Genomic DNA, 55,685 nt, shown 5'->3' with positions numbered 1-55,685 from the left:
CGTCTTTGCCGGTGCGGATTTCGCGGATGCCGACTTCGTCGCCACGGCCTTCGCCGCAGTGGCCTTCGCCGCAGTGGCCTTGGTCGCGGTAGTTCTCGTCCCGACTGCTTTGGCCGTCTTCGTCGCAACCGTCTTTGCCGGTGCGGATTTCGCGGATGCCGACTTCGTCGCCACGGCCTTCGCCGCAGTGGCCTTTCCAGCGGAGGCCTTGCCTGCGGCAGCCTTGGTCGCGGCTCCCTTGGCTGGTGTGGTCTTTACCGCGGCGGCCTTCTTACCAGCGGTCTTGGTCGCTTTCGTCGCGCTTGCCTTGGTAGCCGCCGTGCTCCGGCCCGAGGAGGCTTTCACCGTTCCTGTGCCCGCCTTGGCTGCGGCCTTCCTGGCCGATGCAGCCCCGACCGCCTTGGCACCGGTGGCGCCGGCAGTGCCCGCTGCCTTCGAGCCGACGGCTTCGGCGGCTTTGACGGGTGCCGTCTTGGCAGCCGCGCTCTTCTTCGGTGCCGTCGTCGCCTTGGCCCCGGAAGCCGTGGCACCGACGCCTTTCGGGCCCCCAGCCTTCGCCGCGCCCGCCCTGGAACCGCCCGACGTGGCCGAGCCAGCCCTGGTCGCGGCTACCTTCGTGGTCTCCGCTTTGGTTGCCGACCTGGTTCGTGCGGCCCCGGTACCCGAGGTCCTGGGCGCGGTAGCGCTGGCTCGCGCGGCCTCGGATGCGGTCGACCTAGCTGCAGCCGACTTCCCGGTCGCGGCCTTCTCGGGGGTCGCCTTCCCCGGGGCCTTGCCGGCAGGCGCCTTGGCGACAGAGGCCTTGGCAGCCGGTGCCTTAGCAGCCGCAGCCTTGCCAGCGGTGCCCTTCACCGCGGTGGACTTGCCCGGCGCAGCCTTGCCAGCGGTGCCCCTCAACGCGGTGGACTTGCCCGCCGCAGCCTTGCCAGCGGTGCCCCTCAACGCGGTCGATTGGCCCGCAGCGGCTCCGTCGGGCACCGATTCGGCCGTGGTCGTCTTGGTGCCGGCCGGCGTCCTCGCCATCGTGGAACGAGACGTGGATCTCCTGGTAGCTGTCCGCCTGGAGGTCTCAGCGCCACCCGGGGCAGCCCCGAAACCGCCGTCGTCCACCTCGCTCTCCGCGGCGCCGACGGCCGTCACTTCGGTCTCGTCACTCCAGACGCCCGCGTCCGTGCCCTCGGTGGAGGCGGTGCCGGCCCATTCTCCGGCGGTTGCCGCGGCCCGCTCGCCCGCGGTCGGGACGGCGACTTCCGGCTCCGCGAACTCCGGGGTGCTCTCGATCGTCGGTGCGTCGAAGTCGCCGGTTGGGGCCGACGGCTCGATGGCCGGGCTGTCCGTCACATCATCGAGATCGGCTTCCTCAGCCCTCGATGTGGCGGCGGTGCTTCGGTCATCGAAGTCGTCGTCGTCCGGCCCGTCCCGGCCCGCGGGGCCGAGTTCGCGGGCATCCTCGATCGAGACTTTGGCGAGCTGAGAGACCCAGCCAGACTGAACCGGGTCGGCGGGGCCGGTGAAACCACTACTCGTGGCGTTCCCGTTGTCGTCATCGGAGTCGGTGGCGGTCTGCTCGGCACCCGGTGTGGCGGTGCTGAGCGCCTCCAGATCGGGGCGGTCGGCGCCCCATTGGCCGGAGTCCCGTTCCGGCTGGGCGGGGCCGTGCTCGGGCGTGAACCATCCACCGACGAACGGCGGCTCCTCCACCTGCTGGCCGGCCCGGTCCTCGTCGTTCCGGTCGTCCGCCCCGGTGGACACAGTCACCCGATTCTTCGGCACGTTGGCGGCTGCCGCCGCGACCCGTCGCGGCGTACCGGTGGCCCGCGCGCGCGCGGCCCGTCCCCCGGCGCCGACGGCGGCCTCGATCGGAACGGTCACCGCAGCCCCGCGCTGCGCCACCACCGTCGAGGATCCGGCCCGCCGCGTCTGCTTCGGGGTGGCCTTCGCCACCGGGCCACGCGCGGTTTTCGCCGAGGCCCGGTCGCCGGGCGAGGCAACGTTCTCGGCGGCGGTCCTCGCCGCGGTAGCGTTCTTCGGCGCGGGTGCCTTCCTCGCACCGGCATTCTTCGCGGCGGATGCGTTGGCCCCGCCGACGCTCTTCGCCGCGGGGGCCTTCACCGCGCCGGCGCTCTTCGCCCCAGAAGCCTTCACCGCGGGGGCCTTCACCACGCCGGCGCTCTTCGCCGCGGGCTTCTCCGCCGCAGGGGCCTTCACCGCGGACGCATTCATCACACCGAGGCTCTTCGCCGCGGGCTTCTTCGCCGCAGGGGCCTTCACCGCGGACGCCTTCATCACACCGAGGCTCTTCGCCGCGGGCCTCTCCGCCGCAGGGGCCTTCACCGTAGAGGCCTTCACCGAGGCAGTGCTCGCGCTCTTCGCGGGCGCTACCTTCACCCCGCTGGTGCGCTTGGCCGCAGTCTTCGGCACGTCGGCGTTCTTGGACGCGAGCGGATTCGCTCCGCCCGGTTTCTTCGTGACGATCGCCTTCACCGTGCCGGCGCCGGCCGACTTCCTCGTCCCGGCTGTCTTGCCCGCTGCGGCAGCCGGCTTGGAACCGATCGCCTTACCGACCGATGCGACTTTGGTAACGGCGCCCGCACGAGCCGACCCGCCCTTACCGACGGAACCCGCACGAGCCGACCCGGCTTCACCGGCGGAACCCACGGCGCCTGCACGAGCCGACCCCGTTTTGGTGGCCGCCCGTGCGGGAACCACCCGAGCCGGCACCGTCTTGGTGGCCGCCACCGCACGCCCGGTTCCCTTGCTCGCGGTGGCCACCTTGGGCGTGGCCCGCTGCTTGGCGATCTTGGCGCTGGCCGCGTTCTTCGCCGGGCCGGCCTTGCTGGTGGTTCCGGCGCCGACGGCCCGCCCCGCCGGCTTGCCGCCTACCGGTTCGGAGGCGGCCCGTGGTGCCACCGTCCTCTTTGCCGCCGCGTTTCGCGCGGTGGCGCCGGTCCCCGCGGTGGTGGTCTTTCCGGCCGGTACGGCAGGCTGCTTCGCCGCCTTGGCCGTGCGGCCTGTTCCCGCCCTGGAGGCCTGGGCTGCCACCGTCGACGCGCCTTTCGCGCCCCGCGCTTTCACGGCCGGCGCGCTTCGGCCGGTCCGGGCCGCGGTCGCCGCCGGTTTCGTCTCGGGGGCCGTTCCCGGGTTGTCTGTTCTCTTCGTGCCACGGCCGGAGCCGGCGGTGGGCTGGGCGGCGCCGGCCTTTCGGGGCTTGACGATGGCGTCGCCCGTGCGGGTGGCGGCGGCCGGGGCCTGGCGACGGGTGGCGGGTTCCGCAGTGGATCGGGTGGTGGCGCCGGTGGCTGTGCGGTTGCCCGTACCGGAAGGGGTGTTTCTGGGTTTGGGCCTGCTCGGGGCCTTTTTGGCAGCGGGCATCGAGGTGTTCCTCCTTGCGGAATGACTGCGGGCACGTCGCGCCGGAGACGCGCGGTTCCGGCGCTGTGCGGCCGGTACGGCGCTGTACGTCAGCTGGCTTCCCCTGTCCAGCGGGCGTCCTCGGCATCCCACTCGGCATTGCGCTTCTCGACCGTCTCGAGTGCCCGCGTCGCGTCGTCAGCCGTGGCGTAGGGACCGAGCCGGTATTGAGCGGGGCACACGTTGTCGCCACTCTCCACACGGTGGTCGCGGAGGCACCAGAAGTAGCCCAATCCGCCCAGCCCACTGTCGTTCATTCCATCACTGTGCCGCTAAAACCGGCCAAGCGCTACCGATTCGGGCAAAAAGTCCCAGATTTCCATTGTGGAACGCGTTCCGCCCGGCGGTCGCGGCACGGCCGGAACGCGGCGGAGAGCTCGCGGGTGCGCCACGGGACGGTCCGCGATGCGGTTGCCGGACGTTCCACCGCGTACCGCCGGAGAAAGAAGACCGCCCCGGTCACGAGGGTGACCGGGGCGGCGGGGGTGAGAGATCAGCGGAGCTCGGCGGCGACCAGCTCGGCGATCTGGACGGCGTTGAGCGCGGCGCCCTTGCGCAGGTTGTCGTTGGAGATGAAGAACGACAGACCGTTCTCCGCGGTGGGGTCGACCCGGAAACGGCCCACGTAGGAGGGGTCGCGGCCGGCGGCCTGCAGCGGGGTGGGCACGTCGGAGAGCTCGACGCCGGGCGCTCCCGCCAGGATCTCCCGGGCGCGGGCGACGCTGAGCGGGTTGGCGAACCGCGCGTTGACCTGGATGGAGTGGCCGGTGAAGACCGGTACGCGCACGCAGGTGCCGGAGACCAGCAACTCCGGCAGGCCGAGGATCTTGCGGCTCTCGTTGCGGAGCTTCTGCTCCTCGTCGGTCTCGAAGCTGCCGTCGTCGACGAACGAGCCGGCCTGCGGGATCACGTTGAACGCGATCGGCTTCGGGAAGACCTTGGACTCGGGGAACTCGACGGCGGAACCGTCGTGGGTGAGCTCGGTGGCCCGGTCGGCGACCTTCTTGATCTGCTCGTCGAGCTCGGCCACCCCGGCGAGGCCGGCGCCGCCGACCGCCTGGTACGTGGTGGCGATGAAGGACACCAGCCCGGCCTCGTCGTGCAGCGGCCGCAGCACCGGCATGGCCGCCATGGTGGTGCAGTTCGGGTTGGCGATGATGCCCTTGGGCCGGGTGCGCGCGGCGTCCGGGTTGACCTCGGCGACGACGAGCGGCACGTCCGGATCCATCCGGTACGCCGACGAGTTGTCGACGACGACCGCGCCTGCCTCGGCGAACCGGGGAGCGTACTCCTTCGAGCCGCCCTTGCCGGCGGAGAAGAGCACGATGTCGAGGCCGGAGTAGTCGGCCGTGGCGGTGTCCTCGACGGTCACCTCGCCGCCGCCCCATGCGATGGTGCGGCCCGCGCTGCGCGCGGAGGCGAAGAGCCGGAGCTGGGTTACAGGGAACTGGCGCTCGGCCAGGATGCGGCGCATGACGCCGCCCACCTGTCCCGTCGCACCGACGATACCGATCCTCATGGACACCAAAATACGGCCTGATCTGCGAGGTAAGAAATCGGCTTATCCAAATAGTGAGAAGCGTGTCCCACATTTCTAGATTGCGGGCCTAGCGTGAGGCTCATGGCGACCTACACCCATGGACATCACGAGTCGGTCTTGCGCTCGCACCGCTGGCGCACCGCAGAGAATTCGGCGGCGTACCTCCTGCCGCATCTTTCCTCCGGAATCTCCCTGCTGGACGTCGGATGCGGTCCGGGCACGATCACGGCCGAGCTGGCGGGGCTGGTGGCGCCGGGCCGGGTGACCGCGCTGGAGCAGACCGCGGAGGCACTCGACCTGGCCCGCGCCGAGGTCGGGCGGCGCGGCCTGGCGAACGTCGGCTTCGCGGTCGGTGACGTGCACGCGCTGGACTTCCCGGACGACAGCTTCGACGTGGTGCACGCCCACCAGGTGCTCCAGCACGTGACCGATCCGGTGCGGGCGCTGCGCGAGATGCGGCGGGTGACGAGGCCGGGCGGCGTGGTCGCGGCCCGGGACAGCGACTACGCGGCCTTCACCTGGTTCCCGCTGGTGCCCGCGCTGGACGAGTGGCTGGACCTCTATCAGCGGGTGGCGCGGGGCAACGGCGGCGAGCCGGACGCCGGCCGTCGTCTGCTGTCGTGGGCCCGCGCGGCCGGGTTCGCCGACGTCACGGCGACGGCGAGCGTGTGGTGCTTCGCCGACGACACCGACCGGCAGTGGTGGGGCGGCATGTGGGCGGAGCGGGTGCTGAACTCGGAGATGGCCGCGACGGCGCTGCGCACCGGCGCGGCCACTCAGGCCGACCTGGAGCGGATCTCCGCCGGCTGGCGGCGGTGGGCCGACGATCAGGACGGGTGGCTGATCATCCCGCACGGCGAGATCCTCTGCCGGGTCTAGGTCCTGGGGCGGTACGCCCAGTGCCACGACTCGCGGGGCACGTTCTCGACGAAGCCGTACCGGCCGGCGTTCCTCCGCATCCAGGAGAGTGCCTTGGCGTTGAGGTCCAGGTCGGTGGCCATGCCCCAGCCGTGTTCACTGGTGCCTGGCTTGGCCGCCAGACCGCCCTGTGAGTAGAGGCCCTTGCGCCGGGCCAGGTCGACCTGTTCGGCGTAGGGACGGTACGAGTCGGTGATGCCGATGGTGACACCGTCCCGCCGGGCGTCCTCGACCATCCGGTTCAGCGACTCGGCCGCCGGGGCCCACAGCCGGTGCCCGGTGTTGCCGACCCGGCCCAGGGCGGTCTCCGGGATCCTGCCGTTCCCGTACGCGGCGAGATCCTCGGGAACGCCCTTGCTGTTGAGTTTGTAGGTTCTGTCCGTCGGCGCGCTGGACGCGATCGCCCCCTGGAGGTGGCTGGCGAAGGTGCCCTGGGCGGGCGTGGCCACCCGGGACCTCGCCGACGTGGTCGCGGCCTGCTGCGTCTGCAACGCGATGATCCGGCTCTGGATCTCCGCGATGCGCGAGTTCACTCCCTCGATTCCCACCTTCTCCGGTTCGGCGGGTCTTCGGGAAACTGAGGGAAAACCTCAGGACGCCGGGGCCAGATCGATCGTGTGCTGGGTGTGCGTCACCTTCGCCTGCAGGTAGCGGACGTTCGCCGGGGAGGCGTGCACCCCGGTGGGCTGGACCACCCGCACCTCGACGCCGAGATCCCGCAGCTGGCGGGACTTGTCCGGGTTGTTGGTGAGCAGGTCGACGGCGGGCACGCCGAGCGCCTGGAGCATCTGGGCGGCGGGGGTGTAGTCCCGTTCGTCGTCGCCGTGGCCGAGAGCGCGGTTCGCCTCGTACGTGTCCATGCCGAGATCCTGGAGCGCGTACGCGTCGAGTTTCGCGTACAGCCCGATGCCGCGGCCCTCCTGGCGCAGGTAGAGCAGGTAGCCGCCGGTCTCGGCGATCCGCTCGACGGCCTCCCGCAACTGCGGCCCGCAGTCGCAGCGCTGTGAGCCGAACACGTCCCCGGTCATGCACTCGGAGTGCATGCGGACCAGCGGCACCTCGGCCCGCGTGACATCGCCGAGGGCGAGCGCGAGGTGCTCCTTGCCGTCGGCGAGACCGGTGAACGTGATCACCTCGGCGGAGGTGCGGTACCCATCGGGGAACTCGAGCGGAACGGTGACGCGAGTACGAACCGGCATGCCCTCTCCCAGCACTTGACACTTCAAGTACGGATCGACCGTACGCGCCGGTTCATGAGGTGGCCATGGTTGCCGATGGGTCGCCGATCACAGGCCCGGATCGACCGCCGATGTCCGATTATGACGGTTGGAGAGAATCCGGGCGATGAGCACGAGCCGTGGTCAGGTCGGCCGGGTCCGTGTTGGCCCCGCAGAGCAGCACCACCACGCGCTCCCCCGGTTCCGGCTGGTAAGTCTTCGAGAGCAGGGCGGCGTACGCGGCGGCGGTGCCGTGCTCGACCACGATCCGGTAGTCGTCCCACAGCCGCCGCCGGGCGTCGACGATGGCGTCGTCCTCGACGAGCACGGAGGGCACGTCGCGCGCCAACTCGAACGCGATGTCGCCGATCCGCCGCGCGCCGAGCGCGTCGGCCGCCACACCGGAGACCGGCACGTCGACCGGATGCCCGGCCCGCTGGGCGGCGTGAAAAGCGCTCGAGGTCACCGGCTCGACCGCGACGATCCGGGCGTCACCGCGCAGCGAAGCGACCATCCCGCCGAGCAGGCCGCCCCCGCCCACCGCCACCAGAACGGTGTCGAACCCGCCCGGCACCTGCGACAACAGCTCCAGACCGATGGTCCCGTTGCCCGCCACCATCGCGGAATCGTCATAGGCGTGACAGAACAGGGCGCCGGTCTGCGCCGCCCGGACGGTCGCCGCGGCGTACGCCTCCGCGTACTCCCCGCCCTCCAGGACCACCCGCGCGCCCAGCTCGCCGAGCTTCGCCACCTTGACCGCCGGGGCGGTGACCGGCAGGAACACCTCGGCGGCGGCACCGAGCTCGCGAGCCGCGTAGGCGGCGGCGAGCCCGGCGTTGCCACCGGAAGCGGCCACGATCCCGGCCGCCGGCGGATCGACGATCCGGTTCAACATGCCCCGGGTCTTGAACGACCCGGCGTGCTGCAGATGCTCCAGCTTGAACCACAGCCCCGGCCCGGCCGCCAGCACCGGGGTACGCCGGATCCGGCCGTCGATGCGCTCGTCGGCGGAACGCACGTCAGAAACGTCAATCATGACCTGAGCCTAGGGACTCCATCCCCCTCGGCGCGAACGAGCTAGGCGACGCTCCAGGTCACCCGGCTGGACGGAACCGGTAAACGCTCGCCCACCAGCCTCGCCAGGTCCAGCAACCGGCTGGAGAAGCCCCACTCGTTGTCGAACCAGCCGCGCACCGTCACCCCACCGTCGGCGGTCGTCTGCGTGCCGGAGGGGTCGAACAGGCAGGAGGCCGGATTGTTCTTCACGTCGATCGACACGGTCGGGTCCGGGTCGTACGCCAGGATGCCGCGCAGCGGCCCGGCGGCCGCCTCGGCCATCGCCCGGTTGACCTCGTCGGCGGTCACCGGCCGCCCGGTCTGCCCGGACAGTTCGGCCAGCGACCCGATCGGGGTGGGCACGCAGTAGTAGCTGTACCGCATCTCGCCGATCTCCGGCAGCGCCACCCGGACCAGGTCACCGACCACGTAGTTGTGCGGGATGATGCTCTCCCCGGTGGACCGGCCCAGACGCGGATCCTCCCGGGAGTTGCCGACCAGCGAGTCCTGCACCCGCTGCCAGCCCTGCGCGGCCAGCATCACCGACGTGTTCACCGACCGCAGCCCGAACCGGTCCAGCAGCACCTTCGCCATCACGGTCAGCGCGTTCACCCCGCACGAGGCCGGGGAGACGACGTCGTGCATCGCCGGGTTGTAGCTCTGGTCGTTGGCGCCGACGACCAGGAACGCGTCCGGGTCGTCGGCGGAGGCGCTGATCACCACCTTGCGGGCGCCACCGTGGGTGATGTGGGACCGGGCCGCCGCCCCGGCGCGGAACCGTCCGGTGGCCTCGATGACCACGTCGACGCCCTCGTCCGCCCAGGGGATCCGCTCCGGACGCTCGTGGTGGAATGTCCGGATGGTGTGGTCGTTCACCACGAGGTAGTCCCCACTGGCGGTCACCGTCCCCGGGAAGGCGCCGCGGACACTGTCCCGGCGCAGCCCGTAGGCCAGCTTGTCGGTCGACGCGATGTCGTTGACCGCGGCGATCTGCACGCCCGGATTCGAGGCGGATGCCACGATCCGGGTGACACTTCGGCCGATCCGCCCGAGCCCATTGATCCCGATCGCGACAGTCATCGAGCGCTCCTCGATTTCGGATGCTTTGACAGCATTTCCCCCGTGACCAGGCTCACCCGGTTAACACCAGGGTCCACCCGCAGTCACGACTTCGACACTATGAGTTGTGCAAGTTGCACGTCAACGGACGACATTCTCACACCACCTCAACGACGGACATCGAACCCCCGCAAGCACGATGGACCCCGATCCGGCATCCTTGAAGACGTGCCCGTGCTCGTTTCCCACGCCCCCGCCGACGAACCCTGGGCACAGTGGATCGCCCTCGAACTCCGCGCCGCCGGACACGACGCACACCTCGACCCGGCCGACAACGGCTTCACCCACCGGCTCGCCGCCGGCCTCGGCGGCACCGGCCCGGTGCTCCTGTTGATCTCCGCCGAACACCGGGCCACCGCCGGCGACTGGGCCACCCTGCTGGGCGCCCCGGCGACCGTCGGCCGACTGATCGTTCTGCGACTCGACGCCGTCGAGCTGCCCCGCGCACTACGCGCCCTCCCCTGCCGCAGCCTGCACGGCCTCGATGAGGAAGACGCCCTCGAAGTGCTCCTCACCCTGGTCGGTGGCGTCCGCCGTCATCAGTTCCCGCGCGCCTCCGGCTGGTGACTTTCGGTCACCGCCCATCGTCGGCCGCAAACCCCTATCCGGTACGGGCGAAGCGCTCCGACTCCGGTGACCGCGCCGCCGACATCGAATCCGGGGTGAAGCGCTCCGACTCCGGTGACCGCGCCGCCGGAGCGATGACCGACGGTCAGCCGGTGACCGCGCGATAGAGAAGAAAGAGGCCGACAGTCGTACCGAAAGTGACGATGACGTACTTCAGCACCCGCTGCGGCAGCCGCCGGGCGAGCCGCGCGCCCGCATAGCCGCCGACGATCGCGGCCGGCGCCAGAATCGCCACGGCACCCCAGTCCACGTCGGCGAACGCCGCGAACACCACCAGTGTCACGAACCCGACCGTCGCCGACAGCATGTTCTTCAGCGCGTTGATCCGCTTCAGCGACTCGTCGAGGATCAGCGCCAGCGCCGCCACATACATCACCCCGAGCGCGGCACCGAAATACCCACCGTAGACGGCCCCCACGAACACCACCGTCTGTAGCGTGACGCCGGCCCGCCGCGGTGACATCGCCCGCGGATGCCCCACCAGCCCGCGCAGTCGCTCCTGGAACGCCAGCGTCGCCGCCGCTCCCAGCACCAGGAACGGCACCACGATCTCGAACGCCCGCGCCGGGGTGAGCAGCAGCAGCGCACACCCGGCGGCCGATCCGAGCACGGCGGCCGGCACGGTGGCGCGGACCCGCCGCCCCTGCCCCGCCAGGTCGGCCCGGCTGCCCACCACGCTCGACACGTAACCCGGGAAGACGGACACCGAGTTGGTCACGTTCGCGTCCACCGACGGCAGCCCCGTGGCGATCAGCGTGGGAAAGGTGATCAGCGACCCACCGCCGGCGATCGCGTTGACCGCCCCGGCCGCGACGCCGGCCGCGGCCAGCAGCAGGATGTGCGTGAAGTCCATGGTGCGAGTGAATCTACGGCCTTCCGCCCGCCCCGGCCCGGTGATCCTGCTCCCGGCCGCGAGGCCCGTTGACCTTCCTGCCCGCCCGGCCCCAGCGCGAATCGTCTCGCCGACGCCCGTTCCGGTGTGGCACAGTGGCCGTCATGACCTACCCCCGAAAGGCCCATGGCGCGTAGATCGCCCGGCGCGCTCCGCGCCGCCCGCGCCACACAACCCGATCCGCACCACCGCCCGATCGACGGCGTGTCCCGCCGTACCGACGAGGCGATCGCCCGCCTTCCGCTCGCCGTCGCGGATGCTCTGAGCCGCTATCGTGCCGCGGTGCGGGCCCCCGGCCGCTGGCTGCGTCTCAGCCCGGACGACAGCACCTGCCCGCAGTGCAGCGTGATCGACCAGCGGGACACCATCGAAGAGGCGATGCGCATGCTGCCCCCACCGGCCCGCCGCGAGTTGAGCCGCGTCGTCGCCCCGCTGGACGCGGAGTTCCGCCGCCGGACCCTGCCCGACCCGGCCCGGGCCACCCTGACCGACTGGCATGCCGCCGCCTGGTGGCGCCGCCGCGTCCACGACTACTACTGACCCACCGCGGCGAGTCCGCCGCCACCCGGCACGTAGGATGACGGCGCGACGGACGAGTCGGCTGGGCGGCCGCGTCGGTGCCCGCAGGGGCGCCGCCGAGGAACGTCCGGACTCCGCAGAGCAGGGTGGTTGTTAACGGCAACCCGGGGTGACCCGCGGGAAAGTGCCACAGAAAACAGACCGCCTTCCCTTCGGGGAGGGTAAGGGTGAAACGGTGAGGTAAGAGCTCACCAGCACCCCGGGTGACCGGGGTGGCTCGGTAAACCCCACCCGGAGCAAGGCCAAGCAAGGCCCGAGCCGCAAGGCGACGGCCGGCGCAGGCGTTCGAGGGCTGCTCGCCCGAGCCTGCGGGTAGGCTGCTCGAGCCTGCCGGCGACGGCAGGCCTAGATGGATGGCCGCCACCGGCGACCACGGTCACCGGCCACAGAATCCGGCGTACAGGCCGACTCGTCCGCCGCCCTCAAGGTCAAGGCCGTGAGCAGGACGAAGCCCCGGCCCACCTCGTCACCGAGGCGGCCCGGGGCTTCTCTGTACGACCTCGCGGCCTACCACAGGTCGATGGAAGGGCCGGTGGGCTGGTCCGGGGCGAGCTGCCCGGATCCTCGGCTCATCGTGCGGGCGTCCGCGTGCAACGCGCTGATCGCCGTTTGGGCTTCCTTGGCGGACTCGGCCTGCATCTGCACGGCACTGATCACCGTGTCCTGGGCCTGGCTGGCTTGGACGAGCACGGCGTCGATCTGCCCCAGCGCCGTGGTGGCGTCGGTCGCGCCCGTGTCGATCTGCTCGACCACCAGCGCGATCCGCTGGGCGGACGCCGACACCTTCCCGGACAGTTGCTTGACCTCCTCGGCGACCACGCCGAAGCCGCGGCCGGCTTCCCCGGCGCGTTCGGCCTCGATGTTGGCGTTCAACGCCAGCAGCCGGGTCTGGCGGGCCACATCGTCGATCTCCCGGGCCAGTTCGGCGATGTCGGCCGAGGTGATCGTCAGCGAGCCGATGCTGTCGCTGGTCTGTGCGGCGTGCTGTTGCGCGGCGCTCCAGGTCCTGCGGGACTGTGCCACCGAGTATTCGATGGCGACGGTGGTCTGCATGAACTCGGTCATGACCTGCTGTGCCCGGCTGGTGTTGTTCACGACCGACCGGCTCGCCCGGTTCAACGCCTCGATCGTCGAGCTCAGCTGCTCGGACAGCCCGGCCAGTTCGGTGGCGTGCATCGCCGCCTCCTCGGCTGCGGCGTCGTTGGCCTCGGCCAGCTTGCCCTGGAGCCGCAGCTCGATGGCGACCAGCTCGTGGCGCTGCTCGGCGGCGGCCAGTTCCCGGCCGGCCGCAGCTTCCAGGATGGACCAGAAAGCCACCAGGACGGCTACCTCCGCACCGATGTAGGCGGCGTGCAGCAGCGCCCACGGCAGCGGGTTCGCCGCCGCGACCGGGTCGGAGAAGACACTGTTCGGATCCAGGACGCTCATCGTGAAATGGTGTAGGCCGACGAAACCGATCGCCAGCAGCAGCGGTGCCCACGCCTGATACAGCGAGATCACCACGACCACCACCAGGAAGTGCAGGTGCAGATCGGTGCGCCCACCGGACAGGTGCAGTGTCACCGCACACCCCAGCAGCAGGCCCGTGCTGATCAGCAGCGCACGAACCTTCGGCGCGCGGACCAGCCCCTCGGCCAGCAGGCAGAACCCGGACAGCGCGTAGGCCCCCCAGACCAGGCCGTCTTCGCTGTGCTGGTGCGACGGCGACGGCGACGGCGACGGCAGCCACCGCTGCCAGAGCAAGTACAACAGGATGAGAACCGTCTGGGCGGCCAGCACCAGCCGCAACACCCGGTGCCGCGAGGCGAAAACCGCCCGCGGCAGCACAGCGCTGCGCGGCAGTCTCGACAGCAGCGTCACGAAAGTCGCCCACCGGTCACGGCCCCGGACAACCGGCGCTCCAGCTCCGAACCGCCCGGCGAACGGGCCACAACGTTCTCGGCGCTACGCGCGCCCGGCAGCAAAGTGGTCACGGACCCTTCATCGGCCGAACCATTTCCCGGCTGACGCTTTCCCGCCGCCGGGTCCCGACCTGGCCTGCTCACCCGGATCCATCCGCGGCTGCGACCCGCTCGTCCCTCAGGGGGCGCGATGGGCGCCGATCTCCTTGGCGTAGGCGGCCCGGCCCTGGGTGAGCAACTGGTCGAGTTCAGCCTGTTCGAGGACCATCGTCTTCTCCTGCCGGGCCCGCGCCCGTTCGGCGGCGCGGGCCGCCCGGGCGCGGGCGGTCTCCTCGGCGGCGCGGGCCGCGGCGGCGGCGGCCTCCTGTTTGGCGCGGCGGGTGGCGGCGGCTTTCGCGGCGCGGGCCTTGGCCACCTCGGGGTCGAGTTTGCGGTTGGGGTGGACCTCGGTGATGACCGAGACCTCACAGGCCTCGATGGCGGCGAAGTCGGGGCGGATCTTGGCGGCGACCCATTCGACGCCGGCGACCAGGCCGACGACGAGGGCGAAGATGACGCGCAGTCCGAGCGGGCCGGGTGCGGCGAAGTTGACGGCCGCCGAGATGCTCACGACCACGACGAGGATCTTCATGGCGGCGCGTTTGGCGTCGGTGGCCATGCCGGTGGTCTGGGTGATCGTCAGCATGGAGAGCATGGCCAGGTCGAAGACGGCCGGCACGATCCAGGCGAACATGCCGGCGCCGAGGGTGGCCAGATAGTGGGCCTGGTGCAGGTAGCTGGCGGCGAGCGCTCCGGCGAGGATCAGGTTGTTGGCGCGTTTGATGGTCCGGATGGCCCTGAGCATGCCGGGCACCGCGCCCTTGGCGTACTCGGTGGCGAACTGCTGCGTCAGGGTCTCGCTGGGCAACGCTGAACTCCTCCGGGGGTCACGGCGGCTGCCGCGCCGCCGGCTTCGGCGCACGGCCGAGAGCAGGACCAGGACCAGGCCGGGGTACGACGTGAGCGCGCTCGAAGCCGCCAAGAACCGAGCAGGGGTACGGCATGGGAAGCGCCGCTGAATCCGACGCTACCGGAGAAGTCCCGCGACACGGCTCAATACGGAAATTCCTCTCGCGTCCGCGGCTCCGCGACGATGTGACCTTGATGCGCGAGAATGGCCGCCGTGCCGGCGGAACGGGGGTCCTGGTGAGCGCTCTGACGCGGACCGTGACCGCGCTCGCCCGGATCCGCTGGGCCTGGTCGGCGGACGAACTGGAGAAGCTGGTCACGGCAGTCGGCTGGGTCTGGCGTCCCCCGTCGGAGGGGACCGTGAGCTGCCGTTTCGACGCGGACCCGGGCAGCGCTGGAGCGTTCTTCCTCGGCTCGGAGGTGACCGCTCTGTTCCTGAGCCTGACGGTACGGGCGGAAGCGGCCGGGCCGGAGGCGGTGCTGGCCCGGCGCGACGGGTTCCGGGCGGCCGTCGATCAGGTGGCGGAGTCGCTCGGGCCGCCGTCGGTGTTGTCCCCCGGTCCGGATCCGAGCGCCGGCTGGCGGGTGTCCGCGGGAGTGCTGGAGATCGTGGACCGGCCGGGGGTACTGGATCTGTGGTTGCGGCCGGAGCCGCGCCGTGTGCCGCCTTCCCCGATCGTCCCGGCCACGGTGGGCGCGGCCCTGGCGCCGGGACTGGCCGCCGCGGCGGCGTCGCTGCCGGCCGGGACGGTGGTGTTCCTGGTGGACGCGGCCGGACGGGTGCGGACGGAGTTGCGGCAGGCGGAGGGCGGCCTCACCGTGGCGGTGGACGGCGACGAGGTGGTTCTGCCCTGGCCGGCCGCCGGTTCGGCGTACCGGGAACTGGCCTCCGGCCTCGCCGCCCGCTTGGGTGACGAGGCCGGTGAGCTCAGCTACCGATCGGACCGTGAGGTCCCGCACCTGCCGTTACGTCGCGCCCACCCCAGCGTGTGACTTTCCGGCGCGCTGCAAACCCCAACCCCACACACCACCAGCGTGTGACTTTCCGGCGCGCTGCAGACCCCAACCCCACACACCACCAGCGTGTGACTTTCCGGCGCGCTGCAAACCCCAACCCCACACACCACCAGCGTGTGGATTTCGGGCGCGGTGCGCACCCCGAATCCACACGCGCCGGTGGCGTCAGGTTGACGAGATGTTGTCGATGGGGGTGGCGCGTTCGCGTTCGATGCGGGGGTCGCCCTCGTCGGCGAGGTAGTCGTCGGCGGTGGTGCCGTCGACACCCTCGGCCACCTTGGCGGCCCGCAGTGCGAGGGTGACCAGCACCGCGACAAGCGCGTTGACCAGCACCGCCACGAAGCCGACGTAGATCGTCTTGGTGCTGTCGAACCCGAATTCGGACAGCGGGAACGCCGATCCACCGAAGTGCTTGCGGCCGGTGGCGGCGTTGGGGATCTGCCAGAGCATCCAGAATCCGAGGCTCATGCCGGCCGCCCAGCCGGCGACGAGCGCGCCCCGGTGCAGCCATCGGGTGTAGAGGCCGAGGACCACGGCGGGCGCGGTCTGCAGGATGATCACGCCGCCGATCAGCTGGAGATCGATGGAGAACTGCGGGTCGAGGAAGACGATGCAGGCCACCGCCCCGATCTTCACGACCAGCGAGGTGATCTTGGCGACGGTCGCTTCCTGGGAGTGGGTGGCGTCCTTGCGCAGGTACTCCTTGTAGATGTTGCGGGTGAACAGGTTGGCCGCGGCGATCGACATGATGGCGGCCGGGACGAGCGCCCCGATGCCGATGGCGGCGAAGGCGATGCCGGTGAACCAGGCGGGGAACTGCTGGTCGAAGAGGACCGGCACGACGGTGTTGCTGTCCACGCTGCCGGGTTTGGCGCCGGGCAGCGGTTTCACCCCGGCCGCGATGGCCATGTAGCCGAGCAGCGCGATCAGCCCGAGCAGCAGGCTGTAGGCGGGCAGCGCCGACATGTTGCGTTTGATGACGTCCCGGTTCCTGCTGGCCAGCACGCCGGTGATGCTGTGCGGGTAGAGGAACAGCGCGAGCGCCGACCCGAGCGCCAGGGTGAAGTACTGCACCTGGTTGTTGGCGTTGAGGGTGATGCCGTCGTTGGGCGCCGGTGACGCCTGGAACTTCGCGTCGGCGGCGTCGAAGATGGCGTTCCAGCCGCCCAGTTTGTAGGGCAGCCACAGCACCGCCACCAGGATCACGATGTAGATCAGCGTGTCCTTGACGAAGGCGATCAGCGCGGGCGCCCGCAGCCCGGACTGGTAGGTGTAGGCGGCCAGGATCGCGAACGCCACGATGATCGGCAGGTGCCGGGCGATCGTGCTCTCCCCGGTGACGCCCATCGTCTTGAGCACCGCTTCGATGCCGATCAACTGGAGGGCGATGTACGGCATGGTCGCCACGATCCCGGTGACGGCGACGACCAGAGCGAGGGTCGGCGAGTCGAAGCGGGTGCGCACGAAGTCGGCCGGGGTGACGAAGCCGTGCCGGTGCGACACCGACCAGAGCCGGATCAGGATGAGGAAGAACAGCGGGTAGATGATCACGGTGTAGGGCACCGCGAAGAACCCGGCCGCTCCGGCGCCGAAGATCAGCGCGGGCACCGCGACGAAGGTGTACGCCGTGTAGAGGTCACCACCGATCAGGAACCAGGTGATCCAGCCGCCGAAGCTGCGGCCGCCCAGCCCCCACTCGTCGAGGTGGGCCATGTCCTGTGGGGCCCGCCATCGGGACGCCACGAAGCCCATCCCGCTGACCAGCAGGAACAGGGCGGTGAAGATGACGATCTCAGTGATGTGCCCGCTCATGCCGGCCCTCCGCTGCGCTCCGGGCCGTCATGAGTTTCAGCACTGAACTCGATGATTCGCTCACTTCGTTCGCTCATGCCGGCCCTCCGCTGCGCTCCGGGCCGTCATGAGTTTCAGCACTGAGCCTGATGATTCGCTCACTTCGTTCGCTCATGACCGCCGCCTCTTGGTCATCTGGTAGACGACGGTCGTGGTGCCGACGCCGAGCAGGATGAAGGCGAGCTGCAGCCAGTAGAAGAGCGGGAATCCGGCGATCCGCGGCTCGTCGTGGTTGTAGAGGAAGGTCAGCAGCGGTACCACGATCGGCACCAGGAGCAGCCAGTTCCAGGGACTTCTATCGGTTCGGGGACGTTCCGGCTCAGCCATGGGTCTCCTCAGTCACTTCCGTCGCATGTGCGTTACGTCACGCTAACGAGACATCGGAGAATCGGGCGATCCCCTATGCGCCGAACGGGCGAGGCGGTGCGCCGAAAGGGCACACCGCCTCGCGACGTTTCAGCGCAGGCCGGCGGAGATGGCCTTGGTGAGCGAGGCGTTCTCGTCGTCGCCGTCGAGGGACCACATCATCGCGCCACCCAGGCCCCTGGCCCGGATGTAGAGCGTCTTCTGCAGCATCACGGCCGGGTCGTCGTACGTCCAGAAGGTGTTGCCGTCGAAGAGCCAGGCGTGACCGTTGCGCAGGTCCCGGTGCACGGTGAAGCCTTGCGCGGGCAGCTTCTTGAGCGTCTTCCAGTCCTCGGTGCCGTTGGCGAAGACGCCCGGCGCCGGGCCGGCGGCCGGCTGGAAGAGGCCGTTGCCGGTGCCGGTGACCCCGGTCCAGCCCTGCGAGTAGTAGGGCACGCCGAGCACCAGCTTGCGCTTCGGGGCACCGCCGGCGATCCACGCGTTGATCGTGTTCTCCACCGAGAAGTCCGGGTCGTCCGGCGCCCCGGCGGGCACACGCAGCGCCGACTGCTGGTTGGTGACCGGCTCCCAGGTGCCGTGGAAGTCGTAGCCCTGCACGGTGGCGAAGTCCAGGTACCGGAAGATCTTGCTGACTTCGAAGCCGGCCGTGATCTTCGCGGGCGCCGCCGGGACGAACGCGGTGAGCAGGTACTTCTTCCGGTCGGCCCGGGCGAGCCGGTCGAGCTGGGCCCGGAACTCCGCAGCGAGCAGCGTGAAGTTCTGCTTGTCCTCGGGCCGGATGACGTTGCCGACCTCACCGGACGAGCCGGGCCACTCCCAGTCCAGGTCGATGCCGTCGAAGACACCGGCGGCCACACCCTCGGGCAGCCCGGTCAGGTTGCCTTTGATCCACAGGTCGAGGCAGGAGCTGACCAGCTTCTTGCGGGAGGCGTCGGTGAGGGCCGCGTCCGAGAAGTACTTGGACCCGGACCAGCCGCCGAGCGAGATGAGCGCCTTGAGCTTCGGGTTCCTCGCCTTGAGCTCGGCGATCTGGTTGAGGTTGCCGGCGTAGGGCTGGCCGGCCACGTCGGCGACGCCGTCCACGCTGTTCTCCGCGGAGAACGGCGTCTGCCAGTCGGCCCACGGGTCGGCGGAGGCGCACACGCCGTCCGCGGTGACCGGGCCGAAAGCGTAGTTGAGGTGGGTCAGCCGGGCGGCCGCACCGGAATTCTGCACGTCGGCGAGCTGGAAGTTTCGGCCGTAGATACCCCATTGCGTGAAGTACGCGACCTTGGCATATGAATCGTCGGAATGTGCCTGTGCGGGAGCGGGTGCGCCGGCCACGACGGTCGAGGCGACAGCCACCCCGGCGAGGAGGCGGCGGGTGAAACCACGCATGAGCCCTCCAGGGGCGAAACGTTGAAGAAAGTTTCCTAATTGAGGAAGCTAAACGTCCCGCCCTGCGAGGGTCAATATCTACTCAGCGAAGATGCGCCGTCTCGTTCACCGAACGCACCGCGATGTTCCCGTCCGGCCACACATCCATCGTCGACACACCGGCCGCGTCCAGGAACAACCGGTGCAGGAAGGCATCGCCCGCCGCCAGCGCGTCCCGCAGGATCAACTTGATCGGCGACACATGCGAGACGACGACCACAACCTTTCCCGGGTACGCGCTGAGCACCGCCGCCATCGCACCCCGCACCCGTTTCGCGACCGCCTGGAACGACTCCCCGCCCGGCGGCGCCACACTGGTCGACGCCAGCCAGGCGGCCATCTCGTCCGGCCACCGTTCCTGCACCTCCGCGAAGGTCTTCGCCTCCCACAGGCCGAAGTCGCACTCGATCAGATCGTCCACCACGGTCACCGGCACGCCACCGGCCTCGGCCGCGATCAGCTCGGCGGTACGCGTACACCGGGAAAGGGGTGAGGAAAGCACCGCCGCGACGTCGCGGGAAATGCCCGCCACCCGCCCGGCCGCGGCCATCGCCTGCGCCTCGCCCTCGTCGGTGAGCGGCACGTCACCGCGCCCCGAATAACGGCCCTGCGCGGTCAGCGGAGTCGCGCCGTGCCGGACCAGGATGATCCGGGTCGCGTTCTCCAGAGTGGCCGGCGGCGCCCACGACTTCGGCGCCTCCGCCTTCGTGGGAGCGGCCTTCGCCGGGGCCGCACCGGACGCCTCGTCCATCGCCCGGTTGGCCAGCTCGTCGGCCGCCTTGTTGCGTTCCCGCGGAATCCACTCGTAGGTCACCCCGGCGAACCTGCCGACCAGCGCGGCGGCCTCCGCGGCGAGCGGGCGCAGACCCGCGTTCTTGATCTGCCAGCGGCCGGACATCTGCTCGATGACCAGCTTGGAGTCCATCCTGACGGCGACCCGCTCGGCGCCCAGCTCGGCGGCCGCCGCGAGACCCGCGATCAAGCCCGAGTACTCCGCCACGTTGTTGGTGGCGACACCGAGCGAGGCATAACGCTCGGCCAGGAGCTCACCGGAGACGGCGTCCCGGACCACCGCGCCGTAACCGGCCGGGCCCGGATTGCCGCGCGACCCGCCGTCCGCCTCGATGATCACCCGCAGACCGGTCACAGGCCGGACTCCGAGGTACGCACCATGATCCGGCGGCACTCCTCACAGCGGACCACGTCATCCTTCGGCGCCGACTTCACCCGGTTCAGGTCGGCGCCGTACAGCTCGATCCGGCAGGCGCCACACCGCCCGGCATACACCAGGGCAGCGCCCATCCCGGTCTCGGTACGGATCTTGTCGTACAGGGTGACCAGGTCGGACGGCAGGTCGGCGGCGAGCGGAACCCGGGACTGGTTCTTGAACTCCAGCTCCTTGGCGATCTCCGCGTTCGCCTCGTCGCGACGGCGCTCGGCGTCGGCACGCCGGCCGACCGCGGCCGACAGCCGGCCCTGCACCTCGGTCAGCGCCGCCTCCGCGGTCTCCCGCTGCTCCATCAGCTCCAGCTCGGCGTCCTCCAGCTCGGACTGCCGCCGGTTCAGCGTGGTCAGCTCGTGCTGAAGACCCTCGACCTCGCGCAGCGAACCGCCCGCGTCCAGCCGCTTCCGGTCCTTGTCCTTACGCTGCCGGACCTGGTCGATGTCCCTCTCCAGCCGGGCGATGTCCCGGTCCAGGTCGTCGACAACCACCTGGGCACGAACCCGCTCGTCCTCCAGCGCGGAGATCTCGCGCGCCACCGCGTCGATCTCGGCCAGCTCCGGCAGCGACTTACGCCGGTGAGCGAGCTGGGCCAGGGTGGTGTCGATCGCCTGCAGATCGAGCAGACGGCGCTGGGCTTCCGGGGCGGCCTTCACGGGCGGATCTCCAAATCGTCGCGATTCGCATGAACGGTCCAGGGGTCGGTGTCCAGATCTGACACCACCACGTCGACGGGGAACGACTCGCGCAGCCAGGCCGCCACGTCGTCGAGCCAGGGACGCTCGCTCGCCCAGTGTGCGACGTCGAGCAGCGCCGGGCCCCCGGCGGCGAGATGCTCGCTCACCGGATGATGCCGCAGGTCCGCGCAAAGGTACGCGTCGACGCCGGCCCGGGTCGCGTCGGGCAGGAAGGAATCGCCCGCGCCGCCACAGACCGCGACCGTCCGCACGATCCGCTGCGGGTCACCGGCGGAACGCACCCCGGCCGAGGTGGCGGGCAGCCGCTCAGCGGCGAGCCGGGTCAGCTTCTCCAACGTGAGCGGCTCGGGCAGCACACCGATCCGGCCCAGACCACGACCGTCACCGGCGGCCGCTCCCTCGGCGGGCGCCAGCGGGCGCAGGCCGGTCAGACCGAGACGGGCGGCGAGCGCGTCGGAGACGCCGGGATTGGCCACGTCGGCGTTGGTGTGCGCGGTGTAGAGCGCCACACCGGCCCGGATCAACCGGTGCACTATCCGGCCCTTGTACGTGTCCGGCGCGATCGACGAAACCGGCTTCAAGAACAGCGGATGATGCGCGACGATCAGGTCGGCACCCAGGTCGACTGCCTGCTCCACGGTCTCCGGCACACAGTCGACGACGCACAGGACACGACTGACGGGGTGGTCGAACTCGCCGAGCACCAAGCCGACCCGGTCCCAGGACTCCGCCCAGTTCCGCGGGTATCGCGTGTCGAGGGCGTCCACCACGGTCCGGACGGTTGAGTCGGTCACGAGGGCTGAGCCTATACCGCTAGGTGACCGCCCCCGGCTCGACTCGGGCGGCGACCGGGTTGCTTACCGCCTGCAGCGCTCGCCGCCACGGGAACTGCCCCCGGAACCGATCGGTCTGACCGGGACCGCCGAGGCGGCACACGTCCTCGCCGTACAGGACGTGCACCCCCCAGTCGCGGAGTTTCGCGAGGCTCTCGTGCAGCGCCGGATGCAGGGCCATGACCTTGTTGGTGTACGGCACGACGGCGATCGGGACGCCGTAGCCGTACGCCTCGACGAGAAGGCCGAGCACCAGGGTGTCGGTGATCCCGGCAGCCCACTTGTTGACCGTGTTGACCGTGGCGGGCGCCACGATCATCGCGTCCGCCTGCGGCAGCGCGTCCGGGTCGCCGGGACTCTTGTACGCGGAACGCACCGGATGCCCCGTCTGCGCCTGAAGAGCCGCCACGTCGACGAACTTGCGGCCGTCCGGAGTGGTGATCACGCACACGTCCCAGCCCTCGTTCTGGGCGAGAGTGACGAGGATCCCGACGTCGCGGGCCATCGGTGAGCCGCACACCAGCACATACAGCACACCGGGTGAGGGGTTACCCGCCATCACGTGCAGTCCCCCCGCCCGCCGCCCATGAGCGGACTGAAGGCTCCCCTCATACACCGACTCCCATCTGTTCAGCCAGCTCCGCGATAGGAGCCGGCGGCGTGCCCCGGGTACGCCGGAGCACATCGGAAAGGACCTCGTGGGCGAGCGGCCGGCAGCGGATCTCCGACGGGGCGAGCCGGTCGCCCTCGAGCAGCATCTCGCCGGCCCTCTCGACGTCGCCGATCTGCGTGTAGCCGCGCGCGATGTCGAGGTAGTGGTGGGCCCGCCGCTCCGGAAGCAGAGCGTGGAACCCGCTCTGGTCCATGCTCAGATGTGTCTCCACCGCCTGTTTCCCGTCGCCGAGCTCGACCGCGGTCGCGCAGCGGTGCAGCTGCACGTTGGTCGGCCCGAAGCTGGTCCAGTAGTGGTTGAAGTCGCCGCCCAGCTCCAGCGCGGCCTGGTCGGCCCCGCAGAGCAGGTCGCGCACGGTCGCGCTGTCGCCGATCCGGGCGGCCGCCATGGCCCCGTTGAGCAGCAGCATCCCGTAGACCGAGAGCTGCTCCTGGCGGGGCCGCTCCGGGCCGGGCGCCAGGCGGTTGGCGATGTTGACGTTGACCTCGAGCGACGGCCGGACCCGGCCGAGCGCGAGCAGGGCGCTGCCCACCCGGTAACTGGCCAGCCCGGCCAGCAACTGGTCACCGGCCCGCTGGGAGACGGCGATCGAACGGTCCGCGGCGAGCCAGGACAGCTCGTGCTCGCCGACCTTGCGCAGCGCCGACGAGGCGATCTGGTACACCTGGCCGAGCAGGTGCGCGGCATGCGACGCCTCGTCGCTGTTGGCGTGGGCGCTGTCCGCCGCCTGGGCGTCGCGGAGCAGCTTGGGCAGGGCGCGCGCCAGGACCCCGTACTTGGCGTGCTGATAGGTCAGCCAGGCGTGGCTGACGGCCTTGCGCATCTCCGCGAGCGGCGGCGAGTGCGGCACCGCCTGGAAGAACGCGCTCATCTGGTCGTACCGCTCGAGAGCGGCACGGATCTCCTCGACCTCGACCTGGTCTATGCAGTTCTGGGTCTCGGGCTTGCGCTCCACCTCTTTGCCCAGCAGCAGCTGGACATCGACCTGAAGCACGTCAGCGATGTCGTACACGACTGAGAACTTGTCGAGCCGGCGGACCCCCCGCTCCACCTTGTCGACCCAGCTCTTCGATTTACCCAGCCGGTCCGCGAAGACCTGCTGGGACATTTTGCGTCGGCCCCGCCAGTAGGCGACGCGGCGGCCGATCGGCAGCTCGTCCACGGTGCCTCCCCACTCGACCGGCGGCCCCTCCGCCGGTGAGCCATCCGGTGTCACTCGCAGTGTGGACCGCTCACGTGCGCGCAGATCGCACAGCGTGTGTGATCGCCTGCTCACCGATGCTCGTAGTTTTTCTTGCAAGTTGCAAAGGGTGGATCTGCCGAGCCCAACGACATTCGTCGTAACGGGATACGGCCCTCCAGCCCGATCCCGGGGGTATCGAGCCATGCAGTGGACCAGCCGTCAACCGTTCGTCCCACCGTCAATCCTCGACCGGCCACTCCTGCGCCGTGCCGCTCTGCGTTACGCGGCGCACGGCTGGCCGGTGACTCCCGGCTCATACCTGACCGGGAACCGGTTCGACTGCGGACAGCCCGGCTGTCCCATCACCGGGTGCCACCCGGCGCTCGACTCCTGGGTCACCTCGGCCACCGACGACCCGGAACGGATCGCCGACTGGTGGCGGCGGCACCCCTACACCGTCCTCCTCGCGACGGGAACGGCCTTCGACGTGCTGGAGGTGCCCGCGTCGCTGGGCCGGACCGGCCCGGACACCGGGCCGGTCGCCGTGACTCCGGCCGGAAGCTGGATGCTCCTGGTCCGCCCCGGCACCCCGCTCCGGCCCGAACTGGAACGGCGCCTCGACGTGGTCCGGCACGGTGCCGGCTCGTGGATCCCGGCGCCACCCAGCCGGACGGCCGACGGCCCGGTCCGCTGGGAGGTCCCCCCGGGGCGGTCGCAGTGGCACCTGCCGGACTCCGCCCAGGTACAGGAGGCCCTGGTCGCCGCACTGCGCCCAGCCCACAGACTGGGAACACCGGCGATCCCCCGGCAGTTGTCCCGCCGGGCCGCCTGAGCCTTGGCATGAGTCCACCTGTCACTCGACAACCCTAACCCGCCGCGGGCCGTCGCGCATGCCCCCGAAGGGGTGACTCCCGTGAGTGAATTCAGGTGGCGAGATCCCGGTAGGCCGCGATCACGGCCTCGGTGCGGTCGGCCAGGTCCGGGCCGCTCTCGGCCGGAGCCGGGACACCGGCCACCCGGGCCAGAGTCCGTTCGGCGTGCCGGGCCGTCGCGGCCACCTGCCGCTCCCGGATGAAACCCTCGCCCGCCCTCGCCGCCGCGTCCACGCCGCGCAGGATCCGGTTCGCCGCGTCGCCGGCCTCCCGCCACGCCTGTTCGGTCCGCCGCCGCTGCACGTCGGCGGCCCGGCGGGCGGGACTGTCCGCGGGGATGTCGGCGTCGCGTACCGCCACCAGCTCCTCGCGCAGCCGCCGCAGCTCCTGCCGCCGGGCGAGCACCTCGCCCAGCTCACCGAGCGCCCGGGTCAGCGACCGGTCGGCGGCCACCGGGTCGATCATTTCGCCGAGCGACGGCCAGGTCCGCCGGACCCGCCGCGAGGTCTCCAGCGCCCCCTGGAAAGCGGCACGCTCCGGCGCCGCCCACAACACCCGGGACTCGCCGTCACGCGGCGTCGCGAACACCCCCGGCTGAGCGGCACGGGCCTGCCACCGCCAGAACGCGGCGACCAGCGTGACGCTCACCGCCGCCGCCGGCCACCAGAGCCCGCTCAGGCTCAGCACGGCCGAGGCCAGCAACAGGACCAGGGCGAGGCGGGCGGTCGAGGTCACCCGGGCCTCCCGGCCACGGCCGCTCGGCGGCCGGGGCACGAAACGGGTCAGGCTCCCGGTCCGCTCACGCCCGGCGCGCCCACTGCGAGTCCTCAAGGGGTACGGGGAGACGACCACCTTCTCGGCGTCGGCTCCCACGTGCAGATCCGTGTTCACGTCCGGCCTCCGTGGTGTCGCGCCGCGCCGTGCGGTCCCTCATTCGTCCGGGCGGGCCCCGGCCGCCGAGGGGACACCGGCCCGGACCCGCCCACCGCGGGTTCTCCCCGGCGGACGCCATCAGAGATCGGTCCACCCCGCCCCCGGTTGAGCGACCACCCCGTTGCGTGCCGGTTGCGGCTAGTCTCGCCCCCGTGGACAGGGTCGAGCTGGTGCTGCGCAAGTACGACGGCCGCCCGCACCGCAGCGTCACCGGCCTGCTGCTCGGCGACGACGAACACGGCACCTGGGTCGGCACCCCGAAAGGCAGCACAGTCCACTTCAGCTACGGCGCCAGCCCCGTCGAGCACACCCGCCACGACGCCGTCCGTCTGATCCCGCACGGCGCCTGGTGGATGGCGATGTTCCTGGCCGAGCCCTCGGACCAGGAGATCTACTGCGACGTGACGACCCCCGCCGTCCGCTCCCCCGGCCGCATCACGGTGATCGACCTGGACATCGACGTGATGCGCTTCCGCCGCGGCGGCCAGGTCCTGACCGAGGACGAAGACGAGTTCGAACACCACCGCCGCGAATTCGGCTACCCACCGGAGGTGGTGACGCGGGCAACCGCCGCCGCGGCCCACCTGCACGACGCACTGACCAGAGCAGACGAACCCTTCGGCACCCACGCCGCCACCTGGATGACCCGCCTCCCGACCACCTGAGGCAGGCTAACCCCCGGCAGCCGCCGCCCTGACAACTTCGATCGTCCGCGTGATAGTCGGGTCGAACCTGGCGATCTCCGCCTCCGCGACACCGTTACGCCGGGCAACCGTGGCCCAGTTTCCGGCCGCGTCGGCCACCTCACGCAACACGGCACGCGCCTGAGCATCCGTCAGAGCGAAGCTTTCGGAGTAGACCAGAAGCGCTTCGACCTCACCAACCGGATCAGAAGCGCCCCCGATGCTGGTGACCCGCTGCGCCGCAAGGTCCGGATTGGGATTCACATCGAAGGCGGGCGCCAAGGCCCAGCCCGGCCCGCGGCGCAGAAATCCATGATTTTGAAGGTGGTCGTCGGTGTTGTGCAAGGCGATGGAAAAGGCGATCCGCCGCCACAGTTGGCGTAGATCGGCAACGGTCATCGAGCCATGGTCCGGAATCACCTCGGCCACTTCGAGATAATCCCGGGGCTGGCCGTCACGTGCTTCCAGCAGAGTCATCGCGCTCACGTACCCGACCCGCCGCCCGCCCTCCCTGTCGAATCGGTCAAGCAGCAGCACCGGGCTTCCCTCGACGCCGACCAGCTTCCGGCCGGGAACCACGATGCCTGCCTCCGCCGCGAGGTCGAGAGCCGACTTCTCCCAGGCGATCACGTTCCAGTCGTCCGCATGATGCGCGAACTTGGCGATCAGAAGGCGATCGTCGTCGCGGACCGACGCCTTGGGTCGTGCCCCACCGAGCGAACCCGTACCCGCATCCAACAGAGTCTTGATCGCCTCCAGGTTGCCCGGTTCGTCACGTGCGACCGCGGCAGCCGCATGCATCAACGCGGGCAAGGCGATCAGCTTCGGAACCTCCGGAGCCGGATGCTGAAACTCGTCGGCGGTCTCGGTCTTGAACCGCAGCGCGCCTTGCCTGGTCTCGTCACTCACCCCGAGCAGAAAGTCCCGGTCATCGAGCGTCGGCATCGGCCTACGCTCGGCCGCCGCCTGCGCACGAAGGCGCTTGGCGATGAGATTCCGTCCCCACCGATCGGGCGCGGCGTCGCTGAACGCCCCGGGAAACCCGTTCGGCAACGGCCACGAACCAGCCGAGAGACCGAGAGCCGGATCGATCGCGTACGCACCACGAAGACCCAGGTAGCCGCGGTCATACGAGAAGGTCGCCGTGAGCCGGCCCCGGCGAAGGTTGAAGAACGCATCGCCGGCTTCACGAGACACCCCAGCGATCTCGACATAGGTGCGAACACGGCTCAATGACGCACCCTTCGCGGGAGAATCTCGTCGGCGCGAGCCCGCCCGAGGTCTGTCTCATACGGATCGAGTGCCGTCACCACCGATTCCAGCACTCCCAGCGCCCGAGCCACACTGAGGAACGCCTGCAGGCTCACCCCCGCGTCGCCCACTTCGACCCGCCGCAACGTGCCCCGCGAGATGCCCGCACGCTCAGCCACCTGGGCCGCGGTAAGCCCGTGCAGTTTGCGCCACACCACAAGCTGCTCCCCGATGCTGACAGCAGCGGCTTGAACCCGCGAAGACACTGGACGGGGCACCATCATCACCTGCTTTATGCTCGACATCTTGAGCATAACACCGGTTAAAGGCCATGATCCTGACCATTAAAGCCCGCGCGTCCACCACAGCACGCAGCAGCCAGGAGTTCGAGACAATCGGCGGCTCGCTCTGCTCCACACAGACGTGGGCTCTCGGCGAGCCACGAGGAAGGTGACGTCGATGTACATCGTGCTGAGTTCTTGTGGGCGCGGCAGGTTTCGAACCTGCGACCCCTCGCTTGTAAGGCGAGTGCTCTCCCACTGAGCTACGCGCCCGGCTCGGCTTCGGCCGGAAGCGCCATCGTACCCTGCCGGGGATCAGCGGCTCAGGGTGGCGAGGGCGGCGCGCCAGGTGGCCTGGTCGCGGGCTTCGCCGGGGCCGTTCATCTGGGCGAAGGCGATCTTTCCGTCCCGGTTGATCAGGAAGGTGCCTCGGTTGGCGAAGCCGCGCTCGTCGTCGAGGACGCCGTAGGCGCGGGCCACCTCGCCGTGCGGCCAGAAGTCGGCGAGCAGCGGGAAGTCGAAGCCTTCCTGCTCGGCCCACACCTTGTGGCTGTAGATCGAGTCGACGCTCACCGTGAGCACCTGGATGTGGTCTCCGGTGTAGGCCGGGAGGTTCTCCTGGATCTCGGTGAGCTCGCCGTGGCAGCGGCGGCTGAACGCCAGCGGGTAGAACACCAGCAGGACCGCTTTGCGACCGTGGAAGTCGCTGAGGCGTACCTCCTGGTTGTTCTGGTCCTTGAGGACGAAGTCCGGGGCCGGCGCGCCCACCTCGATCGGCATCCGCCCAGCCTAGACCAAGCCTATGCCTCCAGGTCGGCGCCCGTCGGGCGCCGACCTGGAGAGGGATCGCAGTGAGCTACTTCTTCTTGGCGCCCCGGGGGGAGACCAGGCGTGCACCGGTCCAGTCCTTGCCGGCGTTCACCGTCGAGGTCTGCTGGAGGCCGGCGGTGGGGGCCGCCTCACTGATCTCGCTCGGTTCGACGTGTCCGTCGCGGCCGGCTTTCGGGGTCAACAGCCACACCACGCCGTTGTCGGCGAGGGGGCCGAGTGCGTCGGTCAAGATTTCGAATAGGTCGTCGTCGCCGTCGCGGTACCACAACAGCACCGCGTCCACCACCTCGTCGGTGTCCTCGTCGACCAGCTCTCCGACGCGTTCGGTCAGGGCGTCACGGAGATCCTCGTCGACATCGTCGTCGTAACCCATCTCCATGACCACCATGTTCGGCTCGAAGCCGAACCGGTCCGCCAGGCTGCGTACGCCGTCGGCCTGACCCGCGGTCGCGCTCACTGTCCAAATCCTCCTAGCCGTCAAAAATGTTCCGGAACCTGGGGGTAGTCCACACATTCCGGGGCCGGTGCGCAAGTGGCGCACCGAGTGTGTGGCAATTTACCGTGCCAGCAGGGTGTGGGCACCCTGTGTGATGGCATCCTCTCCCACGAGGACCTGCTGGGCGGCCGGACCCAGCGGAACGGGTGTGTCCGCGGCCGCCACCCGCCGGGCGGCGCCGACGAACGCCCCGTCGACCAGGGCCGCCAGCACCCCCTCGCCGACCCCTCCGGAGCGGCGTGTCTCGTCGACGATGAGCACCCGCCCGGTGGCGCCGGCCTCGCGCAGCAGATCGGCCGTGGGCAGCGGGTTCAGCCATCTCAGGTCGACCACCCGGGAACCGTATCCGTCGGCGGCGAGCTGCGCGGCGACACGCAGCGACATCCGGACGCCGTTGCCGTACGTCACGATGGTCAGGTCTTGCGCGGTGCCCAGCCCGTAGATCCGCGCGCGGCCGATCGGCACGTGCTCGTCGGTCCAGCGGCCGGGGGCCGGGTAGGGCGCCAGCCACTCGTTGTCGCCTTGTTGATAGAGGTCCCTCGTCTGGTAGAGGGCGACCGGCTCGAGGAAGACGCAGACGCTGCCGTCTACCTCGGCGGCGGCGAGGCAGGAGCGCAGCATGGGCGCGGCGTCGGCGGCGCGGGCGGGGGCCGCGACCACGAGGCCGGGGATCTCCCGGAGCGCGGCGAGCGCGTTGTCGTTGGCCAGGTGACCCCCGATCCCGTACGGCTGGGCGAGCCCGGGCACGCGCAGCACCAGCGGGTTGCGGTAGGCGCCGGCCGACAGGTACGCCATGGTGGCCGCCTCGGCCCGCAGTTGCTCCATGCCGCTGTGCAGGGCGGCCAGGCAGTCGATCTCGGGCACCGGCAGTTGTCCGGCCAGTCCGGCGCCGAGGGCCAGCCCGAGGATGGTGGTGGTGTCCGGCGGGCTGTCGAAGACGCGGTCGGCGGCGTGCTCGTGCAGCCCGGTGGTGACGCCGTGCCGGCCGCCGCGGGTCACGCCGGGGCCGAGGACGAGGGTGCCGGGGCGGGAGTGCAGCGCGTCGGCGAGGGTGGCGCCGATGGCCTGTGCCAGGGTCATCGGGCCGGCGTCCTCGGGCAGGCGCCCGTCGAAGGCCTGTAGCCGGGACGGCGCTCCGGCGCCGAGGGCGTGCCCGGCGGCCTCGGCGACGGCGTGTGCGGCCCGCAGCGGGCGGCGTGGCGCGAGGGAGGCGGCGATCTCTGCCATGGAGGCGAGTTTCGGCTCGCCCAGGACCTCCTCGGCGGCTTTGCGGACCTGCCAGCCGACCTCGTCGTACCGGGTGATGACCTCGTCCGGGCCGAGCAGGCCGGAGCGGACGAGCAGCCGGGCGGTGCCGATCAGCGGGTCGCGGTCCAGGGTGTCGCCCGGGTCGGGGTCGCCGGGCAGCCCGAGCAGGTGCAGGGTGGCCAGGTGCAGCACGGCGGGGCGGCGCTCGCGGCGGACGTACTCGGCCGCTTCGGCCGCCGCGTCGTAGGCGGCGGCCAGGTCGCATCCGTCGGCGGCGCTGTACCGCAGTCCTGGCCGGCCGCGCAGCGCTGCGGCCACCCAGCTGTCCGGGCCGGCCCCGCCGGGCGCGTCGTCCTCGCAGATCAGCAGCAGGGGCGCCGGACGGCCGGCGTGCCCGAGGCGGCCGGCGGTGTCGAGGGCGGCGGCCGCTCCGGGGCGGGCGGTCGCGCCGTCGCCGAAGGAGGCCACCACGATGGCGTCCTCCGGCCACGGCGTGGTGGCGCCGGGGCGGGTGAGGGCGTGTGCGAGGCCGGCGGCCCGGGGCAGGTGGCCGCCGCCGGCGGAGAGCGCCGGGATGAGGTGCAGCGCCGGGTTGCCGAAGATCTTGTCGCGGCCGCCGGTGATCGGGTCGCGGACGGAGGCGACGACGCCGCGCAGGATGTCCCGGGCGGCTTCCTCCAGCCGGCGGGACGCGTCCGGTGTTCCACCTCCGGCGGCGCTCGCGGCCCGTACGCAATAGAAAGCCGATGATCGATGGTGCAGGAGGGCCGGATCGTCGCCGCGCAGCGCCGCGGCGACCGCGGCGTTTCCCTCGTGGCCGGCCGACCCGCCGGTGTGGAAGCCTTCGTTGAAGCTGCGCAGCCAGCGGGCGGCGAGGTCGAGGTGGCGGCTGGTGAGCTGGGCGTCGAAGAGTTCCCGGGCGCGGGCGCCGGTCAGGGTGGCGCCGTCGCGGACCGGGTCGCCGGGGGCACGCCCGGACTCCGGTGGACGCAGGGCCGAGACCGCATCGCGGAACCGCTCGTCGAGGCTTTGCGGAGTGGTCACGGAGTTCAGCATTCCCGACCCGGGCCAGCCGTGCCACTGCGAGAAAGTTCGATCTACGCACACACGGCGTCACCCGATGGTGTACTCAGTGACATGATCTTGTCGGCGGCGGTCGCCGCCCTGGCCCGGTGCGCCTGCTGGCTGCTCTGCACCGCGGCGGCGTTCCTGGCGCTCGATCTCTGGACGCCGGGACTCTTCCGGGACGCGCCGTGAGCCGCGCTCGGCCGGTGACCGGCGGATCGGCCGCCACCGCCCGGGGACGGTCTCGTTAGGCTCGGCCGATGCGCACCGAAGTGATCACGGTCCGGACCGGCCGTTCGCCGGTCGTCGTGGACATCACCAGCGAGGCCGCCCGGTTCGTGCGGTCCGAGAAGGACGGCCTGCTGCACGTCTTCGTGCCGCACGCGACCGCCGGGGTGGCGATCATCGAGACCGGGGCCGGCTCGGACGACGATCTGCTGACGGCGATCGACGATCTACTGCCGACCGAGGACAGGTGGCGGCACCGGCACGGGTCGCCGGGCCACGGACGGGATCATGTCCTTCCGGCGTGGATCGCCCCGTACGCGACGTTGCCGGTGATCAACGGCGAGATCGCGCTCGGCACGTGGCAGTCGATCTGCCTGGTGGACCCGAACGGCGACAACCCGGCCCGACAGGTCCGTTTCTCCTTCGTGAACGGCTGACCTCCCCGGCGGGTCCCCGAAGTTACCGGACAGTACGTGTGTCGAGCGTCGCTGAGACGGCCGGTAGGCGTGACGGGCCACACGATAAGGGGGCAGGATGGGGAGATATTCCGAACGGTTCGGCACCTTGACCAAAGGCGGCCGGGTCGCCCGGACGTCCGCTACTCACACAAGAGGATTGCCTGTGGCCACGGAGCGCAAGCGCCCGGTGATCAGCGATGGCCTGCCGAGCCAGCTTCCCGACATCGACCCTGAAGAGACCAACGAATGGGTCGAGTCGCTCAACGGAGTCATCGACGAACGAGGCGCGAAGAGAGCCCGTTATGTGATGTTGCGCCTTCTGGAGAAGGCCCGGGAGCGACAGGTCGGCGTTCCGCCACTGACGTCCACCGACTACATCAACACCATCCCGCCGGAGCGTGAGCCCTGGTTCCCCGGCGACGAGTTCGTCGAGCGGCGCATCCGGGCGTACATCCGGTGGAACGCCGCGATGCTGGTGCACCGCGCGCAGCGCCCGGAGATCGGCGTCGGCGGGCACATCTCGTCGTACGCGTCGAGCGCCAGCCTCTACGAGGTCGGCATGAACCACTTCTTCCGGGGCAAGGACCACCCGGGCGGCGGGGACCAGATCTTCTTCCAGGGTCACGCCTCCCCGGGCATGTATGCGCGGGCCTACCTCGAGGGCCGGCTCACCACCCACCAGCTCGACGGTTTCCGGCAGGAGCTGTCGCACCCCGGTGGCGGCCTCCCGTCGTACCCGCACCCGCGACTCATGCCGAACTTCTGGGAGTTCCCGACGGTCAGCATGGGCCTCGGCCCGATGAACGCGATCTACCAGGCGCGGTACAACCGCTACCTGCACAACCGCGGCATCAAGGACACCAGCCAGCAGCACGTGTGGGCGTTCCTCGGCGACGGTGAGATGGACGAGGTCGAGTCGCTCGGCGCGATCGGTCTGGCCGCCCGCGAGGAGCTGGACAATCTCACCTTCGTGGTCAACTGCAACCTGCAGCGCCTCGACGGCCCGGTCCGCGGCAACGGCAAGGTCATCCAGGAGCTGGAGTCGTTCTTCCGCGGCGCCGGATGGAATGTGATCAAGGTCGTCTGGGGCCGCGAGTGGGACGGCCTGCTGGCCGCCGACACCGACGGCGCGCTGGTCAACCTGATGAACGTGACGCCCGACGGCGACTACCAGACCTACAAGGGCGAGTCCGGGGCGTATGTGCGGGAGCACTTCTTCGGCCGGGACCCGCGCACCCGCAAGCTCGTCGAGGGCATGACCGACGACGAGATCTGGAACCTCAAGCGCGGCGGTCACGACTACCGCAAGCTGTATGCGGCGTACAAGGCGGCCACCGAGCACACCGGCCAGCCGACCGTGATCCTCGCCAAGACGATCAAGGGCTGGACGCTGGGCTCGCACTTCGAGGCCCGTAACGCCACCCACCAGATGAAGAAGCTGACCCTGGCGGACCTGAAGGGCTTCCGGGACCGCCTCTACCTGGACATCAGCGACAAGCAGCTCGAGGAGAACCCGTACCTCCCGCCGTACTACCACCCCGGCGAGAAGTCCGACGAGTACGAGTACCTCCAGCAGCGCCGCCGCGACCTGGGCGGGTACGTGCCGTCCCGGCGTACCAAGGCGAAGTCGCTGGCGATCCCCGAGTCGAAGACGTTCGCCGGCATCAAGAGCGGCAGCGGCAAGCAGAAGATCGCCACCACGATGGCGTTCGTCCGGCTGCTCAAGGACCTCATGAAGGACAAGGAGTTCGGCGCCCGGTGGGTGCCGATCATCCCGGACGAGGCCCGCACCTTCGGCATGGACTCGCTCTTCCCGACGAAGAAGATCTACTCGCCGCACGGTCAGACGTACACCTCGGTGGACCGGGAGCTGTTCCTGTCCTACAAGGAGTCGACAAGCGGCCAGATCCTGCACGAGGGCATCAACGAGGCGGGTTCGACGGCGAGCTTCATCGCGGCCGGCACGTCGTACGCCACGCACGACGAGCCGATGATCCCGCTGTACATCTTCTACTCGATGTTCGGCTTCCAGCGGACCGCGGACGAGCTGTGGGCCGCCGCCGACCAGATGACCCGCGGCTTCCTGCTCGGCGCGACCGCAGGGCGGACCACGCTGAACGGTGAGGGCCTGCAGCACGAGGACGGGCACTCGCTGCTGATCGCGGCGACCAACCCGGCCGTGGTGGCGTACGATCCGGCGTTCGCGTTCGAGATCGCGCACATCATCGAGAACGGCCTGCACCGGATGTACGGCGAGAAGCAGGAGAACGTCTTCTACTACCTCACCATCTACAACGAGCCGGCCATCCAGCCCGCCGAGCCGGAGGGCCTGGACACCGAGGGCCTGCTGAAGGGCATCTACCGGTTCAGCGAGAGCCCGAAGAAGGACGGCCCGAAGGCGCAGCTGCTCGCCTCCGGCACCGGCATGCGGTGGGCGCTCAAGGCGCAGGAGCTGCTCGCCCAGGACTGGGGTGTGAGCGCCGACGTCTGGTCGGTCACCTCCTGGACCGAGCTGCGCCGCGACGCCATCGAGGCCGAGGAGCACAACCTGCTGCACCCGAGCGACGCGCCGCGCAAGCCGTACATCCAGCAGAAGCTGGAGGCCAGCGAGGGCCCGTCGGTGGCGGTCAGCGACTGGATGCGGGCGGTGCCCGACCTGATCGCCCGCTGGGTGCCGAACGGCTACACCTCGCTGGGCACCGACGGCTTCGGCATGAGCGACACCCGGCACGCCCTGCGCCGCCACTTCCACGTGGACGGCGAGTCGGTCACCGTGGCGACGCTGCGCGAACTGGCGCTGCGCGGCCTGGTGCCGGCGCACGTGCCGGCCGAAGCGGCGAAGAAGTACGCGATCGACGACGTCAACGCGGCCCCGGTCGGCGAGACCGGCGGCGACAGCTGATCGTCCGTCCGTCACAGGCCCGCCGGATCCCACCGGCGGGCCTGTCCCGCTTCAGCGGCTAAGCCGTAACCCCCCGGGGCCGATACGGACGATGTGACGCCCCGACGCCGCACCCTGCGTATTCGCGACCGGCTCCTGCTCCTCGGCATGGGAAGCGTGCTGGGCACCGCGGCGATCATGGTCGGGGTGGGCGCCTGGGAGAGCGGCCGGTTCGCCGGCCGGGCGGAACGGCAGGCCGTCCAGGAGAACCGGGCGGACCTGGGCCGGACCGCCTCGGACGTCGCCACGCTGGTGCGCTCGGTCGGCGACGAGGTGCAGGCCGGCGTGAACCGGAACATGCGGGTGGCCCGGGGTCTGCTCAGCCAGTCCGGCGGCATGAGCCTTTCCGCCCGGACGACCACCTGGACGGCCGTCGACCAGGTGACGCAGCAGGAGCGGCGGGTGACGCTGCCACGGATGCTGATCGGCGGCGACTGGCTGGGCCGCGACCCCGACCCGGGACGCCGCAGCGCCTTCGTCGACGGCACCACGCAGCTGCTCGGCGGTGTGGCCACGGTGTTCCAGACGATGAACGACGAGGGTGACCTGATCCGGGTCGCCACGACGGTCCGGAACAAGGCCGGGCAGCGCGCGCTCGGCACGTACATCCCGGCGGCCGGCCAGGACGGCACGGCCACACCGGTGGTGGCGGCGATCAAGGCGGGGAACCCGTTCCGCGGTGTCGCCCAGATCCTCGACACCTGGCACATCACCGCGTACGACCCGATCAAGGACGCGGACGGCACGGTGATCGGGGCTCTGCTGGTGGCCGTGCCGCAGGCCGGGGCGCTGGAGAACCTGACGTCGGCGATCAGCGCCAGGAAGATCCGGGAGAACGGCTGGGTCAACGTGTACAGCACCGGCAAGGCCGACCGGGGGCGGATCGTCGCCTCCAGCCTGGACGGCGCGACCGGGCGTACCGACCTGACGGCCGTCGACGCGGCCGGCACGCCGTACGTCGAGCAGATCGTCACCCAGGCCGGCCGGCTCGACGGCGACGCCACCTGGCACGCGACGTACCGGCTGCCGGGCGCGGCCGGCGCTCCGGCCGGGGACACCGCGACGACCGTCACCCACTACGCCCCGTACCAGTGGGCCATCGCCGTCGGCGGCTACACGGCCGACGCCACCGAGACCGTCACGGTGGTCCAGGACGGCCGCCGGACCATGCTGCTGACCTTCCTGATCGCCGCGCTCCTGCTGACGGTGGCCGGCGGTACGGTCGCCTACCTGCAGGCGCGCCGGATCGCGGGACGGGTGTACGCGCTCACCACGGCGCTGTCCCGGCTGGCGCGCCGGGATCTCACCGTGTCCGTGCCGGCCGGGCCGCCGGACGAGATCGGCCAGGCCGGCGAGGCGCTCAACACCGCCGTCACGGAACTGCGCTCCGTCATGGGCGAGGTGACCGACGCCACCCGGCGGGTCTTCGCCGCGGCGCAGCAGGTCGAGACGGCCGGCGGCGACATGTCGGCCTCGGCGGAGGCCGCGGCCACCCAGGCGGGCGCGGTCAACACGTCGGCGGAGAGCGTCTCCCTGCTCGTGCAGTCGGTCGCGGCCGGCGCCGAGCAGATGGGCGCCTCGATCAACGAGATCTCCAGCAACGCCCAGGACGCGGCGCAGGCGGGCCGCGACGGGGTCGGTCTCACCACGACGGCGGCCGGCGTCATCGCGGAGCTGCGGGACTCCACCACGAAGATCAACGATGTGGTGCGGCTGATCGCCGGTATCGCCGAACAGACCAACCTGCTCGCCCTGAACGCCACCATCGAGGCGGCCCGGGCCGGCGAGACCGGCAAGGGCTTCGCGGTGGTGGCCGGCGAGGTCAAGGAGCTCGCCCAGGAGACCGCCCGGGCCACCGGCGACGTGACGGCCCGGGTCGCCGCGATCGAGACCGACACCGCACGCGCGGTCACCGCGATCGACGCCATCGCGGCACGTATCGCGCAGGTCAACGACTACCAGACGGCGATCGCCGCGGCGGTCGAGCAGCAGGCCGCCACCACTGCCGAGATGGCCCGCAACATCACCGAGGCCGCCGCCGGCAGCCAGGACATCGCCGCGGGGATCGGGGTGGTCAACGGCGCCGTCGACGGCACCCGTCGTTCGATGGCGACGTCACACCTGGCCGCGGACGAGCTGACCGGCACCGCGCGGCGGCTCACCGGCCTGGTCGGCCGGTTCACCGTTTGATCAGGCCGCCGCCGCGCGTGGGCGGGAAAGACCTCGGTAGTCTGGGGCGGTGACTGTTCGCGTACGCTTCGCTCCCTCTCCGACCGGCATGTTCCACGTGGGCGGCGCCCGCACCGCGCTGCAGAACTGGATCTACGCCCAGCAGCACGGCGGTGTCTTCGTGCTCCGGATCGAGGACACCGACGCAGCCCGTAACCGGCCCGAGTGGACCGAGGGCATCATCTCTGCGCTCGACTGGATCGGCATCGAACGCGGGACGTACGAGGGCCCACACTTCCAGTCGTCCTACGCGGCAGATCACACCGCCGCCGCCACCCGGCTGTACGGCGAGGGCAAGGCGTACTACTGCGACTGCACCCGCGACGACGTGGTGGCCCGGTCCACCAGCAAGCACACCGGCTACGACGGCTTCTGCCGCGATCGGGCGCTGGGGCCGGGCGAGGGCCGCGCCCTGCGTTTCCGCACGCCCGACGAGGGCGAGACGGTGGTCGTGGACCTGGTCCGCGGCAAGCCCACCTTCGAGAACAAGCTGATCGAGGACTTCGTCATCGCCCGCAGCGACGGCTCGGCGGTCTTCCTGCTGGCCAACGTGGTCGACGACATGAGCCTGGGCATCACCCACGTGTTCCGCGCCGAGGAGCACCTGCCGAACACGCCGAAGCAGCAGCTGCTGTGGGAGGCGCTGGGCGCCACGCCGCCGGTCTGGGGCCACGTCCCGGTGATCGTCAACGAGAAGCGGCAGAAGCTGTCCAAGCGCCGGGACAAGGTCGCCCTGGAGCAGTACCGGGACGAGGGCTACCTGGCCGCCGCCATGCGCAACTACCTGATGCTGCTCGGCTGGGCGCCCACCGGCGACCGGGAGATCGTCCCGTGGTCGGTGATCGAGGAGGAGTACCGGATCGAGGACGTCAACCACGCCCCGGCCTTCTACGACGTCAAGAAGCTGCGCGCCTTCAACGGGGAGTACATCCGGGCGCTGACCGTGAGCGAGTTCACCCAGGTGTGCGCGCCGTGGCTGACCGGCACCGACACGATCCCGGCCCCGCCGTGGCCGCCGGCCGCCTTCGACGCGAACGTGTTCGCCACGATCGCCCCGCTGGCGCAGACCCGGATCGGGGTGCTGTCCGAGATCGTCGACAACGTCGACTTCCTCTTCCTCGACGAGCCGGTGCACGACGAGGCGTCCTGGGCGAAGGCGATGAAGGAGGGCGCGGCCGACATCCTGGACGGCGCGGCGGCCGCCTTCGGCGCCCTGACCGACTGGTCGGCCGAGGCGCTGAAGACCTCTCTCGAGCAGGTCGGTGAGGCGCGAGGTCTCAAATTGGGCAAGACTCAGGCCCCGGTACGGGTGGCGGTGACCGGCCGCACGATCGGTCTGCCGCTGTTCGAGTCGATCGAACTGCTCGGCCGCGAGCGTACGCTGGCGCGCATCTCCGCAGCTCGCGCCCGTCTGAGCTGACGCTTACCGCATTCGGCGACCGGCTGCCACTGCCGGTCGCCGATATCGGTGAGGCTCTCCGTCACGAGGGTGATCGCCACCCCCACCGTTTGCGTGGAGTGGGTACTATTCGGCCGCTGATCAACGGCCGTTCCGTCTCCACGGCCATCCCCCACATGGCTCCAATTCACCCTGCCTCAGGATGCGGTCAGGGCGGTGTCCGGGAAGGCTGGAGGCCTGGGCCGTGCACGGTTCCACCGCCGGGCACGAGCAGCAGGTTGAGTGGGGCCATGTCCATCCACGGGCGGGGAGGTCGGATGGTGCGGGGGACGATGATAAGAAGGCTGGTGTCAGCGCTGGCGGTGGCGCTCGCGCTGGCGGTCGGGGCGGTGCCGGCCGCGGCGCACGCCGCACCGAAGGCGCCGGTGAAGCCGACCGCGCTGCAACTCAGCGGCGAGGGGATCGCGGAGACGGTCCTGGTGCGGCAGGACGACCGGCCGAGGCTCTTCGAGATGCTGTTCAGCGAGGTGGAGTGGCTCGCCACGGCCACTGCCACGTCATCGGCGCCGAAGGCGGCGAAGCTGGGCCCGAAATACACGGTGACCCTGCTGGTCAAGAACGCGCCGAACCAGATCTACCACCTGTACCCGATGGCCGCCGGCGGCCCGCGGGCGCACCGGCCGGCCAAGCAGCCGGCCGGGAAGAAGGCCGAGGGCTGGTTCTACGGCCGGATGTCCATGCCGGAGTCGCTGCGGCTCGGCGGTGCTCCGCTGGAGGCCAAGCCGGACGTGGTGCACGGCGGCATCGGCGGCGGCATCGGCGAGGACCTGAGCGCCGACGTCGACCCGGTCGAGGAGATGTCCGAGATGTTCGCCGAGGTGCGGCGGCTGTTCCTGCTCAACGGCGCGGTCCTGCTGGTCATCATGACCGGCCTGGCGGGGATGGCGTTCCTCATTCGCCGCCGCGTCTGATCGCGCTCTCCGGCGCGGCGCTTCGCGAGGGCGCCGCCGAGTTCTCCACCAGGCGGACCAGATCCTCCAGGTCGGCGTCGAACTCGGCGGCGCCCTCCAGCGTCTCCGGGGTCGATCCGGGAAGCCCGCCGGTCACCTCGCCGGTCGTGTAGCCGAGCAGGAAGGCGCAGATCATCCGGGCGATCCGCGGCACGTCGGCCGCGGGCACCCCGGCGTCGCTGAGCACACCCTGGAGGGCGCCGGTGAGCCAGGCCGCCGACGGGCCGGCCGCCGAGCGGTTCAGCAGCAGCGGGAAGGCGCTGGGGTGGGCCCGGGCCAGCGAGCGTACGGCCCGGCCCAGCGCGGACAGCCGCTGCCGCCAGCCGATGTCCGCCAGGTCGTCGCCGAAGGCCGCGCCCAGTTCCAGGTGCAGCAGGTCGACGAGCCCGTCGAGGAGCGCGTCCTTGCCCCCGACGTACGGGTAGAGCGCCATCGAGGTGAGCCCGACCCGTTCGGCCACCGCCCGCATCGACATGGCGGCCAGCCCGCGCTCGTCCACCAGTGCGAGGGCCTGGTCGAGGATCTGCCGTCTCTTGTCGTCCACCGTTTCAACCTGACCAGGCCGGCCACGCTGTCACGGGGTAACGCGCCCGCCACTCACCCGTACGAGACTCAGCACCACCGGCCCGGTGGGCGGCCGCGGCCGGCGGCCCGGCGGCGCGGGCGGACCGCGCCGTGCAGGTGTGCCCCGGCCCAGCCGCGCAGGTCGGTACGGCATCCGACCCGTCCCGCGCCCGGGTCGATGATCGGCTCCTCGTCGGCCGGCGGCATCGCCGGCAGATCGTCGAGGGCGGGATCCCTGTCGGTGTACGCGAACGCGTCGTCCCGTTCCATCATCTCGCCTCCTCGATCACTTGCCCACGGCACCGGGCTGCTCCCGGCACCGCCTTTTCATCGGCACCGTGACGCCCGGTGTTAACCCCCGGCCCGGAGCGCACTAGTCCGACACGATGCCAGGTCACTGACCGAAACCGCGGGAGAGGCGCACCGCTACGACGGTCAAATGTCATAAAACCTCCTAAAACACGCTCCGTCGCCGTTTCGTTCACCTGTCATCCGGATGCCGGACACCAAAACCGCCGTGGCACGCTGTGCCCGTGGCAGAAACTGAGACCGGCGCCACCCCGGCGACCCCCGGCCGGCCGGAGACGCCGGGGAATCCGCTGCTGCCGGGCACGCTGCGCCGGATCGAACGGCACGCCGGCGCGCTCGCCAGCGCCGCCGTGGCACGCATGGATGAGACGCTGCCGTGGTTCCGGGCGCTCCCGGCCGACCAGCGTTCCTGGGTGATGCTCGTCGCACAGGCCGGGGTCCGGTCCCTGGTCGAGTGGCTGCGCTCCGGCGGCACGGTCGCCGCCAGCACCGAGATCTCCGACGAGGTGTTCGCCGCCGCGCCCCGCGCGCTGGCCCGGGTGATCACGCTGACCCACACCGTCCAGTTGATCAAGGTGACCGTCGACGTGGCCGAGGCCGAGGTGCCGGGCTTCGCCGAACCGGCCGAGCACGAGGCGCTGATCCAGGCGATCCTGCGGTTCTCCCGGGAGATCGCGTTCTCGGCGGCCCGGGTCTACGCGCGGGCCGCCGAGTCCCGCGGCGCGTGGGACGCCCGGCTGCAGGCGCTTCTGGTCGACGCCCTGCTGCGCGGCGACTCCTCGGACGTGCTGGCCAGCCGGGCCGCCGCCCTGGGCTGGGCGGACGCGCCGCCGGTCGCCGTGGTGGTGGGCCGCTCCCCCGGCGGCGACATCACCGCGGTGCTGCACGCCGTCTACCGCGCTGCCCGTCGCTCCCGGCTGGAGGTGATCGCCGGCGTGCACGGCGACCGCCTGGTGGTCGTGGTGGGCGGCGCGACCGACCCGGTGGCTGCCGCGTCCGCGCTCAGCGGCGGGTTCGGCGAGGGCCCGGTGGTGGTCGGCCCGGCCGTGCCGTCACTGGATCAGGCCACCGAGTCGGCGCGCGCCGCGCTGGCCGGCTTCCGGGCCGCGCCGGCCTGGCCCGGGGCGCCGTCCCCGGTGGCCGCCGACGACCTGCTGCCGGAGCGGGCGCTCTCCGGCGACATGGACGCCCGGCGCAAGCTGCGGCACGACGTCTTCGGCGCGCTGACCCGGGCCGGCAGTGGGCTGCTGGAGACCCTTGACGCGTTCTTCGCCTCCGGTGGGGTGCTGGAGAGCGCGGCCCGCGAACTCTACGTCCACCCGAACACCGTCCGTTACCGGCTGCGCCGGGTCGCCGAGGTCACCGCACTCTCCCCGCTGAACGGCCGGGACGCCTTCGCGCTGCGGATGGCCCTCACGGTGGGACGCCTGGACCCCGGATCGTGAGCCGGATCTCGCATCATCAGACACGATCGTGGTACCAATAAATGGGACGTAACTTACCCAAGTCCACCCCTGTTTTGTAGGAATCCTACAACGCTGGTCGTAGGGTTTGGTCGTGCCCGGCTACCCCGCAAACGCCTCCGATCCGGAAGAGTCGAAGGCGTGCTCGCCGTACTCTCGCCAGGCCAGGGCTCGCAGAAGCCCGGCTTCCTGACACCTTGGCTCGACCTCCCCGGTGCGGAGACCCGTCTCCGCGGGTGGTCCGAGCTCGCCGGCGCCGACCTGGTGCATCTCGGCACCGAGGCCGACGCCGAGGAGATCAAGGACACCGCGCGGACCCAGCCACTGCTGGTCGCCGCCGCCCTGCTGGCCGGAGAGCATCTGCCGCTCGAGGGCGTCCGCGCCGTCGCCGGGCACAGTGTCGGCGAGCTGGGCGCGGCCGTCCTGGCCGGCGTGCTGTCGCCGGAGGACGCGGTCACCCTCGCCGGGATCCGCGGTCGGGAGATGGCCGCCGCCTGCGCCCTGGAGCCGACCGGGATGAGCGCCGTCCTCGGCGGCGACCCCGACGAGGTGGTCGCGGCGATCGAGAAGCACGGGCTGCATCCGGCCAACCGCAACGGCGCCGGCCAGATCGTCGCCGCCGGCGCGCTGGCCGCGCTCGCCGGGTTCGCCGCCGAACCGCCGGCCCGTGCCCGGGTCATCGCGCTGCCCGTGGCCGGCGCGTTCCACACCCCCTACATGGCTCCGGCCGAGTCCGCACTGGCCGCCGCCGCCGATAAGGTGATCACGCAGAACCCGGTCCGGACCCTGCTGTCGAACGCGGACGGCACGGCCGTGACGGACGGCGCGGAGATCATCCAGCGACTGGTCCGCCAAGTCACCGCCCCGGTCCGCTGGGACCTGTGCATGCGCACCCTCAAGGAGCTCGGCGTCACGGGCATCATCGAGCTGCCCCCCGCCGGCACCCTCGCGGGCCTGGTCAAGCGCGAACTCAAGGGCGACGGAGCCCCGGAGATCGTCACCCTGAACACTCCGGACGACCTGCCCGCCGCTCTCGACCTGATCGCCCGCCACGAAGGAGAAACACGATGACCGCGGGTTCCCGCATCGTCGCGATGGGGCACTACCAGCCCTCGCGCGTGGTCACGAACGACGACCTGACCCAGACGCTGGACACCAACGACGCCTGGATCCGGGACCGGGTCGGCATCGCCGAGCGCCGCATCGCCGAGAGCGAGTCGGTCGCCGACATGGCCACCTGGGCGGCGGAGAAGGCACTCGCCGCCTCCGGGCTGTCCGCGTCCGACATCGACACGGTCACCGTCGCCACCTGCACGGCGGTCGACCGCTGCCCGAACGTCGCGACCCGGGTCGCGGCCCGGCTCGGCATCGCCGCACCGGCCGCGTTCGACCTGAACACCGCCTGCTCCGGCTTCTCGTACGCGCTGGGCACCGTCGACCACGCGATCCGTGCCGGCGCCACCCGCAACGCACTGGTCATCGGCGCCGAGAAGCTCTCCGACGTGACCGACTGGTCGGACCGCACCACCGCGGTCCTGTTCGGCGACGCCGCGGGCGCGGCCGTGGTCAGCGCCGTCCCGGACGGCGAGGAGGCCGGGATCGGCCCGGTGCTGTGGGGTTCCGCTCCGGACAAGGGCGACGCCCTGCAGATCGCGGGCTGGCGGCCCTACATCAAGCAGGAGGGCCAGACGGTCTTCCGCTGGGCCACCACGGCGCTCGCCCCGTTCGCGCTCGAGGTCTGCAAGCGGGCCGGTGTCGAGCCGTCCGAGCTGGCCGCCTTCGTCCCGCACCAGGCCAACACCCGGATCATCGACGGCATCGTCAAGCGGCTCGGCCTGGGCCCGGACGTGATCGTCGCCAAGGACCTCGTGGAGTCGGGCAACACGTCCGCCGCGAGCGTCCCGCTGGCCCTGTCGAAGCTGGTCGAGCGGCGGGAGGTGCCCTCCGGGGCGCCGGTGCTGCTGTTCGGCTTCGGCGGCGGCCTCACCTACGCCGGCCAGGTTGTCCGCTGCCCTTAGCACGGGCGACACCCGGCCGACGCCCGTGACACTTGCTCAGGACGGTCGAGACCAACCTGGCGGCTTGCCGCCGGGCGCAGCTCGAGGCAGGTCCTGAGCAAGTCTCCATCCGCACCATCGAGAGGAAAGATTCCCACCATGGCAACTCGCACAGAGATCACCTCCGGCCTCGCCGAGATCCTCGAGGAGGTCGCCGGGGTGAACCCGGACGACGTCGCCGAGGAGAAGTCCTTCACCGACGACCTGGACGTCGACTCGCTGTCGATGGTCGAGGTCGTGGTGGCCGCCGAGGAGAAGTTCGGCGTCAAGATCCCCGACAACGAGGTGCAGAACCTGAAGACCGTCGGCGACGCCGTCAGCTACATCGAGGCGAACCACTGACATGAGCACCGTAGACGTCGTCGTCACCGGGCTCGGCGCGACGACCCCGCTGGGCGGGGACGTCGCGTCCACCTGGGACGCAATGCTCGCCGGCCGCTCCGGGGTGAGTTCACTCACCCAGGAGTGGGCCGGTCAACTCACGGTCCGGATCGCCGCCCAGCTCGCCGTCGAGCCCATCGAGGTCATCGAGCGGGTCAAGCTGCGGCGGATGGACCGGGCCGAGGCGATGGCGCTGATCGCGGCCAAGGAAGCCTGGGCCGACTCCGGCCTGGCCGGCACCGGGCTCGACCCGGACCGGCTCGCGGTCAGCTACGGCACCGGCATAGGGGGCGCGATCACGACCCTCGAGCAGGACGACATCATGGAGAAGTCGGGACCGCGGCGGGTCAGCCCGCACACCGTTCCGATGCTCATGCCGAACGGCCCCGCCGCGTACATCGGCCTGGAGCTCGGTGCCCGCGCCGGAGTCCGGGCCATGGCCAGCGCCTGCGCCACCGGCGCCGAGGCCGTCGCGCTCGGGCTCGACCTGATCCGCGCCGGCCGGGCCGACGTGGTGGTGGCCGGCAGCACCGAGGCCGTGGTGCACCCGCTGCCGATCGCCGGTTTCGCCTCGATGCGGGCCATGTCGACCCGCAACGACGAGCCGGAGAAGGCGTCACGCCCGTGGGACCGTAACCGGGACGGCTTCGTCCTCGGTGAGGGCGCCGGCGCGCTGATCCTGGAGCGGGCCGATCACGCCGCGGCCCGTGGCGCCCGGATCTACGCGAGGCTCGCCGGAGCGGGCATCACCTCGGACGGGTACGACATCGTCCAGCCCGACCCGGAGTGCCGGGGCGGCATCCGCGCCATGCGGATGGCCGTGCAGGACGCCGGCCTCACCGGCGCCGACATCCACCACGTGAACGCCCACGCCACCTCGACCCCGATCGGCGACATGGGCGAGATCAAGGGCATCAAGGAAGCCATCGGGACGCACCCCATCCTGACGTCGACCAAGTCGATGTCCGGCCATCTGCTCGGCGCGGCCGGCGCGCTCGAGTCGATCGCCACCATCCTGGCCCTCCGGGACGGCATCATCCCTCCGACGATCAACCTCGACGAGCCCGACGAGCGCCTCGACCTGGAGGTCGCGGCCCACAAGGCCCGGACCGTGGACATCCGCGCGGCGATGAACAACTCGTTCGGCTTCGGCGGCCACAACGTGGCGCTGGTCTTCACCCGGATCTGACCCTGCTCCCCTCCGGTCACCACCCCGATCCCGTCGACCACCGCGATCCGGAACAACGACTCAAGGCGCTCTTCGACCGTGGCACGCTCCGGCTGCCGGCGGCGAGGGACGACTCGGGCGTGCTCCACGGTCGCGGCCGGGTCGACGGGACCCCGGCGGTCGCCTTCGCCACCGACGCCACCCGGATGGGCGGCGCGCTCGGTCTGGCCGGCTGCCGGCGGATCGTCACGGCGATCGACACCGCGGTCCGCGACCGCGTCCCGGTCGCCGGCCTCTGGCACTCCGGTGGCGCCCGCCTGGACGAGGGCGTGGTGGCTCTGGACGGCGCCGGGCAGGTCTTCGCGGCCATGGTCCGGGCGTCCGGGCGGGTGCCGCAGATCTCCGTGGTGCTGGGCCCGGCTCTCGGCAGCGCCGCGTACGGTCCGGCCCTCACCGACATCGTGATCGCCGGCCGGGCGGGCCGGATCTTCGTGACCGGCGACGTCCCGTCCGGTCCCACCGGCGCGGACGGCTCCGAGGTGGTCCACCTCCGCGCCGCCGACGACGACGCCGCCCTGGCCGCGACCCGCGAGATGGTCGTCCTGCTGGGCCGCCAGGGCCGGCTCTGCCCCGACGACGTGACTCCCGGCAGCCGTGCCGGAGGCTGCCTCGACACCTTCCTGCCGATCGGCCCGGCCCAGCCCTACGATGTGAAACCCCTGGTCCAGGCACTGCTCGACGCTCCCGGCACGGAGTTGCACGCCGAGTGGGCACCGAACATCGTCACCGTTCTCGGCCGATTCGCCGGGCGCACGGTCGGCGTGGTCGCGAACAATCCGCTCGTCCTCGACGGTTCCCTCGACGCGGCCGCCGCCGAGAAGGCCGCCCGTTTCGTGCGCATGTGCGACGCCCTGGCCGTCCCGCTGATCGTCTTGGCCGACACGCCCGGCTACCTGCCCGGCCACGACCGGGACGGGGACGGCGTCGTGCGCCGCGGCGCCAAGCTCCTGCACGCCTTCGCCGAGGCGGTGGTGCCGAGGGTCACCCTGGTCACCCGCCGCGCCTTCGGCGGCTCGTACATCGCCATGAACTCCCGCGCCCTGGGCGCCACCGCCGTCTTCGCCTGGCCCACCGCCGAGGTGGCGGCTCTGACCCCGGAGGCCGCGGTCAACGTGCTGCACCGCAAACGCCTGGCCGCCACCCCGCCGGACCAGCGCGGCCCGCTGCGTGAACATCTGGCCACCCACGAGTCCGCCCGGACCGGCGGCCTGGACCGAGCCGTCGAGATCGGCGTGGTGGACGCCGTGATCGCCCCCGAACACACCCGCCGCCGCATCGCCGAGGCCCTGGCCGCCGCTCCCGCCGGCCGGGGCGCCCACGGCGGCGTCCCCCTGTGACCCCGCGAGCATCTGCCGGGGTCAAACCGGATCGTGCTGCGCCGGCCGCCCGATCAGGCTCAGCCCGGTGGGCGCGGCACCGGCCGGGATGGCAGATGATCGCGTGGAACGGGCGGAACGGTCCCGATTCGACGAGGGCTGGGTCACGCGTACCGGAGAAAGGTCTATTTCGCGCAGGCGCTGCGGGGCAGCTTGCCGACCGCGACGGGTGAGCGACCGGGTGCCGTGGCCTTTCCGGCGATCACGGCGGCCAGGGCGTCCATGGAGAGCTTGCTCGACGAGTAGGTGGCGAGCAGGGTCGCCGAGCCGGCCGCGGCGAGCAGGCCGGGTGAGTCCATCATCACGGTGATGGCGGCCTCGTCGTTGAGGTCGATCCGCTGGTCGCCGTAGCCGGTCAGGTGGATGACGGTGCCGCCGGAGGCCCGGACCTGGACGCCGGCCGCCTGGAGGGCGTTGATCAGGTTGACGCGGGCCACCTCGCGGCTCGCCGGGGCGGTGACCGAGACGGGCCCGGAGGTGAGCGGGCCGGTGCAGCGGCCGCGCAGCACGGTGACGGCGGCGGCACTGGCGGCGCCGACGGTCGTGCGGTGGGCTTCGGAGCCGACGACGGAGAGGGCGGGCTGCGGGGTGAGCGCGGTCCGGTACTTGAGGGTGAGGATGCGGGTGACCGCCTCGGTGAGGCGTTCCCGTGGGAGGCTGCCGTTCTTCAGGCCGGCCAGGATGCCGTCCCGGGCCGCGCCGATGTCCGGCGGCATGAGCAGCATGTCGTTGCCGGCGTTGAGAGCGCGCACGGCCGCCTCACCGGCCGGCCACTTCTTCGCGGGGGCCATGTTCATGGCGTCGGTGACGGCGACGCCGGTGAACTTGAGCTGCCCGCGCAGCACCTCGGTCATGATCTTGCGGGAGAAGGTGGCGGCGACGCCCTTGTCGACCGACGCCAGGTTCAGGTGACCGGACATCACCACGCCGGCCCCGGCCTCGACCCCGGCGCGGAACGGCGGCAGGTCCTGCGCCTCCCACGTCCCGCGGTCCTGGCCGATCAGCGGAAGCACGTCGTGGCTGTCCCCGGTGGTGTGACCGTGTCCCGGGAAGTGTTTGAGCGACGCGGCGACGCCTGCCGTTTGGAGGCCGCGGACGGCGGCGGCGACCTGCACGGCGTTCGCCCGGGGGTCGCTGCCGAACGAGCGTGACCCGATCACGCCGCCGCCGGCGCCGGCCAGGGTGTCGGCGACGGGGGCGAAGTCGACGGTGACGCCCATCGCGGCGAGTTCCTCACCGGCGGCACGCCACGCCGCCTCGGTGAGGGCGGGCTGCCGGGCGGCGCCGAACGCCAGCGCGGACGGCAGCATGGTGACGCCGTCGGTCACCCGGGTGACGATCCCGTACTCCTGGTCCATGCCGATCATCAACGGCGCGGCGGCGGGCAGTCTCGCGGCCGCCTCCTGGAGTCCCGCGGTGAGGGCGCGCACCTGTTCGGGGTTCTCCACGTTGGTGGTGGGGTTGGTCTTGCTGGTCGGGTCGTCCTGGGTGAAGCCGACCAGGATGAGACCGCCGAGCCGGTACTTCGCGATCATCTCGGCCGGGGTGTCGACGCCGGCCAGGCCCTGGTTGGCTTTCGCGTTGTCCGCGTCGACCTGGGTGGCGGAGCTGCCGTAGGCATACGGCATCAGCACCTGCCCGGCCAGGTCCTCGTCACTGAGCCGGGCGGTCACCTCGGCGGCGCGGGCGGCCGGGTCGGCGGCGGGGGCGCTGGACGCCGGCGGCGGGCCGCTCGCCACCGTCGGGGCGGATCCGGTGGCGGCCGGGATCGGCGCCGGCTCGTCACCGCACGCACCGAGAATCAGGAGCATCGGTACGACGAGGGCGCGCGACAGACTCTTCACGATCGCCATCGAACCAGTTAGCGGCACAGGTTGCCACTTGATCCCCATCCGTGTTCCGGGCACGGTTGAGCCGGATTTGCCCAATCGCGTGCTCGGCCGGCGGGTCAGCCGACCCGGGTGAGCAGCGTCACCGGCGCGCCGTCACCGGCGTAGCGGTAGGGCTCCAGCTCGACGTCCCAGGCGGTGCCGAGCGCCTTCTCCAGCGCGTGCGACAGCGCCTCGGGCGCGCGGACCGAGGACATGATGGCGCGCAGCCGGTCCTCGCCGATCTGGATGTCGCCCGAAGCGCCCATGACCCCGTGGAACAGCCCTCGGCCGGGAACGTGCATGAACCGTTCCCCGTCCACGCCCGGGCTGGGCTCCTCGGTGACCTCGAATCGGATCATGGGCCACTGTCGCAGGGCAGCAGCAAGCTCGGCGCCAGTTCCGGCCCGGCCGGTCCAGCTGCACTCGGCTCGGCGCATGCTCGGATCGACCGGTTGCACGGTCCATTGCAGATTGACCGGCGCGGTCAAAACGCGCGCGATCGCCCACTCGACATGCTGGCACACGGCGAGTGGAGTCGAGTGGACGTATACGACGCCACACGTTGGCACGGTGACCTCCCGGAGACCGAGGTGCGTCTTCCCCTACGACCTCGACCGCGGTTGATCGTGTCCCATGATGCCGGGTGGTACGGATGGTGCGCCAGAGAATCCGCAACATCGACTATGGGAGCCGCAGTCGTGGCATACCCTGCCCAACGCCCTTACCTGCTCCGACGGTATGGTTCACGGGCCGTCGTGTAGAGTTGCCACGGCCTTTTTTCTGCCTTTCAGCTTTCCTTCAAGGAGTACCGCCGTGGCGAGCAACACTTCAAAGACCGCCCGCGCATCAGTCCGCGCCGGCCAGGGCAGCGGTGGCGCCCTCAGCGTGCTCGGTGAGTACAAGTACCTCATCCCGCTCGCCAACGGCCGCTTCGCGTACGTGCGCAACCTGACCAACGGCAAGACCACGCACCTCAAGACCGACTCGGACGCCTTCGTCGAGGAGATCCGGGTGCTGGCCGCCGCCGGTCACGGCGCCAAGATCCGCGCCGAGCTGAACAACCTGCACACCGTCAGCCCCGAGCACGGCTGGGCCGACACCGAGAAGCGGCTCGTCGACGCGGGCGTTTTCGAGGGCTGAGCAAGCACCAACGAAAAAGAGCGCCTCCCGGTTTCGGCCGGGAGGCGCTTTTTTGCATGATCAGCACATAGATCAGTCGAGGAACTCGACCCAGCCGCTGTCCAGGTCGTAGACGGCGCCGGCCACCCGGACCCGCCCCGCGGCGATCTCCTCGGCCAGGCCGGGGTTCTCCCGCAGCCGCTCGGCGGTCAGGGCCACGTGCCGGCGGACCGCCTTCTCCCCGGCGTCCTCGTCGTCCAGGCCCACCTCGCGCACGGCCGGGGCCAGCTGGTCCACCAGGTAGCCCACCGACCCGCTGTCGCTGCCCGGGGTGGCGCCGTCGCGCAGCGCCTGCACGGTGGCGTGCACGGCACCGCAGCGTTTGTGCCCGACCACCAGGATCAGCGAGACGCCCAGCTCGGCCACCGCGAAGTTGATCGAGCCGATCAGCGAGCGGTCCAGCACGTGCCCGCCGGACCGGGCCACACAGATCGAGCCGAACGACTGGTCGAAGATCGCCTCCAGCGGCACCCTCGAGTCGATGCACCCGAGCACCAGCGAGTGCGGCTTCTGCCCGTGCGCGGTGGCCGCCGCCTGTGCGACGTCGTGACCGTACCGAGGGTTGCCGTAGACGAAACGTTTGTTGCCCGAGATGAGCTCGCTCAAGGCGGCTGCGGGCGTGCTGACCCGGGCATCGCGAGTGGCCGTCATGGTGGAGATTCTCGCCTGCGGGGGCGTACGTGACAGAGTTTGCGAGCTAACTCACGGTCCAGAGGATTTCGGCCCCTCGCGAACCGGAAATAGGACCGAAACAGTCTGGCAATCCCGGTGATCGCGAGTGATGCTTATTACCCGTGGGTAACACGATCGCGACTTGCCGCAGTGGCGGGAATCTCCTCAACCGGCCCGAGCGCCAGCCATCGGTAGTCGACCCCGGTCACGCCCGCAATCTTCATCGCGATGTTCACCAGCCCGCGCGGCTCCTTCCCCCGGTTCTCCCAGTTGCGCCACGAGGCGATCGGGATACCGCAGTTCGAGGCCGCTTCAGCGATGTTCCAACCCATGGCCTGCCTGACGAGCGCGAGCCTCGCCCCGAGTGAATTGACATCGGGCACCCACCCCGGCGCCCGACCCTTCCCCGCTGCATTGGTCATAGCGAGCACTTTAGCCGTTTCGCGCGTCATCAGGTGTGCCAACAAATAACAAGTGACGCTTGACGTCTCTATGGCCTGTGCGTAGCTTGTGACGCATGACGTCTCAGGGCACCTATTTGACCACCGTCCAGGTGGCCGAGAAGCTTCGGGACGCGGGCTTCACCGTGACCCCGGCGCAGATCCGCCGCTGGGTGAGCAACGGCCGTTTCACCGGCGTCCGCCGACTGCCGAACGGCCGCGCACAGATCCCGGCTTCCGAGGTCGACGCGATCGTCACCGGTACCCCCGCGTGACTCGCCCGCCGAACTACCCGCGGTCCGTTCCGCCTCGTCCCCACGGCCGACCGAAATCGGCCAGATAGCCCGTCCGGGCTCCGACTAGCCATCGAAAGGGACCAACCAATGTCTGAGTTCACTGTCCAGGAACGGGCCGCCGCGGCCCGGTTCCTGCTGGAGTCCGGGATCGCCGGGCCCGACAACCGCGTCGACCCGATGAGCATGATCGGGTACCTCGCGTCCGTCCTGCACTTCGCGATGATCGAGTTCCCGCACAACGCGATGATCCGGCTCGCCGTGGCCCGCTGCCGGATGTTCGAGCACGCGGCGTACATGGCCGCGGCTGAGTCCGACCCGGCCGGCCTGCTCTACTCCCGCGCCGACGAGCCGGCGCCCGACCCGGTGACCCCACCACCGGGCGTCGACGGCACCCAGCTCGGCACCCGCGCCGCCCTGGTGCGCCCGATGTTCCTCGACGGCCCGCCGCTGCCGGTGTGCATGGTCGACGTCACGACGTTGTTCTGCCAGACCCACCAGGGCGTCCACGTGGCCGAGTCCGCGGAAATCTTCGACATCCTGACGGCGGGTGCGCAGTGACCGCCCCGATGCCCGCCGAGACGCCGGCCCGGCCGCCCCGCCTGTTCCCGATCACCCCGAAGCCAGCTCTTGACCGGCGGTTCAACTTCGGGCTCACGCACGACGTGGCCAAGGTTCTGGCCGAGCACGGCTTCGGCAAGATCGCCAATGGCGACGACTTCATGCGGCTGCAGACCGCCTTGTACACGTTCCTGTACAGGGAGGACTGATATGAGCGGCGAGTTCACGCCTGCGGGCACGGACCCGGTCAACCACCAGGGCCTGATGATCGCGCTGAGCGCGGGTCTGGCGTTCGTCCCCGTCCGTCTTCAGGAGAAGTTGTTGCCGGCCGGGGAGCGGCCGGGCGCGGCCCTGGTCTTCCACGCCGAGCGCAGCGCCGGCCACGTCGACGGACAGCTGATCCTGTCGCTCGGCCACCTGTCCGCGTTCGCCGGCGGCCTGGCCGCCTTCCGGGAGTTGCTGCCCGTCGACGCCCGCGACCAGTGGGACGCGAACCAGGCCGAGGCCATCCGGCAGTTCCGAGCGCATCTGCCCATCGGCGACATGAAGGGTGTGTGGCTGTGAGGGACACCACCGCGCTGCCGCCGTGCGACCGGTGCCACCGGCCCGCGAAGCGGCGCGCCCTCTACTACCGGGTCCAGGGCGGCTCGGCGATCCTGGCCGGCCGGTACGGCGGATCCTGCTTCTACAAGGTCGCGGACACGCTGTACCGGCACTCCTACCAGGTCGAGCACGAGGACGCCCGCGTGATCCGGCTAAGGAGGGTCGCATGAGCTTCTCCGACGAGCGCGACCACGCCGAGGAGCAGGCGAACCGGGCCGAGATGCAGGAGGAGGACCACTGCATCAGCTGCCAGCCGACTCGTGACGCGGAGACCGGGGATTCGCTCGACGATGTGGACTGCGTGCACTGCGAGTGCTGCTGTTCCTGCCTTGCGTGCGAGTACGGGCCGCGTGACGGCATGCTCTTGACCGAGCAGCAGCGCGCCGCGATCAGCGAGGTCGAGCTGTGAGCGCCTGGTGGCCGTGGTCGGCCGGTTCCGAGGACGCCCCGGTGCCGGCCGATCCGAGTCTGGACCTGGCGACCGTGCTGACCGAGCACAACGAGCGGTGGCGTGACCGGGCACTCAAGGCCGACCGCCTGTTGATCGACGCGTTCCACCGGTACGGCCGGTGGGTGCCGGTCGATGTGGTCCTGGACGCGCACAACATCCTCCAGCCGCCACCGCCGCTGCGGCCCGCGGTGCCGGTCATCCCCGGGTCGGAGGGATGACGTGGCCAAGGCCGTTCCCGAGCGCGACGTCTCGGCGACGGACTCCCGGTGGCGGTGCAGGCGCTGCCCGAACCGCCACCGGCCCGGCTCCCTGTGCCCGCCGGTGGGGGTGTGGCTGATCGCCGCGATGTGCCTTCACTGCCGACCGAAGACGGGCCACTACTGCAAGCACCACAGATCAGGAGACACCCCGGGTGGCATGGCTCAAATCCTCGGATACCGCGGCCAACCACCCGGTCGTCCTGGCCCCGTTGACGTGGCCAGCTGAGGACCTGGAAGGACTCCAGCCCGCCGAGCTCGCGACGCTGCTCTACGGGCTGGTGTTCCGCTGCGCCACTTACCAGGGCCAGCACACCCGGGACTACCTGGTGGCCGACTCGACGATTGCGCAGTACATCGGCCAGCGGTGGCAGCGCTGGGCCGAACTCGCCGAGCGGGCCGGCTACTGGACCCGCGTCGACGGCGGGTGGGAACTCCTGGACGATGCCGAGCACCTGTTCCACATCCGCCGAAAATCCGAGATCGAATGGGAGAAAGCACGCAAGGTAGACGTATCGAATCCGACGCTGACCGTCCCCGTCCGCCTACGAGACGGGGACGGGTGCCGCTACTGCGGCCACATCGTCCAGTGGGGCGCCCGACGCGGCAACCGCCGCGGCACCTACGACCACCGAACCCCTGGAGTCCCTGCACGCACCCCCGATGACCTCGTGGTGTGCTGCGGCGGGTGCAACAGCACCCGCGGAGCGAACCCCGATCCCAGCGCCTGGCCCCTACGGCCGGCGCCCGTGGAGCCGTACTTCGGGCGCGAATCCGTCGCGTACCTGGCCGGGTACGGCTTCCACGTGCGGCCCAGCGACCCCGCATCCCGCGGGACAACGCACGGCGACCCCGCATCCGGCGGGACAACGCCCGCGCGCCCAGAGCGCGCCACCGCCGCGGTTCTGCAGAAATCTGCAGATCCAGCAGATCGGGGGTCTACGCCGGACAGAAACCCGGGTCGGGTCGGGAACGGGTCGGGCCGGGCAGGGAGTCCACGCCGTGGCCGTAGATCCGGACGTAACCGCAGAGGAGGTGAACCATGAGCACCATTAGGACCGTGGCCTTGCGCTGTGACACCTGTAGCAGGCTGAGCAGCACCAGAGGCTTTGACACCACAGCCCTGGCCAGAGCTGCAGCACATCGGGAGGGCTGGGACCGGCCCGGTGGCAAGGACCGCTGCTACCGGTGCCGGCCCAAGGAATGAGCCGAGGATGGAAGCGTGGCAGCACCAGGGCGTGGCGTCGCGCCCGGGCCCTGGTGCTGGCACGTGATGGCTATCGGTGTCTAGTGCGCGTGCCGGGGGTGTGCGTGGGCACGTCCAGACCCATGCACGTGCATCACATCCATGGCAAGAGCAGTGGGTGTGCAGGGTGCAGGGCTGACCAGTTGGGCCACCTGCAGGCGGCGTGCGGACCGTGCAACCTGCACGTCGGTGACCCGACCACGCGTGGTGATCCACCGTGCGAGCCGGTGACACGGTGGTGAGGACCGACGCATGATTGATCATGATCGGAACTCGCGCCGGCGTGCGCAGCAACGAGCAGTTTTTCCGGAGGGGAGGGGGGCCGGACATCCACGTCCCTCTGTCCTCCCTCCCCCCTGAGCTGCGGACTCTCGAATATTTTTCCGACGCGACTACGGATGGTGACCGATGACCGAGACCCCTGAGGTGATCGCTCCCTCGATCCGGGCCGCCGTGGAAGCGAGCCTGCCGGACTTGCCACGCCTGCCGCGTGACGGCGCTGCGGTGGCGGCGCTGAGGCTGTACGCGACCCTGCTGGACGACACCGTGGACCGCGTGCAGGATGCCGCCGAGGAGGACCAGGCCCGCGACTTCGGCCGGATGGTCACCGCCATCACCAAGATCGGCCCCCGCTTCGAACGCATGATCGACATGCTCGGCATGTCCCCGGGCTCCCGCCCGTCCGCGCCGCAACAGGGAGGACCCGCCGGTGGCGATCCAGCCTCAGCCGCGCTCGACCAGCTCCGCGCCGGCGTCGCTGCCGTTGCCGCTCGGTTCGATCCGGCCGCGACTGTGGACCCCGCCGTTACGGCCGCTGACGCCGGAGACTAGCTACGGGTTCGCCGTGATCTGGTTCGCGGCGACCGTCCTCGAGGAGCCACTAGACCCGTGGCAACAGTGGATCGTCATCCACATCGGCGAGCTGCTGCCGGACGGCCGGCCCCGGTTCCGTCAGGTCCTGATGATCGTGGCCCGGCAGAACGGCAAGACCCACTTGTGCAAGGTGCTGGCGCTCTACTGGCTGTTCGTCGAGCGGATCCGCCTGGTGCTCGGCACATCGACGAAGTTGGACTATGCCGCCGAGTCGTGGCATGCCGCGGTGGACACCGCCATGGGCATCCCCGCCCTGGCGAAACGGATCCCGAAGCGTGGCGGCGTACTCAAGGGCAAGGGCGCCGAACAGCTGAAGACGTCGGAACGATGCCGGTACCGAATCGGCACCGCGGACCGGACCGGCGGCCGGTCCCTACCGGTCGAGCGGCTGATCTGTGACGAGCTGCGCGAGCACCACACCTGGGACGCCTACAACGCGGCCATGTACGCGATGAACGCTCAACCCCAC

Annotated in this window: 57 protein-coding genes, 1 tRNA gene, 1 other RNA gene and 1 pseudogene (1 of these 60 running past the window's edge); 30 read left to right on the top strand and 30 right to left on the bottom strand. The window is 70.8% G+C overall.

The genetic code is table 11. The features are described 5' to 3' along the window. Together AB0I88_RS21170 and AB0I88_RS21165 are read left to right on the top strand one after the other, a co-directional pair. Nucleotides 1-1,474 carry the 3' portion of a hypothetical protein gene (locus tag AB0I88_RS21170; RefSeq protein WP_361026884.1) on the top strand. The gene continues 1,112 nt to the left of window position 1, outside the view, so 1,474 of the gene's 2,586 nt are visible here — the last part of the coding sequence; the start codon falls outside the window, past its left edge; it ends in the stop codon at nucleotides 1,472-1,474. 270 nt (nucleotides 1,475-1,744) lie between these two features. Next, nucleotides 1,745-3,397: a hypothetical protein gene (locus AB0I88_RS21165; protein ID WP_361026881.1), complete on the top strand. Its 1,653-nt coding sequence runs from the start codon at nucleotides 1,745-1,747 to the stop codon at nucleotides 3,395-3,397. A gap of 64 nt (nucleotides 3,398-3,461) precedes the next feature. Here the strand turns inward: AB0I88_RS21165 and AB0I88_RS21160 are convergent, their stop codons facing one another. Both AB0I88_RS21160 and AB0I88_RS21155 read right to left on the bottom strand, forming a co-directional pair. Continuing rightward, nucleotides 3,462-3,668, bottom strand: coding sequence for a hypothetical protein (locus AB0I88_RS21160; RefSeq protein ID WP_361026878.1), 207 nt, complete (start codon nucleotides 3,666-3,668; stop codon nucleotides 3,462-3,464). Between the two features lie 236 nt (nucleotides 3,669-3,904). Then, nucleotides 3,905-4,930, bottom strand: coding sequence for an aspartate-semialdehyde dehydrogenase (locus tag AB0I88_RS21155; RefSeq protein ID WP_361026875.1), 1,026 nt, complete (start codon nucleotides 4,928-4,930; stop codon nucleotides 3,905-3,907). 102 nt (nucleotides 4,931-5,032) lie between these two features. On the opposite strand from AB0I88_RS21155, the gene AB0I88_RS21150 reads away from it, so the two are divergent. Next, nucleotides 5,033-5,830: a class I SAM-dependent methyltransferase gene (locus AB0I88_RS21150; protein WP_361026872.1), complete on the top strand. Its 798-nt coding sequence runs from the start codon at nucleotides 5,033-5,035 to the stop codon at nucleotides 5,828-5,830. Here the strand turns inward: AB0I88_RS21150 and AB0I88_RS21145 are convergent. The 4 genes from AB0I88_RS21145 to AB0I88_RS21130 form a co-directional block, all read right to left on the bottom strand. Beyond that, nucleotides 5,827-6,402, bottom strand: a complete 576-nt coding sequence (locus AB0I88_RS21145; protein ID WP_361026869.1) for a M15 family metallopeptidase — start codon at nucleotides 6,400-6,402, stop codon at nucleotides 5,827-5,829. The genes AB0I88_RS21150 and AB0I88_RS21145 overlap by 4 nt on opposite strands. Before the next feature lie 57 nt (nucleotides 6,403-6,459). Beyond that, nucleotides 6,460-7,068 carry a GTP cyclohydrolase II gene (gene ribA / locus AB0I88_RS21140; RefSeq protein ID WP_361026866.1) on the bottom strand — a complete coding sequence of 203 codons (609 nt, stop codon included), beginning with the start codon at nucleotides 7,066-7,068 and terminating at the stop codon, nucleotides 6,460-6,462. Nucleotides 7,069-7,186: 118 nt separating this feature from the next. Further along, complete coding sequence (locus tag AB0I88_RS21135; RefSeq protein ID WP_361026863.1) at nucleotides 7,187-8,122, bottom strand: serine/threonine dehydratase; 936 nt, start codon at nucleotides 8,120-8,122, stop codon at nucleotides 7,187-7,189. 41 nt (nucleotides 8,123-8,163) lie between these two features. Further along, complete coding sequence (locus AB0I88_RS21130) at nucleotides 8,164-9,222, bottom strand: type I glyceraldehyde-3-phosphate dehydrogenase (RefSeq protein WP_361026860.1); 1,059 nt, start codon at nucleotides 9,220-9,222, stop codon at nucleotides 8,164-8,166. Nucleotides 9,223-9,429: 207 nt separating this feature from the next. Between AB0I88_RS21130 and AB0I88_RS21125 the strand changes: the two genes are divergently transcribed. Further along, entirely contained in the window at nucleotides 9,430-9,828 is a 399-nt protein-coding gene (locus tag AB0I88_RS21125) for a toll/interleukin-1 receptor domain-containing protein (protein ID WP_361026857.1), read from the top strand. 145 nt (nucleotides 9,829-9,973) lie between these two features. On the opposite strand, the gene AB0I88_RS21120 is transcribed toward AB0I88_RS21125, so the two are convergent. Continuing rightward, nucleotides 9,974-10,741, bottom strand: coding sequence for a sulfite exporter TauE/SafE family protein (locus tag AB0I88_RS21120; protein ID WP_361026854.1), 768 nt, complete (start codon nucleotides 10,739-10,741; stop codon nucleotides 9,974-9,976). 165 nt (nucleotides 10,742-10,906) lie between these two features. On the opposite strand from AB0I88_RS21120, the gene AB0I88_RS21115 reads away from it, so the two are divergent. Continuing rightward, the gene (locus AB0I88_RS21115) at nucleotides 10,907-11,320 is read left to right on the top strand and encodes a hypothetical protein (protein ID WP_361026851.1); all 414 of its coding nucleotides are present in this window, start codon (nucleotides 10,907-10,909) and stop codon (nucleotides 11,318-11,320) included. Between the two features lie 53 nt (nucleotides 11,321-11,373). Continuing rightward, an RNA gene (rnpB, locus tag AB0I88_RS21110) (RNase P RNA component class A) lies at nucleotides 11,374-11,775 on the top strand. Between the two features lie 91 nt (nucleotides 11,776-11,866). Here the strand turns inward: rnpB and AB0I88_RS21105 are convergent. Then, nucleotides 11,867-13,219: a methyl-accepting chemotaxis protein gene (locus tag AB0I88_RS21105; RefSeq protein WP_361026848.1), complete on the bottom strand. Its 1,353-nt coding sequence runs from the start codon at nucleotides 13,217-13,219 to the stop codon at nucleotides 11,867-11,869. A gap of 219 nt (nucleotides 13,220-13,438) precedes the next feature. Continuing rightward, nucleotides 13,439-14,167 carry a hypothetical protein gene (locus AB0I88_RS21100; RefSeq protein ID WP_361026845.1) on the bottom strand — a complete coding sequence of 243 codons (729 nt, stop codon included), beginning with the start codon at nucleotides 14,165-14,167 and terminating at the stop codon, nucleotides 13,439-13,441. A gap of 278 nt (nucleotides 14,168-14,445) precedes the next feature. Between AB0I88_RS21100 and AB0I88_RS21095 the strand changes: the two genes are divergently transcribed. Further along, nucleotides 14,446-15,201, top strand: a complete 756-nt coding sequence (locus tag AB0I88_RS21095; protein ID WP_361026842.1) for a DUF6301 family protein — start codon at nucleotides 14,446-14,448, stop codon at nucleotides 15,199-15,201. Nucleotides 15,202-15,390: 189 nt separating this feature from the next. Here the strand turns inward: AB0I88_RS21095 and mctP are convergent, their stop codons facing one another. The 8 genes from mctP to AB0I88_RS21055 all read right to left on the bottom strand — a co-directional run bounded on the left by mctP (nucleotide 15,391) and on the right by AB0I88_RS21055 (nucleotide 23,446). Further along, nucleotides 15,391-17,037, bottom strand: coding sequence for a monocarboxylate uptake permease MctP (gene mctP / locus AB0I88_RS21090; RefSeq protein ID WP_361026839.1), 1,647 nt, complete (start codon nucleotides 17,035-17,037; stop codon nucleotides 15,391-15,393). A 150-nt stretch (nucleotides 17,038-17,187) separates the two neighbouring features. Continuing rightward, a complete protein-coding gene (locus tag AB0I88_RS21085) occupies nucleotides 17,188-17,403 on the bottom strand; it encodes a DUF3311 domain-containing protein (RefSeq protein ID WP_361026836.1) in 216 nt (71 codons plus the stop codon). A gap of 129 nt (nucleotides 17,404-17,532) precedes the next feature. Further along, entirely contained in the window at nucleotides 17,533-18,819 is a 1,287-nt protein-coding gene (locus tag AB0I88_RS21080; protein WP_361026833.1) for a glycoside hydrolase family 18 protein, read from the bottom strand. A gap of 82 nt (nucleotides 18,820-18,901) precedes the next feature. Beyond that, nucleotides 18,902-19,996 carry a bifunctional RNase H/acid phosphatase gene (locus AB0I88_RS21075; protein ID WP_361027010.1) on the bottom strand — a complete coding sequence of 365 codons (1,095 nt, stop codon included), beginning with the start codon at nucleotides 19,994-19,996 and terminating at the stop codon, nucleotides 18,902-18,904. A 5-nt stretch (nucleotides 19,997-20,001) separates the two neighbouring features. Continuing rightward, nucleotides 20,002-20,736: a C4-type zinc ribbon domain-containing protein gene (locus AB0I88_RS21070; RefSeq protein ID WP_361026830.1), complete on the bottom strand. Its 735-nt coding sequence runs from the start codon at nucleotides 20,734-20,736 to the stop codon at nucleotides 20,002-20,004. Beyond that, on the bottom strand, nucleotides 20,733-21,572 hold the full coding sequence (locus AB0I88_RS21065) for a Nif3-like dinuclear metal center hexameric protein (protein ID WP_361026827.1): 840 nt from the start codon (nucleotides 21,570-21,572) through the stop codon (nucleotides 20,733-20,735). Before AB0I88_RS21065 ends, AB0I88_RS21070 begins: the two co-directional genes overlap by 4 nt. A gap of 19 nt (nucleotides 21,573-21,591) precedes the next feature. Beyond that, nucleotides 21,592-22,170, bottom strand: a complete 579-nt coding sequence (locus AB0I88_RS21060) for a flavoprotein (RefSeq protein WP_361026824.1) — start codon at nucleotides 22,168-22,170, stop codon at nucleotides 21,592-21,594. 49 nt (nucleotides 22,171-22,219) lie between these two features. Continuing rightward, on the bottom strand, nucleotides 22,220-23,446 hold the full coding sequence (locus AB0I88_RS21055) for a helix-turn-helix domain-containing protein (protein ID WP_361026821.1): 1,227 nt from the start codon (nucleotides 23,444-23,446) through the stop codon (nucleotides 22,220-22,222). 223 nt (nucleotides 23,447-23,669) lie between these two features. Between AB0I88_RS21055 and AB0I88_RS21050 the strand changes: the two genes are divergently transcribed. Then, nucleotides 23,670-24,299: a bifunctional DNA primase/polymerase gene (locus AB0I88_RS21050; protein ID WP_361026818.1), complete on the top strand. Its 630-nt coding sequence runs from the start codon at nucleotides 23,670-23,672 to the stop codon at nucleotides 24,297-24,299. Nucleotides 24,300-24,390: 91 nt separating this feature from the next. On the opposite strand, the gene AB0I88_RS21045 is transcribed toward AB0I88_RS21050, so the two are convergent. Beyond that, on the bottom strand, nucleotides 24,391-25,230 hold the full coding sequence (locus AB0I88_RS21045; protein ID WP_361026815.1) for a hypothetical protein: 840 nt from the start codon (nucleotides 25,228-25,230) through the stop codon (nucleotides 24,391-24,393). Nucleotides 25,231-25,424: 194 nt separating this feature from the next. On the opposite strand from AB0I88_RS21045, the gene AB0I88_RS21040 reads away from it, so the two are divergent. Next, on the top strand, nucleotides 25,425-25,937 hold the full coding sequence (locus AB0I88_RS21040; protein ID WP_361026813.1) for a DUF402 domain-containing protein: 513 nt from the start codon (nucleotides 25,425-25,427) through the stop codon (nucleotides 25,935-25,937). Nucleotides 25,938-25,943: 6 nt separating this feature from the next. Here the strand turns inward: AB0I88_RS21040 and AB0I88_RS21035 are convergent, their stop codons facing one another. From AB0I88_RS21035 to AB0I88_RS21010, 6 genes are all read right to left on the bottom strand, one after another. Continuing rightward, the gene (locus AB0I88_RS21035) at nucleotides 25,944-27,188 is read right to left on the bottom strand and encodes a type II toxin-antitoxin system HipA family toxin (RefSeq protein WP_361026810.1); all 1,245 of its coding nucleotides are present in this window, start codon (nucleotides 27,186-27,188) and stop codon (nucleotides 25,944-25,946) included. Beyond that, a complete protein-coding gene (locus AB0I88_RS21030) occupies nucleotides 27,185-27,520 on the bottom strand; it encodes a helix-turn-helix transcriptional regulator (RefSeq protein ID WP_361026807.1) in 336 nt (111 codons plus the stop codon). The genes AB0I88_RS21035 and AB0I88_RS21030 overlap by 4 nt, the downstream gene beginning before the upstream one ends. Before the next feature lie 168 nt (nucleotides 27,521-27,688). Next, nucleotides 27,689-27,760, bottom strand: a tRNA-Val gene (locus AB0I88_RS21025). A gap of 42 nt (nucleotides 27,761-27,802) precedes the next feature. Further along, nucleotides 27,803-28,267 (bottom strand): peroxiredoxin, encoded by a 465-nt coding sequence (locus tag AB0I88_RS21020; protein ID WP_361026804.1) that lies wholly within the window; start codon nucleotides 28,265-28,267, stop codon nucleotides 27,803-27,805. Between the two features lie 76 nt (nucleotides 28,268-28,343). Then, nucleotides 28,344-28,775: a DUF3052 domain-containing protein gene (locus AB0I88_RS21015; RefSeq protein ID WP_196417509.1), complete on the bottom strand. Its 432-nt coding sequence runs from the start codon at nucleotides 28,773-28,775 to the stop codon at nucleotides 28,344-28,346. Nucleotides 28,776-28,874: 99 nt separating this feature from the next. Next, complete coding sequence (locus AB0I88_RS21010; protein ID WP_361026800.1) at nucleotides 28,875-31,118, bottom strand: transketolase C-terminal domain-containing protein; 2,244 nt, start codon at nucleotides 31,116-31,118, stop codon at nucleotides 28,875-28,877. A gap of 269 nt (nucleotides 31,119-31,387) precedes the next feature. Here AB0I88_RS21010 and AB0I88_RS21005 point away from each other — a divergent pair, with 269 nt between their 5' ends. From AB0I88_RS21005 to AB0I88_RS20985, 5 genes are all read left to right on the top strand, one after another. Continuing rightward, entirely contained in the window at nucleotides 31,388-31,792 is a 405-nt protein-coding gene (locus tag AB0I88_RS21005; protein WP_361026797.1) for a YjbQ family protein, read from the top strand. Nucleotides 31,793-31,976: 184 nt separating this feature from the next. Then, the gene (aceE, locus tag AB0I88_RS21000; RefSeq protein ID WP_361026794.1) at nucleotides 31,977-34,715 is read left to right on the top strand and encodes a pyruvate dehydrogenase (acetyl-transferring), homodimeric type; all 2,739 of its coding nucleotides are present in this window, start codon (nucleotides 31,977-31,979) and stop codon (nucleotides 34,713-34,715) included. Nucleotides 34,716-34,808: 93 nt separating this feature from the next. Then, nucleotides 34,809-36,944 carry a methyl-accepting chemotaxis protein gene (locus AB0I88_RS20995; RefSeq protein ID WP_361026791.1) on the top strand — a complete coding sequence of 712 codons (2,136 nt, stop codon included), beginning with the start codon at nucleotides 34,809-34,811 and terminating at the stop codon, nucleotides 36,942-36,944. A 49-nt stretch (nucleotides 36,945-36,993) separates the two neighbouring features. After that, entirely contained in the window at nucleotides 36,994-38,403 is a 1,410-nt protein-coding gene (gene gltX, locus AB0I88_RS20990) for a glutamate--tRNA ligase (protein ID WP_361026788.1), read from the top strand. A 326-nt stretch (nucleotides 38,404-38,729) separates the two neighbouring features. Further along, the gene (locus AB0I88_RS20985) at nucleotides 38,730-39,353 is read left to right on the top strand and encodes a hypothetical protein (protein WP_361026785.1); all 624 of its coding nucleotides are present in this window, start codon (nucleotides 38,730-38,732) and stop codon (nucleotides 39,351-39,353) included. Here the strand turns inward: AB0I88_RS20985 and AB0I88_RS20980 are convergent. After that, a complete protein-coding gene (locus AB0I88_RS20980; RefSeq protein ID WP_361026782.1) occupies nucleotides 39,334-39,936 on the bottom strand; it encodes a TetR/AcrR family transcriptional regulator in 603 nt (200 codons plus the stop codon). The genes AB0I88_RS20985 and AB0I88_RS20980 overlap by 20 nt on opposite strands. Before the next feature lie 68 nt (nucleotides 39,937-40,004). Beyond that, a complete protein-coding gene (locus AB0I88_RS20975) occupies nucleotides 40,005-40,229 on the bottom strand; it encodes a hypothetical protein (RefSeq protein WP_361026779.1) in 225 nt (74 codons plus the stop codon). Between the two features lie 326 nt (nucleotides 40,230-40,555). On the opposite strand from AB0I88_RS20975, the gene AB0I88_RS20970 reads away from it, so the two are divergent. The 6 genes from AB0I88_RS20970 (at nucleotide 40,556) to AB0I88_RS20945 (ending at nucleotide 46,731) form a co-directional block, all read left to right on the top strand. Next, nucleotides 40,556-41,710, top strand: coding sequence for a helix-turn-helix domain-containing protein (locus tag AB0I88_RS20970; protein WP_361027007.1), 1,155 nt, complete (start codon nucleotides 40,556-40,558; stop codon nucleotides 41,708-41,710). Between the two features lie 159 nt (nucleotides 41,711-41,869). Next, on the top strand, nucleotides 41,870-42,799 hold the full coding sequence (locus AB0I88_RS20965) for an ACP S-malonyltransferase (protein WP_361026776.1): 930 nt from the start codon (nucleotides 41,870-41,872) through the stop codon (nucleotides 42,797-42,799). Then, a complete protein-coding gene (locus AB0I88_RS20960) occupies nucleotides 42,796-43,746 on the top strand; it encodes a beta-ketoacyl-ACP synthase III (protein WP_361026773.1) in 951 nt (316 codons plus the stop codon). The genes AB0I88_RS20965 and AB0I88_RS20960 overlap by 4 nt, the downstream gene beginning before the upstream one ends. Nucleotides 43,747-43,884: 138 nt before the next feature. Beyond that, entirely contained in the window at nucleotides 43,885-44,127 is a 243-nt protein-coding gene (locus AB0I88_RS20955; RefSeq protein ID WP_183226129.1) for an acyl carrier protein, read from the top strand. A gap of 1 nt (nucleotide 44,128) precedes the next feature. Continuing rightward, entirely contained in the window at nucleotides 44,129-45,355 is a 1,227-nt protein-coding gene (fabF, locus tag AB0I88_RS20950) for a beta-ketoacyl-ACP synthase II (RefSeq protein WP_361026769.1), read from the top strand. Then, nucleotides 45,352-46,731: a carboxyl transferase domain-containing protein gene (locus tag AB0I88_RS20945; protein WP_361027004.1), complete on the top strand. Its 1,380-nt coding sequence runs from the start codon at nucleotides 45,352-45,354 to the stop codon at nucleotides 46,729-46,731. Before fabF ends, AB0I88_RS20945 begins: the two co-directional genes overlap by 4 nt. 164 nt (nucleotides 46,732-46,895) lie before the next feature. On the opposite strand, the gene AB0I88_RS20940 is transcribed toward AB0I88_RS20945, so the two are convergent. Both AB0I88_RS20940 and AB0I88_RS20935 read right to left on the bottom strand, forming a co-directional pair. Continuing rightward, entirely contained in the window at nucleotides 46,896-48,623 is a 1,728-nt protein-coding gene (locus AB0I88_RS20940) for a glycoside hydrolase family 3 N-terminal domain-containing protein (RefSeq protein WP_361026766.1), read from the bottom strand. Nucleotides 48,624-48,718: 95 nt separating this feature from the next. Beyond that, nucleotides 48,719-49,210 (bottom strand): DUF3145 domain-containing protein, encoded by a 492-nt coding sequence (locus AB0I88_RS20935; protein WP_093611019.1) that lies wholly within the window; start codon nucleotides 49,208-49,210, stop codon nucleotides 48,719-48,721. A 244-nt stretch (nucleotides 49,211-49,454) separates the two neighbouring features. Between AB0I88_RS20935 and AB0I88_RS20930 the strand changes: the two genes are divergently transcribed. Next, complete coding sequence (locus AB0I88_RS20930) at nucleotides 49,455-49,781, top strand: hypothetical protein (RefSeq protein ID WP_361026763.1); 327 nt, start codon at nucleotides 49,455-49,457, stop codon at nucleotides 49,779-49,781. Nucleotides 49,782-49,853: 72 nt separating this feature from the next. Here the strand turns inward: AB0I88_RS20930 and AB0I88_RS20925 are convergent, their stop codons facing one another. Continuing rightward, entirely contained in the window at nucleotides 49,854-50,471 is a 618-nt protein-coding gene (locus tag AB0I88_RS20925; protein ID WP_361026759.1) for a carbonic anhydrase, read from the bottom strand. Between the two features lie 137 nt (nucleotides 50,472-50,608). Next, nucleotides 50,609-50,914, bottom strand: coding sequence for a helix-turn-helix transcriptional regulator (locus tag AB0I88_RS20920; protein WP_361026756.1), 306 nt, complete (start codon nucleotides 50,912-50,914; stop codon nucleotides 50,609-50,611). A gap of 95 nt (nucleotides 50,915-51,009) precedes the next feature. Between AB0I88_RS20920 and AB0I88_RS20915 the strand changes: the two genes are divergently transcribed. From AB0I88_RS20915 to AB0I88_RS20875, 9 genes and pseudogenes are all read left to right on the top strand, one after another. Beyond that, complete coding sequence (locus AB0I88_RS20915; protein ID WP_361026753.1) at nucleotides 51,010-51,207, top strand: hypothetical protein; 198 nt, start codon at nucleotides 51,010-51,012, stop codon at nucleotides 51,205-51,207. Between the two features lie 108 nt (nucleotides 51,208-51,315). Beyond that, nucleotides 51,316-51,786, top strand: coding sequence for a hypothetical protein (locus AB0I88_RS20910; RefSeq protein WP_361026750.1), 471 nt, complete (start codon nucleotides 51,316-51,318; stop codon nucleotides 51,784-51,786). Between the two features lie 8 nt (nucleotides 51,787-51,794). Next, nucleotides 51,795-51,995, top strand: coding sequence for a hypothetical protein (locus AB0I88_RS20905; protein WP_361026747.1), 201 nt, complete (start codon nucleotides 51,795-51,797; stop codon nucleotides 51,993-51,995). A gap of 1 nt (nucleotide 51,996) precedes the next feature. Further along, the gene (locus AB0I88_RS20900) at nucleotides 51,997-52,350 is read left to right on the top strand and encodes a hypothetical protein (RefSeq protein ID WP_361026745.1); all 354 of its coding nucleotides are present in this window, start codon (nucleotides 51,997-51,999) and stop codon (nucleotides 52,348-52,350) included. Further along, the gene (locus AB0I88_RS20895; protein WP_361026742.1) at nucleotides 52,347-52,559 is read left to right on the top strand and encodes a hypothetical protein; all 213 of its coding nucleotides are present in this window, start codon (nucleotides 52,347-52,349) and stop codon (nucleotides 52,557-52,559) included. The genes AB0I88_RS20900 and AB0I88_RS20895 overlap by 4 nt, the downstream gene beginning before the upstream one ends. After that, nucleotides 52,556-52,798, top strand: coding sequence for a hypothetical protein (locus tag AB0I88_RS20890; RefSeq protein WP_361026739.1), 243 nt, complete (start codon nucleotides 52,556-52,558; stop codon nucleotides 52,796-52,798). Before AB0I88_RS20895 ends, AB0I88_RS20890 begins: the two co-directional genes overlap by 4 nt. Beyond that, complete coding sequence (locus tag AB0I88_RS20885) at nucleotides 52,795-53,058, top strand: hypothetical protein (RefSeq protein WP_361026736.1); 264 nt, start codon at nucleotides 52,795-52,797, stop codon at nucleotides 53,056-53,058. Before AB0I88_RS20890 ends, AB0I88_RS20885 begins: the two co-directional genes overlap by 4 nt. A 1,693-nt stretch (nucleotides 53,059-54,751) precedes the next feature. Then, on the top strand, nucleotides 54,752-55,174 hold the full coding sequence (locus AB0I88_RS20880) for a hypothetical protein (protein WP_361026733.1): 423 nt from the start codon (nucleotides 54,752-54,754) through the stop codon (nucleotides 55,172-55,174). Nucleotides 55,175-55,187: 13 nt separating this feature from the next. Continuing rightward, nucleotides 55,188-55,685 (top strand): annotated as a pseudogene (locus AB0I88_RS20875) (terminase); the annotation flags it as partial.

It is taken from the genome of Actinoplanes sp. NPDC049802 (genome assembly GCF_040656595.1).
GTDB lineage: Bacteria > Actinomycetota > Actinomycetes > Mycobacteriales > Micromonosporaceae > Actinoplanes.
This window is presented reverse-complemented; position numbering and strand designations above follow the sequence as displayed.

What these genes read in the sequence shown, in the direction of transcription:
- AB0I88_RS21160 (WP_361026878.1), bottom strand. Translation starts at nt 3,668, where the DNA reads ATGAACGACAGTGGGCTGGGCGGATTGGGCTACTTCTGGTGCCTCCGC.
- AB0I88_RS21155 (WP_361026875.1), bottom strand. Translation starts at nt 4,930, where the DNA reads ATGAGGATCGGTATCGTCGGTGCGACGGGACAGGTGGGCGGCGTCATG.
- AB0I88_RS21150 (WP_361026872.1), top strand. Translation starts at nt 5,033, where the DNA reads ATGGCGACCTACACCCATGGACATCACGAGTCGGTCTTGCGCTCGCAC.
- ribA (WP_361026866.1), bottom strand. Translation starts at nt 7,068, where the DNA reads ATGCCGGTTCGTACTCGCGTCACCGTTCCGCTCGAGTTCCCCGATGGG.
- AB0I88_RS21135 (WP_361026863.1), bottom strand. Translation starts at nt 8,122, where the DNA reads ATGATTGACGTTTCTGACGTGCGTTCCGCCGACGAGCGCATCGACGGC.
- AB0I88_RS21130 (WP_361026860.1), bottom strand. Translation starts at nt 9,222, where the DNA reads ATGACTGTCGCGATCGGGATCAATGGGCTCGGGCGGATCGGCCGAAGT.
- AB0I88_RS21120 (WP_361026854.1), bottom strand. Translation starts at nt 10,741, where the DNA reads ATGGACTTCACGCACATCCTGCTGCTGGCCGCGGCCGGCGTCGCGGCC.
- AB0I88_RS21115 (WP_361026851.1), top strand. Translation starts at nt 10,907, where the DNA reads ATGGCGCGTAGATCGCCCGGCGCGCTCCGCGCCGCCCGCGCCACACAA.
- mctP (WP_361026839.1), bottom strand. Translation starts at nt 17,037, where the DNA reads ATGAGCGGGCACATCACTGAGATCGTCATCTTCACCGCCCTGTTCCTG.
- AB0I88_RS21085 (WP_361026836.1), bottom strand. Translation starts at nt 17,403, where the DNA reads ATGGCTGAGCCGGAACGTCCCCGAACCGATAGAAGTCCCTGGAACTGG.
- AB0I88_RS21080 (WP_361026833.1), bottom strand. Translation starts at nt 18,819, where the DNA reads ATGCGTGGTTTCACCCGCCGCCTCCTCGCCGGGGTGGCTGTCGCCTCG.
- AB0I88_RS21060 (WP_361026824.1), bottom strand. Translation starts at nt 22,170, where the DNA reads ATGGCGGGTAACCCCTCACCCGGTGTGCTGTATGTGCTGGTGTGCGGC.
- AB0I88_RS21050 (WP_361026818.1), top strand. Translation starts at nt 23,670, where the DNA reads ATGCAGTGGACCAGCCGTCAACCGTTCGTCCCACCGTCAATCCTCGAC.
- AB0I88_RS21030 (WP_361026807.1), bottom strand. Translation starts at nt 27,520, where the DNA reads ATGCTCAAGATGTCGAGCATAAAGCAGGTGATGATGGTGCCCCGTCCA.
- AB0I88_RS21020 (WP_361026804.1), bottom strand. Translation starts at nt 28,267, where the DNA reads ATGCCGATCGAGGTGGGCGCGCCGGCCCCGGACTTCGTCCTCAAGGAC.
- AB0I88_RS21010 (WP_361026800.1), bottom strand. Translation starts at nt 31,118, where the DNA reads ATGCTGAACTCCGTGACCACTCCGCAAAGCCTCGACGAGCGGTTCCGC.
- AB0I88_RS21005 (WP_361026797.1), top strand. Translation starts at nt 31,388, where the DNA reads ATGCGCACCGAAGTGATCACGGTCCGGACCGGCCGTTCGCCGGTCGTC.
- AB0I88_RS20975 (WP_361026779.1), bottom strand. Translation starts at nt 40,229, where the DNA reads ATGATGGAACGGGACGACGCGTTCGCGTACACCGACAGGGATCCCGCC.
- AB0I88_RS20960 (WP_361026773.1), top strand. Translation starts at nt 42,796, where the DNA reads ATGACCGCGGGTTCCCGCATCGTCGCGATGGGGCACTACCAGCCCTCG.
- AB0I88_RS20955 (WP_183226129.1), top strand. Translation starts at nt 43,885, where the DNA reads ATGGCAACTCGCACAGAGATCACCTCCGGCCTCGCCGAGATCCTCGAG.
- fabF (WP_361026769.1), top strand. Translation starts at nt 44,129, where the DNA reads ATGAGCACCGTAGACGTCGTCGTCACCGGGCTCGGCGCGACGACCCCG.
- AB0I88_RS20940 (WP_361026766.1), bottom strand. Translation starts at nt 48,623, where the DNA reads ATGGCGATCGTGAAGAGTCTGTCGCGCGCCCTCGTCGTACCGATGCTC.
- AB0I88_RS20925 (WP_361026759.1), bottom strand. Translation starts at nt 50,471, where the DNA reads ATGACGGCCACTCGCGATGCCCGGGTCAGCACGCCCGCAGCCGCCTTG.
- AB0I88_RS20920 (WP_361026756.1), bottom strand. Translation starts at nt 50,914, where the DNA reads ATGACCAATGCAGCGGGGAAGGGTCGGGCGCCGGGGTGGGTGCCCGAT.
- AB0I88_RS20915 (WP_361026753.1), top strand. Translation starts at nt 51,010, where the DNA reads ATGACGTCTCAGGGCACCTATTTGACCACCGTCCAGGTGGCCGAGAAG.
- AB0I88_RS20910 (WP_361026750.1), top strand. Translation starts at nt 51,316, where the DNA reads ATGTCTGAGTTCACTGTCCAGGAACGGGCCGCCGCGGCCCGGTTCCTG.
- AB0I88_RS20905 (WP_361026747.1), top strand. Translation starts at nt 51,795, where the DNA reads ATGCCCGCCGAGACGCCGGCCCGGCCGCCCCGCCTGTTCCCGATCACC.
- AB0I88_RS20900 (WP_361026745.1), top strand. Translation starts at nt 51,997, where the DNA reads ATGAGCGGCGAGTTCACGCCTGCGGGCACGGACCCGGTCAACCACCAG.
- AB0I88_RS20890 (WP_361026739.1), top strand. Translation starts at nt 52,556, where the DNA reads ATGAGCTTCTCCGACGAGCGCGACCACGCCGAGGAGCAGGCGAACCGG.
- AB0I88_RS20880 (WP_361026733.1), top strand. Translation starts at nt 54,752, where the DNA reads ATGACCGAGACCCCTGAGGTGATCGCTCCCTCGATCCGGGCCGCCGTG.